The sequence below is a fragment of the Anaerobacillus sp. 63XJN7_4_ISO-PGPR-S23-413 genome (assembly GCF_056173725.1).
Map to the genome: position 1 here is coordinate 3,912,669 of NZ_CM149688.1, position 57,671 is coordinate 3,970,339.

48 protein-coding genes and 1 riboswitch (1 of these 49 only partly in view) are annotated in these 57,671 nt (G+C 44.1%); of the genes, 8 read left to right on the forward strand and 40 right to left on the reverse strand.

The window, feature by feature from the left end; all coding sequences use genetic code 11:
• Nucleotide 1 precedes the first annotated feature (1 nt).
• Nucleotides 2–916 (forward strand): Nmad3 family putative nucleotide modification protein, encoded by a 915-nt coding sequence (locus AC0VYO_RS20205; RefSeq protein ID WP_475368135.1) that lies wholly within the window; start codon nt 2–4, stop codon nt 914–916.
• Nucleotides 917–1,082: 166 nt separating this feature from the next.
• Complete coding sequence (locus AC0VYO_RS20210) at nt 1,083–1,700, forward strand: cell wall hydrolase (protein ID WP_475368136.1); 618 nt, start codon at nt 1,083–1,085, stop codon at nt 1,698–1,700.
• A 94-nt stretch (nt 1,701–1,794) separates the two neighbouring features.
• On the opposite strand, the gene AC0VYO_RS20215 is transcribed toward AC0VYO_RS20210, so the two are convergent.
• From AC0VYO_RS20215 to AC0VYO_RS20255, 9 genes are all read right to left on the reverse strand, one after another.
• A complete protein-coding gene (locus AC0VYO_RS20215; RefSeq protein WP_475368137.1) occupies nt 1,795–2,826 on the reverse strand; it encodes a LacI family DNA-binding transcriptional regulator in 1,032 nt (343 codons plus the stop codon).
• Between the two features lie 119 nt (nt 2,827–2,945).
• Nucleotides 2,946–3,986, reverse strand: coding sequence for a Gfo/Idh/MocA family protein (locus AC0VYO_RS20220; RefSeq protein ID WP_475368138.1), 1,041 nt, complete (start codon nt 3,984–3,986; stop codon nt 2,946–2,948).
• 10 nt (nt 3,987–3,996) lie between these two features.
• Nucleotides 3,997–4,890, reverse strand: a complete 894-nt coding sequence (gene iolE / locus AC0VYO_RS20225) for a myo-inosose-2 dehydratase (protein WP_475368139.1) — start codon at nt 4,888–4,890, stop codon at nt 3,997–3,999.
• A gap of 10 nt (nt 4,891–4,900) precedes the next feature.
• Nucleotides 4,901–6,802, reverse strand: coding sequence for a 3D-(3,5/4)-trihydroxycyclohexane-1,2-dione acylhydrolase (decyclizing) (gene iolD, locus AC0VYO_RS20230; protein ID WP_475369080.1), 1,902 nt, complete (start codon nt 6,800–6,802; stop codon nt 4,901–4,903).
• A gap of 107 nt (nt 6,803–6,909) precedes the next feature.
• On the reverse strand, nt 6,910–8,370 hold the full coding sequence (locus tag AC0VYO_RS20235; RefSeq protein ID WP_475368140.1) for a CoA-acylating methylmalonate-semialdehyde dehydrogenase: 1,461 nt from the start codon (nt 8,368–8,370) through the stop codon (nt 6,910–6,912).
• Nucleotides 8,371–8,387: 17 nt separating this feature from the next.
• A complete protein-coding gene (gene iolC / locus AC0VYO_RS20240; protein ID WP_475368141.1) occupies nt 8,388–9,386 on the reverse strand; it encodes a 5-dehydro-2-deoxygluconokinase in 999 nt (332 codons plus the stop codon).
• Between the two features lie 46 nt (nt 9,387–9,432).
• Nucleotides 9,433–10,245 (reverse strand): 5-deoxy-glucuronate isomerase, encoded by an 813-nt coding sequence (gene iolB, locus AC0VYO_RS20245; RefSeq protein WP_475368142.1) that lies wholly within the window; start codon nt 10,243–10,245, stop codon nt 9,433–9,435.
• Nucleotides 10,246–10,325: 80 nt separating this feature from the next.
• Complete coding sequence (gene iolG / locus AC0VYO_RS20250; protein WP_475368143.1) at nt 10,326–11,348, reverse strand: inositol 2-dehydrogenase; 1,023 nt, start codon at nt 11,346–11,348, stop codon at nt 10,326–10,328.
• Between the two features lie 16 nt (nt 11,349–11,364).
• Nucleotides 11,365–13,116, reverse strand: coding sequence for a solute:sodium symporter family transporter (locus AC0VYO_RS20255; protein ID WP_475368144.1), 1,752 nt, complete (start codon nt 13,114–13,116; stop codon nt 11,365–11,367).
• 625 nt (nt 13,117–13,741) lie between these two features.
• Between AC0VYO_RS20255 and AC0VYO_RS20260 the strand changes: the two genes are divergently transcribed.
• Nucleotides 13,742–13,906 carry a Fur-regulated basic protein FbpA gene (locus AC0VYO_RS20260; protein ID WP_194218472.1) on the forward strand — a complete coding sequence of 55 codons (165 nt, stop codon included), beginning with the start codon at nt 13,742–13,744 and terminating at the stop codon, nt 13,904–13,906.
• A gap of 77 nt (nt 13,907–13,983) precedes the next feature.
• On the opposite strand, the gene AC0VYO_RS20265 is transcribed toward AC0VYO_RS20260, so the two are convergent.
• The 17 genes from AC0VYO_RS20265 to AC0VYO_RS20345 all read right to left on the reverse strand — a co-directional run bounded on the left by AC0VYO_RS20265 (nt 13,984) and on the right by AC0VYO_RS20345 (nt 27,947).
• A complete protein-coding gene (locus tag AC0VYO_RS20265; protein ID WP_475368145.1) occupies nt 13,984–14,715 on the reverse strand; it encodes an ATP-binding protein in 732 nt (243 codons plus the stop codon).
• The gene (locus AC0VYO_RS20270; RefSeq protein WP_475368146.1) at nt 14,712–15,197 is read right to left on the reverse strand and encodes an ECF transporter S component; all 486 of its coding nucleotides are present in this window, start codon (nt 15,195–15,197) and stop codon (nt 14,712–14,714) included. Before AC0VYO_RS20270 ends, AC0VYO_RS20265 begins: the two co-directional genes overlap by 4 nt.
• A gap of 2 nt (nt 15,198–15,199) precedes the next feature.
• The gene (locus tag AC0VYO_RS20275) at nt 15,200–15,790 is read right to left on the reverse strand and encodes a cob(I)yrinic acid a,c-diamide adenosyltransferase (RefSeq protein WP_283153395.1); all 591 of its coding nucleotides are present in this window, start codon (nt 15,788–15,790) and stop codon (nt 15,200–15,202) included.
• 16 nt (nt 15,791–15,806) lie between these two features.
• Complete coding sequence (locus AC0VYO_RS20280; protein WP_475368147.1) at nt 15,807–16,241, reverse strand: bifunctional adenosylcobinamide kinase/adenosylcobinamide-phosphate guanylyltransferase; 435 nt, start codon at nt 16,239–16,241, stop codon at nt 15,807–15,809.
• The gene (locus tag AC0VYO_RS20285; RefSeq protein WP_475368148.1) at nt 16,193–16,807 is read right to left on the reverse strand and encodes a histidine phosphatase family protein; all 615 of its coding nucleotides are present in this window, start codon (nt 16,805–16,807) and stop codon (nt 16,193–16,195) included. Before AC0VYO_RS20285 ends, AC0VYO_RS20280 begins: the two co-directional genes overlap by 49 nt.
• Nucleotides 16,765–17,556: an adenosylcobinamide-GDP ribazoletransferase gene (gene cobS / locus AC0VYO_RS20290; RefSeq protein ID WP_475368149.1), complete on the reverse strand. Its 792-nt coding sequence runs from the start codon at nt 17,554–17,556 to the stop codon at nt 16,765–16,767. Before cobS ends, AC0VYO_RS20285 begins: the two co-directional genes overlap by 43 nt.
• The gene (locus AC0VYO_RS20295) at nt 17,553–19,040 is read right to left on the reverse strand and encodes a cobyric acid synthase (protein WP_475368150.1); all 1,488 of its coding nucleotides are present in this window, start codon (nt 19,038–19,040) and stop codon (nt 17,553–17,555) included. The genes cobS and AC0VYO_RS20295 overlap by 4 nt, the downstream gene beginning before the upstream one ends.
• Nucleotides 19,037–19,600, reverse strand: coding sequence for a bifunctional adenosylcobinamide kinase/adenosylcobinamide-phosphate guanylyltransferase (locus AC0VYO_RS20300; protein ID WP_475368151.1), 564 nt, complete (start codon nt 19,598–19,600; stop codon nt 19,037–19,039). The genes AC0VYO_RS20295 and AC0VYO_RS20300 overlap by 4 nt, the downstream gene beginning before the upstream one ends.
• Nucleotides 19,588–20,652, reverse strand: a complete 1,065-nt coding sequence (cobD, locus tag AC0VYO_RS20305; protein ID WP_475368152.1) for a threonine-phosphate decarboxylase CobD — start codon at nt 20,650–20,652, stop codon at nt 19,588–19,590. The genes AC0VYO_RS20300 and cobD overlap by 13 nt, the downstream gene beginning before the upstream one ends.
• Nucleotides 20,630–21,592, reverse strand: coding sequence for an adenosylcobinamide-phosphate synthase CbiB (gene cbiB / locus AC0VYO_RS20310; RefSeq protein ID WP_475368153.1), 963 nt, complete (start codon nt 21,590–21,592; stop codon nt 20,630–20,632). Before cbiB ends, cobD begins: the two co-directional genes overlap by 23 nt.
• A complete protein-coding gene (locus AC0VYO_RS20315; protein ID WP_475368154.1) occupies nt 21,589–23,058 on the reverse strand; it encodes an adenosylcobinamide amidohydrolase in 1,470 nt (489 codons plus the stop codon). The genes cbiB and AC0VYO_RS20315 overlap by 4 nt, the downstream gene beginning before the upstream one ends.
• A gap of 2 nt (nt 23,059–23,060) precedes the next feature.
• Nucleotides 23,061–24,101: a FecCD family ABC transporter permease gene (locus AC0VYO_RS20320; RefSeq protein ID WP_475368155.1), complete on the reverse strand. Its 1,041-nt coding sequence runs from the start codon at nt 24,099–24,101 to the stop codon at nt 23,061–23,063.
• On the reverse strand, nt 24,085–25,068 hold the full coding sequence (locus AC0VYO_RS20325; protein ID WP_475368156.1) for an ABC transporter substrate-binding protein: 984 nt from the start codon (nt 25,066–25,068) through the stop codon (nt 24,085–24,087). Before AC0VYO_RS20325 ends, AC0VYO_RS20320 begins: the two co-directional genes overlap by 17 nt.
• A 134-nt stretch (nt 25,069–25,202) precedes the next feature.
• A riboswitch (cobalamin riboswitch) is annotated at nt 25,203–25,387 on the reverse strand.
• A 140-nt stretch (nt 25,388–25,527) separates the two neighbouring features.
• Nucleotides 25,528–26,232, reverse strand: coding sequence for a DsbA family protein (locus tag AC0VYO_RS20330; RefSeq protein ID WP_475366110.1), 705 nt, complete (start codon nt 26,230–26,232; stop codon nt 25,528–25,530).
• An 11-nt stretch (nt 26,233–26,243) separates the two neighbouring features.
• A complete protein-coding gene (locus AC0VYO_RS20335; RefSeq protein WP_475366111.1) occupies nt 26,244–26,633 on the reverse strand; it encodes a DoxX family protein in 390 nt (129 codons plus the stop codon).
• 59 nt (nt 26,634–26,692) lie between these two features.
• Entirely contained in the window at nt 26,693–27,535 is an 843-nt protein-coding gene (locus AC0VYO_RS20340; RefSeq protein WP_475366112.1) for a M56 family metallopeptidase, read from the reverse strand.
• Between the two features lies 1 nt (nt 27,536).
• Nucleotides 27,537–27,947, reverse strand: a complete 411-nt coding sequence (locus AC0VYO_RS20345) for a BlaI/MecI/CopY family transcriptional regulator (protein WP_475366113.1) — start codon at nt 27,945–27,947, stop codon at nt 27,537–27,539.
• 255 nt (nt 27,948–28,202) lie between these two features.
• Between AC0VYO_RS20345 and sat the strand changes: the two genes are divergently transcribed.
• The 5 genes from sat (at nt 28,203) to AC0VYO_RS20370 (ending at nt 33,543) form a co-directional block, all read left to right on the forward strand.
• Nucleotides 28,203–29,360, forward strand: a complete 1,158-nt coding sequence (gene sat, locus AC0VYO_RS20350) for a sulfate adenylyltransferase (RefSeq protein WP_475366114.1) — start codon at nt 28,203–28,205, stop codon at nt 29,358–29,360.
• Between the two features lie 45 nt (nt 29,361–29,405).
• A complete protein-coding gene (locus AC0VYO_RS20355; RefSeq protein ID WP_475368157.1) occupies nt 29,406–31,130 on the forward strand; it encodes an SLC13 family permease in 1,725 nt (574 codons plus the stop codon).
• 18 nt (nt 31,131–31,148) lie between these two features.
• Nucleotides 31,149–31,751, forward strand: a complete 603-nt coding sequence (cysC, locus tag AC0VYO_RS20360; RefSeq protein WP_475366116.1) for an adenylyl-sulfate kinase — start codon at nt 31,149–31,151, stop codon at nt 31,749–31,751.
• A 95-nt stretch (nt 31,752–31,846) separates the two neighbouring features.
• Complete coding sequence (locus tag AC0VYO_RS20365; RefSeq protein ID WP_475368158.1) at nt 31,847–32,605, forward strand: sulfotransferase domain-containing protein; 759 nt, start codon at nt 31,847–31,849, stop codon at nt 32,603–32,605.
• 221 nt (nt 32,606–32,826) lie between these two features.
• On the forward strand, nt 32,827–33,543 hold the full coding sequence (locus AC0VYO_RS20370) for a hypothetical protein (protein ID WP_475368159.1): 717 nt from the start codon (nt 32,827–32,829) through the stop codon (nt 33,541–33,543).
• Nucleotides 33,544–33,596: 53 nt separating this feature from the next.
• On the opposite strand, the gene AC0VYO_RS20375 is transcribed toward AC0VYO_RS20370, so the two are convergent.
• The 14 genes from AC0VYO_RS20375 to AC0VYO_RS20440 all read right to left on the reverse strand — a co-directional run.
• Entirely contained in the window at nt 33,597–33,986 is a 390-nt protein-coding gene (locus tag AC0VYO_RS20375; protein WP_475368160.1) for a nucleoside 2-deoxyribosyltransferase, read from the reverse strand.
• An 18-nt stretch (nt 33,987–34,004) separates the two neighbouring features.
• Nucleotides 34,005–34,364, reverse strand: a complete 360-nt coding sequence (locus AC0VYO_RS20380) for a hypothetical protein (RefSeq protein ID WP_475368161.1) — start codon at nt 34,362–34,364, stop codon at nt 34,005–34,007.
• 8 nt (nt 34,365–34,372) lie between these two features.
• A complete protein-coding gene (locus AC0VYO_RS20385) occupies nt 34,373–34,660 on the reverse strand; it encodes a hypothetical protein (RefSeq protein WP_475368162.1) in 288 nt (95 codons plus the stop codon).
• A gap of 189 nt (nt 34,661–34,849) precedes the next feature.
• The gene (locus AC0VYO_RS20390) at nt 34,850–36,118 is read right to left on the reverse strand and encodes a D-serine ammonia-lyase (protein WP_475368163.1); all 1,269 of its coding nucleotides are present in this window, start codon (nt 36,116–36,118) and stop codon (nt 34,850–34,852) included.
• 98 nt (nt 36,119–36,216) lie between these two features.
• A complete protein-coding gene (locus AC0VYO_RS20395) occupies nt 36,217–38,031 on the reverse strand; it encodes a cell wall-binding repeat-containing protein (RefSeq protein WP_475368165.1) in 1,815 nt (604 codons plus the stop codon).
• 92 nt (nt 38,032–38,123) lie between these two features.
• Nucleotides 38,124–38,795: a DUF2306 domain-containing protein gene (locus AC0VYO_RS20400; protein ID WP_475368166.1), complete on the reverse strand. Its 672-nt coding sequence runs from the start codon at nt 38,793–38,795 to the stop codon at nt 38,124–38,126.
• Between the two features lie 207 nt (nt 38,796–39,002).
• Complete coding sequence (locus AC0VYO_RS20405; protein ID WP_475368167.1) at nt 39,003–40,880, reverse strand: C40 family peptidase; 1,878 nt, start codon at nt 40,878–40,880, stop codon at nt 39,003–39,005.
• 172 nt (nt 40,881–41,052) lie between these two features.
• Complete coding sequence (locus AC0VYO_RS20410; protein ID WP_475368168.1) at nt 41,053–43,815, reverse strand: cell wall-binding repeat-containing protein; 2,763 nt, start codon at nt 43,813–43,815, stop codon at nt 41,053–41,055.
• 150 nt (nt 43,816–43,965) lie between these two features.
• Nucleotides 43,966–45,594, reverse strand: a complete 1,629-nt coding sequence (locus tag AC0VYO_RS20415) for a cell wall-binding repeat-containing protein (RefSeq protein WP_475368169.1) — start codon at nt 45,592–45,594, stop codon at nt 43,966–43,968.
• Between the two features lie 141 nt (nt 45,595–45,735).
• A complete protein-coding gene (locus AC0VYO_RS20420) occupies nt 45,736–48,186 on the reverse strand; it encodes a cell wall-binding repeat-containing protein (RefSeq protein ID WP_475368170.1) in 2,451 nt (816 codons plus the stop codon).
• 183 nt (nt 48,187–48,369) lie between these two features.
• Complete coding sequence (locus AC0VYO_RS20425; RefSeq protein ID WP_475368171.1) at nt 48,370–52,200, reverse strand: cell wall-binding repeat-containing protein; 3,831 nt, start codon at nt 52,198–52,200, stop codon at nt 48,370–48,372.
• A gap of 520 nt (nt 52,201–52,720) precedes the next feature.
• Complete coding sequence (locus tag AC0VYO_RS20430) at nt 52,721–53,599, reverse strand: DNA-processing protein DprA (RefSeq protein ID WP_475368172.1); 879 nt, start codon at nt 53,597–53,599, stop codon at nt 52,721–52,723.
• Nucleotides 53,600–53,651: 52 nt separating this feature from the next.
• Nucleotides 53,652–54,269: a transposase gene (locus tag AC0VYO_RS20435; RefSeq protein ID WP_475368173.1), complete on the reverse strand. Its 618-nt coding sequence runs from the start codon at nt 54,267–54,269 to the stop codon at nt 53,652–53,654.
• Nucleotides 54,270–54,614: 345 nt separating this feature from the next.
• Nucleotides 54,615–57,671: the 3' portion of an alpha amylase N-terminal ig-like domain-containing protein gene (locus AC0VYO_RS20440; RefSeq protein ID WP_475368174.1), read on the reverse strand. It continues 2,457 nt past the right edge of the window; only the last 3,057 of its 5,514 coding nucleotides appear in the window; its start codon lies beyond the right edge, outside the window — the gene reads right to left on this strand; it ends in the stop codon at nt 54,615–54,617.

The window sequence follows — 57,671 nt, forward strand, 5'->3', positions numbered from 1 at the left end:
GATGAAATTCGTGCTAAGCCGTAAAGGATTCGATGCGGGAAGCGGCGGAAGACTATCGCCATACAATGAACAGACGGGTAAATACGTGTGGTTACCGATTCCAGAGCGAAAAGCAATTTTTCAAGCTAGGATTAGATATGATGAAATTCCAGTGGCTAAAGGGTATTTAGGTGGTTATGAAGGGATGAATGTGAGTGATGTTTATCAGGAGATCTACAACACGTCTAAGATTAAGGTAGGGAATGAGGGTAAGCGTGACATCAATGATCCGGATATTTATGCGCACTTCGACCCGATGCTTGGTCGCCCCCCGTGGATTCCAGAGCAGAGTCAATTTGCGATTGGAAGAGGCTTTGGTCAAGCAAATGCGGCACCGCATTTGCGGAAAATGAATGTAGGGGATGGGGATTTGTTTCTTTTCTTTGGCGGATTTAAGGTGATCGGAAAAGCTCGGAAAGGACATTTTTTATATGGATGGATGAAGGTAAAGAAGCGGATTGAAACGTATGCTGATGCCACGGTGGCTTCGGATGAGTACGGACTAGGGCGCCATCCTCATGTGACCAAGGATGCCTTTTCGAAATTAAATTATGTGTATGTGCCGGATGAATGGCTGTTTGAAGATCTTGGGATACCGGGATGTGGATATTTTAAGACTTTAAATGAAGGATTGCGCTTGTCTGCTCAGCTTAATGGGCGTCATGGCACATGGGAGTTACCGTCGTTTTTGTATAAGAATTTGAGTCAAGTTCATCATAGAACCTGGCAACAGGATGTTGACGGATGTACCGTTTCGACTGGGATTGGACAGGAGTTTGTTTGTGCGAATCCAGGTGCTGATGGGAATGCGTGGATTAGGGAACTGTTTGTACGGAATCAAGGGAATATTTTTCGTGAAGGAGTTAGGAGCGTGTAGGACTATTCTCTTTCTTAGGTCCATGTGCCTTTATGAAAGTTAGAAACTGGATAAAACTAGACTTTCGATGGGATTTGATGCTAAAGAAGAAAGGTACTCCGTTCCATATCTTCCCTTGATTCACTGTATTATAATGAGGGTTAACTTATTCGAGAGGGGCTTGCTAATGAAATTCTTACATGTACTTGGGTCTCTTGTCCTTGCATCATGCTTTTATTTATTCGTCTTAGAGGACAATGCATCGGCAATGATGGACACGGGATCAAGAGGATCAGAAGTTCAGCACATGCAGTCAATTTTAGAGAAGCTCGATTACTTCCATACGACGCCAACGGGCTATTATGGATCGGTGACGAAGGAAGCTGTTCGTGATTTCCAGGCGGATTTTGGACTTAGCGCAGATGGCGTAGCGGGTACGAATACGCTGAACATGCTAAGTAATCTTGAGATGATCGCACATGTTGTTCATGGTGAGTCTCGTGGTGAGCTTTATGAAGGTAAGGTTGCGGTCGCCGCTGTTATCTTGAATCGCGTTCAATCCTCTTCGTTTCCAGGGAGTACATACGGGGTGATTTATCAACAGAATGCGTTTACCGCTTTGAATGATGGACAGTATTGGCTCACGCCTGATGCTTCTTCTTACCGCGCTGCGAAGGATGCGTACTTCGGATGGGATCCATCTGGCGGTGCGACGTATTACTACAACCCGAGTGGCGTGTCCGATGAATGGATTTATTCGCGTGATGTGATTAAGACGATTGGGCAGCATGTGTATGCGCGTTAGATGGCAATAGAGAGAGAATGAAAGAGATTTATAGAGGCAAAGCCACAAAGTCCGCTTAGGGCGGACTTTGTGGCTTTTTTGTTTGTGAAGGGGGTCAGGCGCGCGCCTGACCCCCTTCATTGATCTCTTCTTTGAAAGCAGTCGTAGTACCTCTTACAATGAGTGACGGCTTAAAGAGAACTCTTTCTCTTATAACAACTCGTTTATGTATTTCCTCAATCAACACATCAACAATCTTACGCCCCATTTCCTCAATAGGTTGAGAAATTGTTGTAAGGGCCGGCACGGTTGTCGTTGCTAAAATAGTGTTATCGAAACCAACTATTGATAAATCAGAAGGCACCTTAATTCCCAATTCCCTTGCTCCCTGAATCGCTCCAATAGCAATGAGGTCATTGCATGCGAAGATCGCTGTCGGAGGATGGTCACGCTGAAGCAACTCTTTAACGCACTTTGCACCATTTTCGAGAGAAGCCGTTGTTCTTAGCGTATTCTCTTCTAAACAGGGTACTCCAAAAGCTTCAAATGCATCGCGATACCCAAAAATTCTCATTCTACTACTATGCACGTCTTCACCGATAATGGCTATATTACGGTGACCAAGTGATATGAGATGTGAAGCGGCTTCATATCCGCCTTTGTAGTCATCGACGGATACCGTGGTTACATCAAGGGAAGGGTCATCAAAAGATAGCATAGCCAGCGGCACCTTATTTCTCTTTAATTCATCTAATAAACTTTTGTCTCGAAATCCAGAGGCGATAATTAAACCATCTACCTGTTTCCGCTGTAAAAGCTCAATGTATTTCTTTTCTTTCTCTGCTTGATCATCGGTGCTACACATAATGACGCTCATTCCTCGATCATGAGCGCGATCCTCTATCGTTCTTGCCATTTCTGAAAAGAATGGATTTGAAACGTCCGGCACCAAGAGCCCTAGAGTTTCGGTTCGTTTTCCTGTTAAAGCAGAGGCTACTACGCTTGGATGATAGTTTAGCTCCTTCATCGTCTCAAGTACTTTTACACGCGTCGCTTCACTAATTTTACCGGTATGGTTAATAACCTTAGAAACCGTTGCAATTGAGACACCTGCTGCTTTCGCTACATCATAGATTGTGGCTTTCATCAGTTCCCCTCCTTTCTTTCCAAACTTTCCTGTTCTTCTATTTTTCATCATACCATTTATGTAGTGTGTTTGGCTTCTTGGAAAAGCTATGCTAAAAGCAGGCTGAACGCTCAGCCTGCTTAAACGATACCTGTATTCGCCTTATTTTTAACAAGTTCACGCTTCTCAAAGGATTCCTTACAAGCATAGCCAAGCCTTGTGGATTCTACGCCATCTTGAACTGTCACACTTGGCTTTCGACCTTCGAGAATACAAGATATAAATTCTTCTACCTCACTACGATATGCCTGCTCGAAACGTTCAAGAAAACCATCAACGCACTCTTGTACCGCTCCCAACTCGTTAAAGAGAACCACTTGATTACGTTCAGGGACGGTTCCTATTCGAAGGCTTCCCTTCGTCCCAATAATTTCGGTTTCGATATGATAACCATGAGCACAATTCCGCCCAGCTAGAAAAACACCAATTGCGTTGTTCTCAAATCGAACCATGGCAGCACCTGTTTCAGCATCTTGAAGGGCATCGAATTCTTTTCGCTCATAGCCTCCGCCAATCGCCCAAACTTCTTTCCCTTCTGTTCCAAGATACCACCGTGCGAGGTCAAGGTCATGAATCGCCATATCTAGAAATAGTCCTCCGCTATAGTTAGCTTCAGCAAATTGAAGGAAACTTTCTATTTTAGCAGCTGGATCAAGACCGTAGCAGCGAATAAAAATCGGATCTCCAATCTCACCGCGATCGATCTTTTCTTTAGCAGCCAAATACGATTTATCATAGCGACGCATAAATCCAAGCATAAACACTTGATTTGGGTGTGCTTTTACAGCTTTTTCAACGTCAATTGCTTCTTCTAAGTATAATCCCAATGGTTTCTCACTGAATACGTGAAAGCCGGCCTCAAGTGCTAACTGGATCTGGTTGCAATGAAACCCAGATGGAGACGCAATAAAGATCGCATCCAGCTCTTTGTTCTTGAGCATTTCTTCATAGGTGGTGTAGCCATATGGAATCTTCCATTTAGATTGAACTTCCCACACTTCTTCTTCAACCACACTGCAGATGGCGGTTAACTCACAATGAGGAATGCGAAAAGCTAAATTTTCTGCGTGTTGTCTGCCAAGTCGTCCGAGCCCTACGATGCCAACTTTTACTTTTTCCATATGATCCCCCTTACACTCCTGCAGTTTCTTTCAAATACTGGCGCGCCATAAGAGCGTATTCAAATGGATTGGCAATTGCAGGAACTTGCTCTGCCTCGACGAGAAGCCAGCCTGTATAATCTGATTCGCCAATGCTTTTCAGAACCGGTTCAAAATCAATATCACCGTTACCTGGAACGGTAAATACTCCTTCTTTCACTGCCTGGAGAAAGCTGAGCTTTTCTTCTTTCACGCGATTGGCGATCGGATTGCGCACATCTTTCAGATGAACATGATGAACGCGATGCTGAAATTTCTTCAACACGTCAAGCGGGTTTTCATCTGAAAAATACAAATGACCTGTATCATAAAGAAGATGAACTTTCTCAGGATCAGTCATCTCCATCAGTCTATTGATTTCATCCGCTGTCTGAATACCTGTTCCCATGTGATGATGAAAAACAAGCTTCATCCCCTTCTCATGTGCCAGTTCCCCGAGCCGATCAAGACCTGAAGCAAGTCGTTCCCATTCTTGATCTGAAAAAGACGGCTTATACTCAAAGAGCGGAATGTCCTGACCCTGAATGCTTTTTCCTTGTTCTGATACGACGATTACCTTTGCTCCCATTTCATGAAGAAAATCGCGATGCTCAAGGAAGGATTTTTCCGTTATTTCATATGGTTTTGTTGTGAGGTAAGCACTGAACCACGCGCTTACAATTTCGATATTTCGTATGGATAAAGCTCGCTTTAATACATGCGGATCTCTAGGATATTTATTGCCAATCTCCGTTCCAGAAAAACCCGCTAACGCCATTTCACTGACGCATTGTTCAAATGTAATTTCTTTCCCAAGCTCCGGCATATCATCATTTGTCCATCCAATTGGCGCAATGCCTAGCTTTACACTGTTTTCACGAAACATGATTTCCCCCTTAATAGCGACGTGCGATTTCTAACTGTTTTTCCTTTTCTTTATAAGCTTGTTGGATCGCTTCCTTCTTCGACGTTTCAGCTACGCCAACGTGCCACCATGATCCATAGCCATCCGTCATCGTCTTAGGCAAAACTTTAATGTCAATAAGCGTTGATACGTTCTGTTCCTTCGCATCTTCTATCGCATTTTGAAGTTCATCCATTGTTCGAACAGAATAGGTTTTCACCCCATATCCGCTCGCACTTTTCGCAAAATCAATTGGCATTAACTCACCAGTTAACTGCTGATTGTCCCGCTTTCGAAACTCAGTCCCAAAGCTCCCCATGCCGTTACCCATCTGCAAGTTATTAATACAGCCAAACCCGGCGTTATCAAAAAGAATGACGTTAATTTTAAGCCCTTCTTGTATGCTAGTAACTAGCTCGGAGTGGAGCATCATGTAGCTTCCGTCTCCAACCATGGCATACACTTCCTGATCTGGAGCTGCCATTTTTGCTCCAAGTGCTCCTGCAATCTCATATCCCATACAAGAATAACCATATTCCATATGGTACGTGTTCGGGGTATGAGTCACCCACATGCGCTGGAGATCTCCTGGCAAACTACCTGCTGCACCTACAACAATCGCATTTTCAGCAATAGAACGGTTAACCTCTCCTAGAACTGCTGTCTGTGTAAGTGAAGACTTAAGAACTTGTTGATACTCGGATAAATCAAGTTGACTCTCAATTTCAGGTTGATAGTTTTCGTCTTCATAGTTCGTCTTATATAATCGCTCAAGTTCATCTTGCCACTCTGCTTTCGCTTGCTCAATCTGATTTCCATAAGTAGTGAAATAAGTGCCAAGATGATCATCTAATGCTTTAAGGGCCGTTTTGGCATCCGCCACTAAAGTTGTCGCATCGAATTTATTTGCATGATAATCTGATAGATTAATATTTAAAAAGGAAACATCGGTATGTTGGAAAAGCTGTTTGGATGACGTTGTAAAATCAGAAAAACGTGTACCTACTCCTATGACAAGATCTGCTTCTCTCGCCAAATCATTTGCTGCTTTGTTCCCTGTTACACCTACTCCACCAAGATTGTAAGAATGGGTGCTTTCTACAGCGCTTTTCCCTGCCTGTGTTTCAGCAAAAGGAATGTGATACTTTTCTGCAAATGCTTTTAATGTATCGCCTGCTTCAGAATAGCGGACACCACCACCACAAATAATAAGGGGCTTCTTTTTTGAACGAATCAATTGAACAGCTTCATTTAGTTCTGTTTCACTTGGCTGTTTTCTATTTAAACGATGTACCCTTTTCTTAAAGAAGCTCTCCGGATAATCATATGCTTCCCCCTGAACATCTTGAGGAAGAGCAATCGTAACAGCACCTGTGTCTGCAGGGTTTGTTAAGACACGCATGGCGTTTAACATCGCAGTCATCAGCTGTTCTGGCCTCGTAATTCTATCCCAATATTTGCTCACAGGACGATAGGCATCATTCGTCGTGATGCTTGCATCATGTGTTTGTTCAACCTGCTGTAATACCGGATCTGGCTGACGCGAAGCAAAAGTGTCTCCTGGTAGAAGAAGCAAAGGAACATTATTAGCAGTAGCAGTAGCGGCAGCTGTGATCATATTCGCTGCACCTGGACCCACTGATGAGGTACATGCGATCAGTTGCTTTTGACGTTTCTGTTTCCCAAATGCTGTCGCTGCATGCGCCATTCCCTGTTCGTTACGCCCTTGATAAACTTCTAGATCCCCAGAATCTTCTTCTAGAGCCTGACCAAGTCCAAGAACATTGCCGTGTCCAAAGATGGTAAAAATCCCTTTGAAGAGCTTCTGCTCCTCTCCGTCTCGATCCATATACTGTTGATTTAAAAATTTTATGAGTGCTTGAGCCATTGTCATTCTCAAATGATCACCTCCATGAAAATAAAGAAAAAATTAACTTAATAATGGATAACCCTTCATCAAGGAATAAAGCCGGACGGTTTGCACCTATCCGGCTATTCTTTTTATACCCAGCGTGTTGTAACTACTTTTTTGCGCGTGTAGAATTCCACTCCGTCAGAACCGTTAGCATGAAGATCACCATAGAACGAATCTTTCCACCCAGAGAATGGGAAGAAGGCCATCGGGGCCGGCACGCCAATGTTAATTCCAAGCATACCTGCATCAATCGTTTCACGGAATGTACGTACTTTACCGCCGTGGTTTGTGAACAGGCAAGCTCCGTTAGCGAAGCGGGATTGATTTGTTAGCTCTACCGCTTCTTCTAGATTTTTCACACGAGAAATCGAAAGAACCGGAGCAAATATTTCATCCTGCCAAATTTTCATTTCGCTCGTCACATTATCAAAAATGGTCGGTCCAACAAAATAACCTTCTCGCTGAATATCCTGATCCTTACGACCATCGCGAATCAGTTTCGCTCCTTCATTTTCACCTGTTTCAATGTATTGAAGCGTCCGTTCTTTGTGCTGATCACGAATGACTGGTCCAAGGAAAACATCGTCCTCCAGGCCATTCCCAATTTTTATTTCGTTCGACTTCTGAACGAGCGTTTCGATAAACTGATCAGCTACACTTTCTTCTACAGCCACAACCGAGCAAGCCATGCAACGCTCACCAGCCGAACCGAAAGCGGCATTTAACACCTGCGTTGCTGCATTTTCTAAATTAGCATCTTCAAGAATAATCGAATGGTTTTTAGCACCTGCTAGCGCTTGAACACGCTTAAGGTTTTCTGTTCCTTTTTTGTACACGTATTCTGCCACTGGTTGAGAACCGACGAACGAAATCGCTTTTACTTGTTTATGTTCAAGAAGACCGTTCACCACATCATGAGCGCCATGCACAATATTAAATACGCCTTTCGGAAGCCCTGCTTCTTCAAGAAGCTCCGCCAGACGATTAGCAAGGAGAGGCGTGCGTTCTGATGGCTTCATAATGAAGGTATTTCCAGTTGCGATAGCCATCGGAAACATCCAGCATGGGACCATCATTGGGAAATTAAATGGTGTAATGCCACCAACAACCCCAATTGGATAACGGTAAACACCTGACTCTAACCCTGTTGCAATTGACGGAAGCTGTGAGCCCATTGTTAATGTCGGAGCACCTGCAGCAAATTCCACACACTCAATGCCACGTTGCACTTCTCCCTTTGCTTCTTTCACATTTTTTCCGTTTTCAATTGTAATTAACTCAGCAAGCTGATCCCAGTTATCGACGAGGAGCTGCTGGTACTTAAATAGAATTCGTGCACGACGAGGTACCGGGACTTCACTCCATGTTTTGAATGCTTCCTTCGCAGTCGCTACTGCATGATCAAGGTCTTCCTTTGTGGAAATCGGAACTTCAGCAATGACTTCTCCTGTTGCCGGATTATATACCGGCTGATATTCCTTCGTTTTCGAATCAATCCATTCTCCACCTACATAGTTTTGAATTGTTTTTACCGCTGTTTTTGTCATATTATTTCCTCCTAAATTTAGACTGGTTGAAATTCTGATGTGCGAATTTTTTCATCAACTTCTTCACTCGTTGGCATTGCTTCCGAACAGCTGTGTTTTGAGATAACAATGCTTGCTGAAGCGCTTCCATATTTCATCGCTTCAGATAAATCCCAGTGATTAAGTAATCCATATATAAATGCAGAAGCATAAGAATCACCAGCACCGAATGTTTTCAGAACTTTTGTTTTAAAAATCCCGCCACGATGTGCACTACCGTCTTTGGAATAAGCGATCGAACCTTCCCCACCATGCTTAATTACGACGACTTCCGCATGATGATCGAACCATTTTTGAGCGGTACGTTGATCATTTTTATCCTCTTTCTCAAATTGTTCCATCATATTAAACTCTTCTCTTGTTCCGATAATCACATCACACTTTTCAGCAGCAAGATTATAATAGATGGCTGTCTCTTTGGCTGAATTCCAGCTGTAAGGACGATAATCAATATCAAAGATCACGATGACGTCATGTTTGCGTGCGTATTCAAGAGCAAGAAAAACAGCTTCTCTTGAAGGACTTTGGGAAAGGGCAGTTCCTGAAATCAGAAGTGATTTGGACTCCCTAATGTAGTCTTCTGAAATATCTGTTGTTTCAAGTTTTAAATCGGCTACATTATCACGGTACATGAGGATGCTACATTCCTCGGGACTTTTAATTTCAGTAAAGGCAAGACCCGTTACTGCTCCTGTCTGGTCCTTCACGACACTTGACGTATCTATTTTGTTCCTTTCAAGATAATCAACGATATAGTTTCCCATTTGATCACTTGAGACTTTCCCAATAAATCCGCTGTTCAAGCCAAGTCGCGCTGCTCCAATAGCAATATTTGCTGGTGAACCTCCGACGTATTTCGTAAAAGAATAAGTTTCTTCCATCGGTCGATTGATTTCATTTGCGTTCAAATCAATGCACAGTCTTCCAAGTCCGATTAAATCAATAGGGCGATCTTTTTTGAAATCAAGGTGATACATTCGTTTTCCTCCATCCCAGTTAGGTTAAGCGCTTACCTTAAAGGCATTACTTCATTACATTTTCAAATAGCCATTCATGATCCGGGTCGTTATGGAATTTCCAGGTTCTTTTGGGGCCAGCCATTACATTTAAATAATAGGATTCATATCCTGGAATTGATGAGACGGGATGATACCCTTCCGGAACTAGAACGACATTTCCATTCTCAACGCTCAGTGTTTCATTTAAACTCCGATTGTCGTTATAAACTCGTTGGAACACGAAACCTTGAGGTGGATTAAGTTCATGGTAGTATGTCTCCTCAAGATAGGATTCATATGGTAAATGATCGCGATCATGCTTATGAGGTGGGTAGCTTGAAGTGTTTCCATCAGGTGTATATACTTCTACCACAAGTAGACTGTCCGCCTCTTTTTGCTCTGGTAAGATATTGTGAATTTTACGAGACATCTTTCCATGTCCTCGATCTTCTACGCCAACATCGTCTGGAGCAATTAGTCTTGCTTGATAAGATCCTCTACCGGGGGCAGAACAAACGGCAAGTTTCATATCACTTAAAGCAGTTACTTCATAATGATCATCGTTTGGTATATAAACGGAATATGGTGGAATTTTTTCGAATACACTCATACGCTTTCCGATGTTCACGAATTTTTCTTTATTCGTTTGGACATCTGCTTTTCCGCTTAGCAAAACTAGACAAACTTCTTGATTGTTTGTGTTCTGCTTTAGCGTACTCCCCTTTTCTAACGAGTAGACTTCAAAGCCCACATACTCCCACCCCGCTGATTCAGGAGTTACTCTAAGTATGTTGCCTTCTTCAGTTGCCTGGTTAGGTTTGATAAGCAATTGAGACATGATCAACTTCCTCCTTCACAATAATTAAGGTAAGCGCTTACCTTGTCTATATTCGAGTCTACAACATGATGTTTAAAAATTCAATCTATTTTTACTGAAATTAGCTCAGAAAGTGTAACCGTTCGACCCTCTTGCCACGATAAGCGGGCAGCGAGCGCAAGATTTTCAGCCTGTAACCCGTCATATCCACTGCACGTTAAGGGCTTTTGTTCCAATATAGATAAAGCAAAATCCCTCACTTCTTCTACATAAGCTTCTTTATAGCGATCAAGGAAAAAGTATTTAGGATGATCACTTGTCACCGATTCTCTCGTGCTAATTTTCACGGTCGTATTTTGTTCATTTTCCGCAGAAACAACGCCTTTATCTCCAAAAACTTCGATTCGTTGATCATATCCATAAGCCGCCTGACGACTATTGTCTATTACTCCAAGACTACCGTCTTCAAAAGTTAGCGTGATGATGGCTGTATCGACATCGTCGTTTCGTTTGAATTTCTCATCAATTAGATTGGCTGCTTTCACTGTGACATCTACAACTTCTTTTCCAGATAAATAACGAATCATATCAAAATCATGAATGGTCATATCCATGAACATTCCGCCGGACCGCTGGATATAAGCTTCTGGTGGTGCTTCAGGATCTCGAGAAGTTACTTTGATCACGTGCGGTTCACCAATTGTACCGGAACGAACTGTTTCAAATACTTTCCTAAAATGCTTATCATAGCGACGATTGAAGCCAACTTGAAAATTGACCCCAGCGTCTTTAACAACTTGAAGAGCTTCACGCGTTTCTTCAATTTGAAAACTGACTGGCTTTTCGCAAAAGACGTGCTTTCCTGCTTGTGCAGCTCGTTTAATAAAATCAACATGCGTATCTGTTGATGAGCAAATAAAAATAGCGTCGATTTCAGGGTCTAAAAAGAGGTCATTAGGGTTAGTTGTAATGATTGCTTCCTTTTCATATACCGTCCCCTCAAGGTGTGAGATATGAATATCTGAAATACTTCTCAACTGATAGTAAGGTGATTGAATTAAGTTATCAGCATGTAATTGACCGATGCGGCCACCTCCGATAATACCTGCAGTTACTTTTGACATGGAAAATCCCCTTTCTTTATAGTGATGATTGTTTAAGAGCCTGGTTAAACTTCGATCGCTCTGCTTCCTGTTTCCTTTGTTTCAATGTCGTACTTCGCCAGAACCAGATCACTCCACTTATTAAAACAAGCGTTCCAAGCATGAAAACAAGTGACATTGGTGAATATTCGGCACTAGCTTCTGCCACTCCAATTGGAGAGAAGAAAGCATAAACACCGATCATCAGTACTAGGATAAAAATCGAGAAAATCCTAGCATGCTTCCATGGTGTGAGATCGACTTTTTTAGAATCATATAATTCGTAAGCTGTCGTTCTCGGTCGAAGCTTACCAACTAGCACCATAACAAAAATGTTGAGTGGGAACAGAACGGAAAGAACGTACAGAAAATTCACGTGGCCAAGAAACACCTTTGATAGAGCATAAACGACTATATGAACAAGAATCGTTATTTTTGGTGCACTTGACGGTACATGTTTACTAAAGAAGCCTACAAGTACCATGGCGATAATCGGTATATTGTAAAAACCAAACATTTCCTGAAGATAATAGTACAAACCCGAAGGAGCAAAGATAATGAACGGCGCCACAATTACGGCAACCGCTGCAAGTCCACCGGCAAAAATCCTTCCCACTTTAACAAGCTCTCGTTCCTTTGCATTGGGTTTGAAAATTGGGCGATAAATGTCCAAAGTAAAAAGGGTAATAGAGCTATTTAATGCTCCATTAAAAGAACTTAAAATTGCTCCGAATAGAACGGCAGCTAAAAACCCAGATAGCGCCAGGGGAAGAACATCTGTCACTAATGACGGATACGCCATATCAGCGTTTTTAAGTCCACCTTCTCCGTAAAGTAAGAAAGCAATGATCCCAGGTAAAACTAAAAAGAAGGCACCAAATATTTTAAAGAAGCCTGCGTACAAAACTCCCTTTTGTCCTTCTGCGAGATTCTTTGCTCCTAACGTCCGTTGAATAATTGCCTGGTTGGTACACCAATAGAAAAGGTTATTAAAAAGAAGACCCGTTAAAAGCACCGTCCACGGAACAGACGATTCATGATTTCCAATCGCATTTAGCTTGGCAGGATTGGCATGAAGTAGTTTATCTACTCCATCAACAAGATTGCCGCCTCCAAGAGCAACTAATGCAAGAAAGGGAATCAGAAATCCTCCTATAATTAGCCCAACACCATTGATCGTATCGCTAATGGCACAAGCTCGTAACCCACCAAAGATGACATAGCAGCAGCCAATAATTCCGATCGCAAAAGCAACGATCATGACGGTTGTAAACTGGCTCGTCCCGCTAATGGTTGACAGCGAGAAAATACTATCTAATACAAGTGCACCAGAGTAGAGGACGGTAGGTAAATAAGCAACCGCATATCCAAGAAGAAATAGAATCGAAACAATTTGTCGCGTTCGAAGATCATACCGCTGTTCCAGAAAGTCAGGGATCGTGGATATTCCTGCTTTTAAATACCTTGGAAGGAAGATAAAAGCCATGAATATAAGCGCTATAGGCGAGGTTACTTCCCACGCCATTACGACCATTGATTCACCAAACCCCTGTCCATTCAGTCCTACCATTTGCTCTGTTGAGAGGTTCGTTAAAATAAGTGATCCTGCAATAACAATACCCGTTAAACTTCGACCAGCCAGAAAATAACCATCGGAACTTGTTAAGTCTGTTTCTCTCGTCTTATACCAAGAAAACCAGGCGACAAAACCCGTATAAACAAGAAAACTACTAACAATCACCCACATCATAGGCGTAGACCTCCGTTTCAAGTAATTTTGTTGATTTGCGTAATAGAGCAAATAAATTAAACCAATCTACTTATAACATGTTTATAAGCTTCACAAGGAAAGCGCTTACCTTATTAACGAAATTAATGTACCATGATTGTTCGCCTTATAATTAATGCACTTTTCCCCTAGAAAACAAAACTCAGTGAAAACGGCGACATCATCATGACTTATCACTTATTTTCAAACCCACAAATCAAGTCTCCTTCCTAAAAAAGTAAAAGAAAGCGCTTACCTGAGTTATTATAAAACACATTTTTTGTACACGCAATGTTTTTTGTGATTTTTCAGAAAATAAAGACCTTAGTTGCATATTTCTTCTTAACCTTTTCTGAATCCAAATCGGGTTAGCTTAAATTTTAAAGAAACATGGAGTATAGCTCATTTGAATGTCCGTGTGGAGTGGACTTTGTTTCTTTTTTGTATGTGAAGGGGGTCAGGCGCGCGCCTGACCCCCTTCACCGCACCCCGCTCCACTTCTTTCCCACATTCTTTGTTAATTTCTTCACAATTTCTTAACACACAAAAGAAGCAAAACGCGTTATGCTAGAGTCAAACGTGATAGTAAAGGAAGGAGGTTGTGTTCATGGGAGTTCAACTCCGAAAAGGCATGATTGATCGTCGAACCTACCTAATTCGCAAGTTACTAAATTCACCACACAATCGAGAAGACCTTACTCAACTTCATAGCCTTACATTAACCGAGCTTGAGAAGAAGTATGAGAGAGAAAATCGTATGAAAACATTGTAAAGAATACTTGAATAGATAGAAAACCGCGCATTGTCTGCCTCAGGCGGACAATGCGCGGTTTTTGTTTGTATGTGGGGTTAGGCACGTGCCTGACCCCTTTCAATTTCCACTACATGAAGAAGCCCACCCGCTCGTTCACGTAGGTGCTCCTTTACCTCTTCTCCATAAGCGACAATAAAACAAGTAGACGGGCCTGAGGATTTATGAACGTCCAGATCTACCATCACCTGTTCATCCGTCACTTCATCTTCAGCTAGAAGCTCATTCAACTCATACAGTATCCCTTTTGATCCAACAGGTAACACAGCCCGAACACCTTCCTGTTCACTCACCCACTGAAAAAGATCAAGTGGTGCTAACGCATTCGGCTCGTTCACCACTTCATCGCCAACGAGCGGTTTACCGATTACGGCGAATCGGATGTCGTCACTTAGCGATACTTCAGGATGTTCGTTACGCCGCTTCCGTCCAATTACCACAACACCAAGCGCTGATTGGAGGAGATGCATATTTGTTTCAGAGCTTCCTGTGATCGTAAGCTCGTTCATGCCTAATTCTCTTTTTCCTCGCTCGATGCCGCCCACAAGCTCCTCCCACTTTGCGCCGCCGCAGAAGTTATGTAAAACGACGGAAAGTGGCGTTGCTCCATGTGCGACATTTTCCATTACCGCAACGCGAAAAGCGAAGTAAGAAAGCACATCATATGGCACGTTCACGATATCATGCTCTTTCTCTCCGATGCCTCCGCTGTTATCGCTTGTAATCACGAGGTATTCGTTATCGAGCGGAATCATCGTACCATCTCTCATAAGCTCGCAAGTCCTTTTTTCTCAAAAATCGTTGCTAAGCGTGGGATGAGAGCCATCGCAAGTACGAGATTGATCGCTGACGCAACAACTAGCCCTGGCATAATCGCCATGTAAAAGCCCGTGCCGAGCATAAAAAGAAACGGTAGTGGAGCAATAACTCCGTTTCCTACTAAAAAGAGTCCAACAGCTATTTTTCGTTTACTTTTCTCATAAAGCGCACCGAAAAGCCAAACGAGCGCTGCCATTTCTGCCGCGATTAGTAGATGCATGGGACCGAGCGGAAAGCCGACAATAAGCGCAGATAGTAGATGACCGAATCCTGCGATCAGCGCACCGCTCCTGCTTCCGAGAAGAACGGCGGCTACGAGAGCTGGAAACGCATCGAGCGCAACGCTTCCGATAACGGAAGGAATTTTAATAAGCGCGCCAACAACGGATAGTGCAATGAACATGGCGAGAAGGCTTGCGCGTTTTCCCGACATGCCTACTCTCCTTTACGCTTGCCGCCGCGGAACACTTTTGCGCTTCTTGCGTACTCCACGTCTTTTACGTTCAAACGGAAATTAATCACGCGAGCAAGGGCGAAAAAGTAATCTGATAGGCGGTTTAAGTATTTCATTGGGACGGGTGGAATGTTTTCTTCTACTTTATTTAACGTAACAACGTGGCGCTCGGCGCGACGTGTGATTGTGCGAGCGATATGAATCGTTGCGGACGGTTTGCTTCCACCAGGTAAGATAAATTTCTCAAGCGCTGGCGCTTCTTCAATAAACTCATCGATGCGTCCTTCAAGGTACGTAATCGACTCTTCCATAAGCTTCATTTCTCGTTTTGGTGAGACGTTCGCAAGGTCGCCGCCACAGTCAAAGAGCTCATGCTGAATTTTTTCCAAATCTTCTAGAAGATCCGTAAATTTATCTGAGCCAAGCTCACTTAATTCAACAATCGCCTGTCCAACAAAGCCATTCGCTTCATCTACCGTGCCGTAAGCTTCTACTCGTACATCGTCTTTATCGACTCTTCCCCCGATAATGCTCGTTTTTCCCTCGTCACCTGTTCGTGTATAAATTCTCATCCCTATTCCCCCTCGATTATTTTAACTGCTGATTGAGTCCGTACCAGATTACATCAACACGGTCTGCTAAGGCCGCTAAATCCTGGTACGCCCATCCTGTTAAATCACGCCATTCGCGCTCTTCTTTTTCCATTGGTACGATTCCTTTAGTAATATCCGCGCCTATAATCACGACCGTCCGCTCATGTTGCTCGCTTTCCCACGAGCGCCAGATGCCTAGAAGCGACTGCCAGATCGCCCGGCATTCTTCATGCCCCGAGTCAGCCGTAAGTCCTTTAATCCACTGTTCTACACCTTCAAGAACAACGACATCTCCGTAAAAGCGACTTACATTAAGCGGGATTTTCATTTGGTCATAAGCGGATCTCCAGCAGTGATCCTCCGTTAATCCGTAGAACGTTGTCACCCATTTCGATTTGCCGTTATAGGCACCTCCTGTAACGAAGTGCATCGCCTATCCCTCCTTAGGTCATCTCGTTTCCATTCAAGCTCGATTCCTGAACCGTGGGGAACTTTCCATTCCCAAAACGAACGCTTTTCTGGGGCATACTTGGTTAGCAAATAGCGAATAACGCCTCCGTGTGTAATCACGATGCCTCTCTGATTCTGTGATTCAATGACCTGTTCGACGACCGATTTAAACCCTTCCTCAATTCGCTGACCAAATTGAGCGAAGCTCTCACCTCCAGGTGGAGACATGACGAATGGATCATCAATCCAGCTTCTGTATTGGATATCATGTTCAAGGTCGGCATACGTTTTTCCTTCCCATTCCCCAAACAGGATTTCCCGCAACAGCGGCACGGGAATTCTTTTCCGATTCGGAAAGAGACGTTTCGCTGTTTGCATGCATCGCTGCAAGTCGCTCGTGAAAATAAGATCATACTGATCAGCGTCGACTGTAGCAAGTTCAGCGGCTTCATTAAGCGGTGTATCTGTCCAGCCAATATAAGCCCCGCGCTTGTTATCATCCGTTATCCCATGACGAAATAATGTAATAGCCACACGCTCATCCATAAGATCACCTCCATCCCTTCAACGCTCGCGCCGAGCACATCTCCGGTTACGCCGTTAAACCAGCTAAGTATCTTTCTTCTCATCGCGATCGCAAATAGAACTGTCATTGCACTTAACAACAGCAATGCTAGGAAAGCGTCTGGGGAGAGTAGCACCGTCATGCCGATGAGCGCGATCCAATAAATCGGATAAATCCATAAGCTTGATCGCTGAATCGATTTCTGAAAAAAGTAAGCAAGCCCCTCTTGTTTCGAAGGTTGAATGCTTAACAGAAAATATCCCATCACACTTTTGCTAAAAAAGGGTATGGCCGCAATGAGGAGATACGAGCTGAACGTCGCCATTTGAATGATTTCATAAAGAAAAAGAAACCTTGCCGAGAGAAGCACAATCACCGACAGTACGCCGAAAGCCCCTGTCCGCGGATCCTTCATAATTTCAAGACGTTTAGCAAGATCGCGATACGAGAAAAACGCATCGCTTGCATCCATCCAGCCGTCAAGATGAAGACCACCCGTTAGCGCCATCAGAAACACCCATGTGACGAACGCGATCGCTAGCGACGAAAAAGGCGTCCATTCGATGAGCCCGTAGAGAAGCGCTGCCGATAGTAAACCTTGAAGCAGTCCAAGAATCGGAAACGTTTGAACCGAGCGCGTTAACGGCTCCCGCTCCATTGGAAGTTCGCGTCGCACCGGGATAACGGTGAAAAATTGCACATTAATGAGAAAACCTGGCCACAAACTCATTGGCGCTCACGCTGAAACATGATGCTTTTCATAAGCTCCCAGTTCAAGTGTGGCTTCAGCTGGTTAGCGAGATGATCGTACGTTTTCTCTTTCATGCTAGTACGGTTGATTTGCTTTTGTTGCGGCAATCCTTTCCGCGTTCGCAGACGATTCAGCCACTCGGTTCGCCATTCATCATTATGAAAAAGATGATGCAAATACGTGCCAATCACGCGACCTCCTTCATTATAGTAGCCTTCAGGCCGACCCTCGATCTGGAGGAAAGGTTTGGCTGTATGGGCAAAACGTGTTTCCCCTAGATGAATTTCATAGCCTTCGATTGGCATTGCTAGGTTAGTAGCTGAATGCAGTGAACCGCTCACTCGTACGGTAGTTTTTTCTTTATGAAACGACGTTTGCGCGGGAATGAGCCCCATTCCTTCAACCGTTTTCCCAGACTCACCTGTATCTGCGCCATACGGATCAATCAGCTTCTCCGTCAGCATTTGATAGCCGCCGCATATGCCAATAACGCTTCCGCCGCGTGCTATGTAGCTTTGTAACACTTCGTCAAAACCTCGATCCTTCAACCAATCCAAATCACGGATGGTACTTTTCGTTCCAGGAATAATGACCGCATCTGGATCGCCAACTTCATCCGAGTGCTGCACCCAGCGAACCGTGACGTCCTCATCGTTAAACGGCTCCATATCGCTATAGTTAGAAACAAACGGAAGCTGAAGCACGACGATTTCAAGCGCACCTTTTTTCTGTGAAAACCGATCGGTAAGTGAGAGAGAATCCTCCCCTTCCACGTGATGCTCCACATAAGGAAGGACGCCGATCATTGGTAGACCGGTTCGCTCTTCAAGCCATGTGATGCCATCTTCGAAGAGCGCTGGATCGCCACGAAATTTGTTAATGATGATACCTTTCACCCGCTTGCGTTCTTGATCATCCAGGAGCTCAAGGGTGCCGACGATGCTTGCAAACACGCCGCCGCGATCGATATCAGCCACAAGAATGACTGGAACATCGGCCATTTCAGCCACCTTCATATTCACAAGCTCGCGATCTTTTAAATTGACTTCAACCGGGCTGCCCGCACCTTCCATCACAACCACATCATAGTTTTGCTGTAGGTGATCGAGCGCACGCTCAATGCTTTCTATGCCCATCTCGTAGTACGATTCTCGGTAATCTTTGCCCGAGAGCGTGCTGTAAGAGGTTCCGAACTGAATCACTTCCGCATGCTGATCGGATCTTGGTTTTAATAGAATGGGATTCATCCAGACGCTCGCTTCGGTTCTAGCCGCTTCTGCTTGTGCGCCCTGTGCCCGTCCGATCTCTTTTCCTTCCATTGTCACGTAAGAATTGTTCGACATGTTTTGTGATTTAAACGGAGCAACGGCATAGCCTTCGTTTGCGAGAAGACGGCAGAGGGCCGTCACGATCAAGCTTTTGCCAACGTCTGATGCCGTGCCTTGAATCATGACACCCTTCATGTAATTCCGTCTCCCTTCATAACCTGCGGCAGGCCCATTTCAATCAGATAAGCTTCGTCCGCTTCACTAACAATCCACTGATGAATTTCACCAAGCAATCGCGCATAAACGGAGACAAGTTCCCCATCTAACGGTTCATGCCCAAGTTCATTGCTAACAATGACGAGGGCTTCTGAGCTTTCGTTAAGTTTTTCGATATCAAGCTGAATTTTCTGTTTCGTTTGTTCCTGAAAGATGGCGTTTGACCAGTCTCCGTTTTGAAACAATTCATTGGATAGAAGCGTTGTCACGCAATCAAGCAAAACAACCGCCTTTGCCCCAAGCTGTGAGGTGGCGCTTCCTACATCCTTTGGGCATTCAACTGTTTGCCATGGAACGATGGCTTTTTCCCTATCCTGCTGGTGACGGCGAATTCGCGCTTCCATCTCTACGTCACTTGCCTGACCGCAGGCGATGTAATGAAGCGTACTATTTTCTGTCCGGACCGAAGCTGCTCGTTCTTCAGCAAAACGACTTTTCCCGCTCCTCACGCCTCCGGTTATGAAGATCAGCGTCGCCATGATGCTAGCACCTCCATGAGTCGGTCGTTTTCATCGGAAGTTCGAATCGCAAATCTGAGCCATCGCCCGTTAAGACCTGGAAAGTTCTCCGTATGCCTTGGGACGATGCCGTTTTTCATCAAGTAGTGCATGAGTGGCGCTTGATCGGTTTGATCAGGATCTTTAAGTAAATAAAAATTCACGCTTGAACGTGAGTAAATATAGCGATGCTTTTCAAAAAAAGTTTGGAGCTTTTCACGTTCCTCCTCTACAAACTTTCGCGTTAGCGTCATATACGCCTGTTCGTCGATACAAATCTCACCAGCCATAAGCGCTAAAGCGTTAACGCTCCAGTGTGGCTTGAGCTTTTTTATTGCGCGAATCACTTCAGGATGCGCCATCATATAACCTAGACGTAAGCCTGGAATGGCGAACATTTTCGTTAACGAGCGCAGAATGATCAGGCGCTTATTTGTCATGATCTCTACGGTATAACAGGGCTCTTTTTGTAAAAAGTCAGCGAAGGCTTCATCGATGATGAGGTAGCAATCTTGCTTTTCCGCTTCAGCAATCAGTGTTCTGACTGATTCAGGATCATACGAAACACCGGTTGGGTTATTTGGCGTACAGAGAAAAATGGCGTCAAGGTGATTCATTTTTTCAACAAGAGGGTTTGGGTCGAGGCGCCATCCCTCTTCAAGCTTATGGTAAGTGACTTCGCATTCTGCACTACGACATGCTTCTTCATACTCTGAAAAAGCAGGCTGCACGATGCAAACTCGTTTATGAAAAAGAAAACGACCGACGAGCGTGATCAGTTCAGCACCACCGTTACCAACGAGAACGTGACTTTCTTCCGTACCGTGCCTTGCTACAAGCTTTTTCGTTAGCGAGGTGGCGTGGGGGTCAGGGTATGTTGTGATGAGGTTGAAAGCGTCAGGCCACTTTTCGATCAGCGCCTTTGGAGGACCGAATGGATTCAGGTTTGCGCTGAAATCGAGCGTCTCCTCAGGCTGTTCGATGCTCAGCGATTCGTATAAATAGTGCGGATTAGAGCCGTGTGATGGTAGCAATGAAAAGCCCTCCGATCCATAAGATAAGTAGAAAAAGAATGCTCGTGCGATTCATGATCGCAATCGCTTTTGGAATATGTATGGCGCTTAGCTTAATGATGGCGTCACCGATAAGCGCACGGTTTGAAACGATGCCTTTATATGTGTTCACCCCGCCAAGCTGCACGCCGAGAAGCGCTGCCGTTGCCGCTTCTCCCCAGCCGCTGTTTGGACTCGGATGCTGTTTTGCATCGCGAAATAGAACGTGCCAGGCGCGGCTTCTTGCGGTATGCTCCGGCTTTTTGGAAAGCATCATGCAGTAGCCTGTGATGCGACTTGGAATCCAGTTCACAGCGTCATCAAGCTTCGCAGAGGCGTAGCCAAAAGCTTCGTATTTTTCGTTTCGATAGCCAACAATTGAATCACACGTGTTAATCGCTCGGTAGGCCATCGCCCCAACGCTACCGCCGATAAGCGCCCAGAATAGCGGTGCCGTAATGCCGTCGCTAGTGTTCTCAGCGACCGTTTCAACAGTGCCTCGTACGATTTCACTTTCATCGAGTTGATCTGTGTCACGACCAACGATCCAGGAAAGCTTGCGTCGTGCTTCTGTCATATCGCCTTGCTGAAGGGGCTTATATACGTCCAGTGCCGCCTCTCGCAAGCTTTTCTGTGAGATCGTTGTTGCGATGAGAATGCCTTCAAAGAAAATCCCCACAAGCGGGTGAAGGTTGTAGGCAAGAAAAACGGTCAAACCGGTTAGAGTAATCACGACGACAAGAACGGTGAGCGTCATGAGGGCACCTTTTTGTTTGCGGTTCGCACCATAGTTCCAGCGTTTGTCGAGAAAGTTGATAAGTGAGCCAAACCACTTCACTGGATGCGGCCATTTTGGTGGATCGCCAATCAGCAGATCCAGAAAAAAAGCGAGGCTAATCGCAAGAAGGTGATACATGATCATAGCGAGAGCCTCGTACGGTACTTTTCAAGTGCCTCTGTCGTACAGTTGTAAACGCCGAGGCTAATCAATTTTCCGAGCGTTGTGATCGTGCCCGCGTATGCCTGATGCTGTCCACGCTGTGTCGCGGCGATCAGAATGCTGTCTGTAGAAGTACCTGTTGCTATGGTGCCTGTCACCGAGTCTTTTACTTGCTGGTCGTGCATGACTTTAACCTTTGCTTCCGTTGCGGTCATGATGCTTTGGATGAATGCTTCATCTGTGAGCGTTCCGTTCACGAAAATCCACGTGTTGATCGTTCCGGGAAGCGGCTCGTATACGTGCTCTGCGCTTTTCGATGCATCGACGGCGTTTCCAACGCCTGCCGTTACAACGACAAATACCGAAACGCCTTCATCTTCTACTAAGCGGTAAGAGACATCCTCTAGTCGAACGGCCGTCATCATGCCAACTGTTTCTGTCGGATCGATGCCGTGCTCCTCTAAAAACGTCGCCATTTCTTCTTTATGATCTGAGCAGCTGTAGCTTTTAGGGACGTGTCGGTTGACGAACGTGCGATACCAGCCAGTTCCAGATCCTACGACACCAGAAGACATCGTCCGAAGCGGAAATGGTGTCGTGAGAGTGATCATGTTATCTGACCGCTTAAGGTAGCGCTCATCAATGGTAAGATTGCTTTGATCCTCTGCCTGTTTTTCTGGCAATAACAGCATTTGTGGCTTTGGCACGGTCGGATGCGGATGCTTTTCAATTTTTGTGCGATAAACCGATTGAATGCGCTGTTCGTTTAGAACGTCATTTGGCTTGTTGTGCATGTTGATTTTCCCATTTTCAAGAAGAAGCAGGCGGTCACAGTACAGACCTGCCAGATTCAAGTCGTGAAAAATCGAAATCACTGTTAGCCCCTGTTCGCGCGTCCATTTTTTTAAGAGATCGAGCAGTTCTTTTTGATAAGAAAGGTCGAGGTGGTTCGTCGGCTCGTCTAATAAGAGAATCTCGGGTTCCTGCGCAAGCGCCTGTGCGAGAAAGACGCGCTGACGCTCACCGCCTGAGAGTTCGTTCACGTAGTTATCCGCGAAGGCGGCGGTTCCCGTTTGCTCCATTGTACGCTGTACAACCGCCTCGTCATACTCGCTCCACATTTGAAACCATCCCGTCTGATGGGCGTAGCGTCCGAGCGAAACGGTTTCTTTAACGGTATAAGGAAAAGCCTGATCCGCATGCTGTGGAAGAACCGCGAGCACGCGCGCCAGCTGTTTCGCTGAGTAGCTTGAGAGCGACTTATCTTTGAGCATAATTGAGCCGGACTTTGCCTTTAGAATGCCGCTAACCATTTTAAAAATAGTCGTTTTGCCGCTTCCGTTTGGTCCAACGATGCCGAGAAGCTCACCTTGATTCACATCAAACGAAATGTCATCAAGTACGTCGTGACCGGGGTATCCTCCTGTAACAGAATGTACGCTTAGCATGCTTATCCTCTTCTTTCCTTACGTCTTCGTATTAAAATGATGGCAAATACCGGGGCACCGATAAGCGATGTGATGACGCCAATCGGCAGCTCAGTTGGTGAAATGATCGTTCTTGAAATTAAATCAGCGATGATTAGAAAAGCAGCTCCAAGTAAAATGGAGAGTGGCAGTAAATGCCTGTGATCCGGACCCCATAGGAGGCGCGTTAAATGCGGAATCACAAGGCCAACGAAACCAATCGTTCCTGAAACCGCAACAGCTGCCCCTGTTAAAATCGAGCCGCCGATTAGAATCCAAAGCTTTCGTTTCGCGACGTTCACGCCGATATGCTGAGCGCGTTCTTCACCAAAAGACATCGCGTTCAGCTCCTTGCTGCTAAAGAGCAGGATCCCTGATCCAATGATGAAAAAGGGAAGAATGATCCCGATGTATTCCCATCCGCGCATCGACACGCTTCCAAGGAGCCAGCCGATAATTTGACGAAGCTCCTCTCCTGTTAAGGCGATCATAAGTGACAGGAGTGAGCCAAGGAATGAGCTAAACACAATTCCTGTTAGGATGATCGTCTCCACGCGCATCGATCGCTCGATTTGTCGTGCGAAAAAGAGCACGAGGAAAATCGTGAGAATCGATGCAGCGATGCTCATAACTGGTAGGGTGAACATGCCGACAAACGGAATGGACAGGTTGAAAAACAGCACGAGTACCGCTCCAACTGATGCTCCGGATGAAACGCCGAGCACGTACGGATCCGCTAGTGGATTACGCAAAAGACCTTGAAAGGCGGCCCCTGCTATCGCAAGAGACGCCCCCACTAGACCTGCCAAAATGACGCGTGGCAAGCGAATATCCATCACAATCGTTGTAAACATTGGATCGGTTTTGCCTATGAATGGAAGGTGTAAAACTTCGCTTCCGATTAATTTTAGAATGGTAAGCACTGGAACTGAAACAGTACCGATTGAAATGCCAAGGAGCATGGCACCAATTAAGAGTGCTATCGCAATCGGATAGGCAATTAAACGTTTATTCAGCAAAAACATCCGGGTAAACCGCTTTTGCAAGTTCCTCTACTCCTTCAGTAAGACGAGGGCCAGAGCGCGTAACAAGGTCAGAGTGCACATCAACAACCTGCTCATCTTTGACAGCCGTCACGTCTTGCCAGCCGTCGCGGCTTAACACTTGTTCAACTGGCTTCTCTGTATAGTAACCGTACGTTGTGATGATCACGTCAGGATTCGCTTTGATAATCGCTTCCTGATCCACCTGGTTCCAGCCTTCCTGATCGTGCGTCACGTTCTTCGCGTGAATCATCGTTAGCATGTCATCCATAAACGTATTCTTCCCTGGAGAGTAGATTTCAGGCGCAGGGGCAACTTCGACGAAGACATTTTTCTGATCTTCTTCACTAATGCTTTCTGCTTTTGCTTGAATGCCTTCAAGATCTTGCTTCATTTCATCGATCGCGGTTTCCGCTTCTTCCGTTTCACCGGTTGCTTGTCCAATCATTTCGATGGAAGCGTACACTTCATCGAAGCTTTTCGCATCGTTCACAACGAGTACAGTGATTCCAGCATCACGAAGCTGCTGTAGACCTGCTTCTGAGTTATGTGCGCTTGAGCCGTGTGCAAGTACGAGATCAGGCTTTAGAGAAATGATTTTCTCCACGTTAAATTCCATGCCGCCGATTTTTTCAATATCAGCCGTTTCTTCTGGATAGTTGGCGAAGTCAGATACGCCAACTACTTCTTCCCCTGCTCCCAGGTCGAAAAGGATCTCAGTGTTACTCGGGATTAAGGAGACAATTTTTTCAGGATCTTTTTCGATCGTAACATCCTCGTCCAACGCATCCGTTATCGTTACTGGGAAAGCGCTATCTTCTGACTGTTCAGCTTGCTCTGTATTCGCATTTCCTTCATTTGTCGCGCTGTTCTCTTCACTCGCTCCGCAACCTGCGATGGTTCCTGTAACGAGAAAAAGTAAAACGAGTAGTGAATAAAGCTTTTTCATGTGTGTTTCTCCTCCTGTTTTCTGATGTCTCTAAACTAAAAAATCCCCACGCACGAGGGCATGAAGATGGTCGAATGGAAGTAACGGTGCATAAAGGCACCTGAATCCGTTCGCACATCCCTATCCTCGTAGGCTGTTCGCGCTTGATTCAGGCAGGTCTCCTGGCTCATGGTTATCGCATGCTGCTCCTTCCCATTCGCTGTTTCGAACAGTGGATTCTGCAGCAGGCGACCATTTACAGTGGCGGGACCGCGCTGGAATTGCACCAGCTTCCCTATTAAGTCTTCATTGAAAAGACACCTGAATCGATCACTATGTAATTGGTAACAGGTTTATTATACATGATTGCGGGAGTGGGGGGAACAGTTGTGTTTTGAGGGGGTCAGGCTCGCGCCTGACCCCCTTCACAAACAAAAAACCATCATTGTCCACCCACGGTGGACAATGATGGTAATTCCTTTACTCTTCCTTCGCTTCTTCTACCATTTTCTTCAGGTCATCAATTGTTTGTCCTTCAAACGGCTCGCCGTTCACAAAGAGAGCTGGTGTGCCAGTAACGTCGAGATCACGGGCTTTCGATAAGTCGTAGTCGATCGCCGCTTCTCCTTCGCCATCTTTAAAAGCTGCAAGAACCTGTTCAGCTTTTTCTTCATCAGTCACTTCTTTTAGCGTGTCTACAAGGTAATCTTCTGTGTAGATGTCCTGCTTTTCCGTGCCTTCTGTTTGCTTTTCATACATTAATGAGTGGAATTCCCAGAACACGTCATTCCCAAGCTCCTGGTACACCACTTCAGCAAATTCCGCTGAGCGATCGGAATCAACATTAATAAATGGATAGTTGATAAACGAGAATTTGATTTCCCCTGTTTGAATTAACTCTTGATCAATTTGCGGGAAAAAAGACTGTTCGAATGCTTTACAGTAAGGACATTTGTAATCTCCAAATTCAATCACTTCTACCTGCGCATTTTCATCACCGAGAAATGGTTGCTCCATCGCTTTTTCCTCTGAACCATCAGAACTCGAGCCGCTTGAAACGACGATCACGATTACGATAACTGCAGCGACAGCGGCCACTAACCAGTAGATCCATGCTTTCGATTTTTTCTGCGCATTAGCTATTGTTTGCTTGTTCGGTTGCTTTTTCTTATTCTTATTTGCCATGATTCTTCCTCCTATGATTGTTTCGAAAAGTATTTGTAATCAACGGAAATGGCTCCACCTCCGCTAATCAAAACAGCGACTGACATACCGAGAAGAGCAAGATCCAATTCATACCCTCCGATAAATCCTGTCGTTAGTTTAACCGTAAAGATCGCTCCTAGCATGACGATCATGAAAAGCAAAGAAACAATGCGTGTGCCTAGTCCTACGATCATAAGAAGACCTCCGACTAGTTCAATCGTTGCAACGACATACGCTAAACCACCCAAAATGCCAATGCTCTCGAAAAATCCAGCGGTATTTCCAATCCCTCCAGCAAATTTATCTAGGCCGTGAACCGTAAAAATAAGACCGAGAACGATTCGTAGTACGACAAGGGCAACGTTTTGTGATAAATTCATAAATTAATTCCCTCCTAATTTTAACACTACGATATGTAGTGTTTGTTTCCGAAAAAGAATTAGGGTGTCGCCACCATAAACATGATGGATAACCCTAACACAATATAAAGTGAGTAAAGTACTGTCCCAACAGGCAACGTTACGTGCACTTCTTTTTCTGGCGCAAGAATATGTTGTATGCGATCGTTCACAGACGTTTCCGCAAAAGATACAGCAAAAGCATGACGCTGTCTGTGATCGCTTTTTAATAGTTTTAATAACGCGCTACTAAGATCAAGCATATTTGCTTCTTTCATCGCAAACCGATCCGCGGCAATTTCGCGTAGCGTGTGATAGTGATTTGATACCCATTTCAAAATCGGCACGTACCAAAGCGCGTGGACGAGAAGGGTGATGATAAATTTTTTCAATGGATCACGATGCTGCTGATGAAAAGTTTCGTGATAAATCACGGCGCGCAGCTCTTCTTTGCTCAACAGGCTAACTAGTTCAGTCGAAAGAACTATTTTGGGTTTAATCATTCCATATGTAAGCGCGATAGGCTCATCGCTTCTAATCACCTGGAGTGCCTGCTTTCCTAAATCGAAATTCCGAATGACTACCTGTGTGACAGTGTCTTCACGAAGAAGCGACAGCCGTTTCGAAAAGGTGACATATCGATAAATTTGCTTCACGATCATCATCACGATTAATGAAAATGTTGAGAGAATCAGAACTTCTAATAGCATGTTCATAGATGATAAACCGATCGCGCGAAGCATATTATGGCAGGCTTCAAGTACGCTTAACATAAGCGTCCAGTTCGAATATAAATGCAGACTGTATAGTGACATTTGAACAATCATCGTGGCTACAAGAAAAAAAGACAGCATAAACAAAAATCGCGGCTGTTTTATTCTCATCTTACTTCTCCTTTAGCTGCTTGATTTTTTGCTCAAGCTTTTCGATCAAAACTGGATCCGCTTCATCGAGCGCATCAAGCATATGATTCACAGCAAGCGGACCAAATTCATCCATTAGATCCTTTGTTAATTCCTTCGATTGCGTTTGTAAAAAATCTTCTTTCGATAGAAGCGGCTTAAACATTGACGTGCGCTTTTCAACTCGTTTTACTAGAATTCCTTTATCCACGAGACGATTCATGACCGTCATAACCGTGTTAAAGTTCGTACTTTTCTCTTGATCAAGCTTCTGTTTCACATCTTTGATCGTCATTTCTGGACCTTCAAAGAGTATGTCCATAACCTTCGCTTCAAGAGAGCCGAAAAAGCGGTTTAACCCTGTTTCATTCGTTTTGAACTGATGAATTTTCATCGCTTCCACCTCACACTACACAGTGTAGTCCAAAAGGATAGTAGGGTCAAGAAGGAAAAGAGAGGATATCTTCGAATGTGTTGGAGTGTCTTTCGTGCGGAGACAGTTGTTTTTAAAGGGGGTCAGGCTCGCGCCTGACCCCCTTTAAAAACACACCCCTCATCCATTTTTCTCATTAGCCCTCTCTTCTCCTCTCCTTCTTTCATAAGCTAGTAGCAACTCTATATGTGAACAAGCAAGAAGGGAGATTTATTTATGATAGAACCACATGGCGGTCAGCTAATAAACCGCATTCCATGTGAAGAGGATCGCCTGGCGCTTCTCGAGAAGGCCACAATGTTTCCGGTCGTCACCTTAACACCATGGAATTTATCCGATTTATATATGATCGCAATCGGTGCTTTTAGTCCGTTAACGGGCTTTATGAATCAAACAGATTATACGCACGTTTTAACTAAAATGAGGCTCGCAAATGGGACAATCTGGAGCTTGCCTATTACGCTTTCTGTATCCAAAGAAACGCGTGACAAGATTTTTACTAGTCCTACTGTTTGCCTGAAGGGTGAAGACGGGGAAATCTATGGATTAATGGAAGTAGAAGATATTTATGAAACAGACAAAACAGAAGAAGCTCGACGCGTCTATGGAACGAACGACGCTGAGCATCCAGGCGTTCAAAAAACGTACGAGCAGGAAGCGTTTAACCTCGGTGGCCCAATCACGCTCCTTCAGCACCCAACAGCTCTTCAAGACCATTTTCAAACGCCGGCAGAATTAAGAGAAACATTCCAACAGCGCGGCTGGAAAACAATCGTTGGCTTTCAAACGCGCAATCCGATTCATCGCGCACATGAATACCTTCAAAAGACGGCACTTGAAACCGTTGATGGCCTTCTCATCCATCCACTCGTTGGCGAAACGAAGAAAGATGACATTCCAGCGGATATTCGGATGAAAAGCTACAGCGCTCTTTTAGAAAACTATTATCCGTCTGATCGCGTCATTCTCTCCGTATTCCCAGCCGCGATGAGGTATGCTGGCCCGCGCGAGGCGATTTTTCATAGTCTCGTTCGGAAGAACTTTGGCTGCACACATTTTATCGTCGGCCGTGATCACGCAGGTGTTGGCGATTATTACGATACGTTCGCGGCGCAGAACATTTTTCACCAATTTGCAAAAGACGAAATCGGCATTGAGATTATGGCCTTCGAGCACGCGTTTTATTGTATCAAGTGTTCGAGCATGGCTACTGCCAAAACGTGTCCACACGATGGCGAATTTCACATTCATCTAAGCGGCACAAAGGTTCGAGAGATGCTGAAAAATGGCCAAAGACCTCCGAAAGAGTTTTCTCGCCCTGAAGTGATTGAGATTTTATTAGATGAGGTGCAGCACGATCATGAAGACGAATGATGCCGCGCGCGCTGAATGATGGCATTCTATTTCGTTATGATCACGATGAGCATCATGCTTTTCTGTCTTTTCTTTGAAAAAGGACGACCTGAGGTCATTCTAGCCTCGGTTCTCGTCTTATTTCTATTCACTGGCATTATTACGCCTGAGGAAGCAACGGCCGGATTCTCGAATGAAGGGATGCTTACGATTGCCCTTCTATTCATCGTGGCTGGAAGCATTCAGCGAAGTGGCATTGTGGATCGCCTCTTTCAACGTCTCCTAAAAAGCTCGCATTCGCCAAAGAAACGCCTGACTACATTGCTATTTCCAATCTCCATCATTTCGGCATTTGTGAACAATACTCCGATCGTGATCGCTTCTACGCCAATGGTGAAAAAATGGTGCGATGAAAACAGGGTGTCTCCTTCGAAGTTTCTTATTCCGCTTTCCTACGCTACGATTCTTGGCGGCACCATTACGTTAATTGGTACGTCGACAAACCTTGTCGTTCATGGACTGCTACTCGAAAACGGCTATGCTGGTTTTTCTTTTTTTCAGCTTAGTGCGGTCGGAATCCCGATCACGCTATTCGGTCTCGCGTATTTGATCTTCTTTAGTAACAAGCTGCTTCCAGATCGACGTTCTTCATCCTTCACTGAACCTGAATTGCTCAAAAAATACACCGGTGAAGTGCTTGTTACAGAACAATTCCCCTATATCAATCGCACTGTAAAAGAAGCGCAGCTACGGAGCTTGAAGGGGTTATTTCTCGTCAGCATTATGCGTCACGAGCGTGCGATCGCGCCTGTATCAGGCGAGACGATTCTGAAGGAAGGAGACCGGCTTGTTTTTAGTGGTGACATCTCAACGATCGCTGAGATCCAGCGGATGAAGGGACTACAGCTACAGGGAAGCTCCGGCTCTTATTTTCCAGAAAATCACCAGCTTATTGAAGGGATTGTGACACCTCATTCGTCACACCTTTTCAAAAAGATAAAGGACACCAATTTCAGACACCAGCATCAAGCAGCCGTGATCGCTGTTCATCGCCAAAATCAGCGCCTGAAATCGAAAATTGGTGATATTGTCTTAAAACCAGGTGACGTTCTCTTAATGATCGCGGGTGAGCAGTTTCATAAGAAAAAGGATTTCTACGACATTACACCAATCGATCATAAGCTCGTTACGCAGCGTCAAATCAGATTAGGCTGGCTTTCGATCGGGTTGCTTGGTGTCATGATTATTCTCGTTACGATTGGCGTTCTCTCCATGCTAACTGCTATGGCCGTTACGACGCTGCTTCTCTTTTTAACAAAGGTTGTGACGCCAGGCGAAGCGCGTGATTTGATTCAATGGCACGTTCTCCTTATGATCGCTTGTTCGTTTGGTATTGGTACAGCGCTGCTGAATTCAGGTGTAGCCGCTTCGATGGCAGGTCTCCTTATCCAACTAACAGCGCCGCTCGGACTTCTTGCAACGTTGCTAAGCATTTATGTGTTAACGAATATCTTTACAGAAATGATGACAAATAGTGCTGCCGCTGTCTTTATGTTTCCCATTGCCATCGAGGTTGCCCATACGCTTGAGATTGACCTCCTCCCCATTGCGATGATTGTCGCAATTGCAGCCTCCGCAAGTTTTATGACGCCGATTGGGTATCAAACGAATTTGATCGTCTATGGCGCCGGCGGCTATCGCTTCCACGACTTTTTGAAAATTGGTTTCCCATTAACGCTGATCGTTATGGTAACGACGCTATTAATCGTTCGGTTTATTGTGATGATTTAATGAAAGGAGGACGAATAAATGAAAGAAAAACATGTCACCTGGCATGAAGGAAACGTGACAAAACAGGATCGTGAAAAAATGAAGTTGCACAAAGGCGCTGTCCTCTGGTTCACAGGACTATCCGGGTCAGGAAAATCAACGATTTCGGTTGAGCTTGAGAATGCCTTACATGCAGCAGGCGTGCATACTTACAGGCTAGATGGTGATAACGTTCGACACGGGTTGAGCGCAGACCTTGGCTTTTCTGATGCGGATCGGATTGAAAATATGCGAAGAATTGGAGAAGTGTCTCGTCTCTTTGTTGATGCTGGCCTTATGACACTTGCTGCGTTCATCTCCCCTTTTCAGCAAGAGCGAGATAAGATTCGAGGACTTTTCAGAGACAAAGAATTTATTGAAATCTATGTGAAAGCCAGTGTGGAAACGTGTGAGAACCGTGACCCTAAAGGCCTTTACGCCAAAGCACGAAAAGGTGAGATCCGTCAGTTCACAGGAATTGACGCGCCTTATGAAGCTCCGGTTTCGCCAGAGCTTACAATCGATACGGAAACGGAAACGATTGAAGAAGCTGTTCAATCGATTAAATCCTTTTTGGTGAAAAACGGGTACTTAAATGTGTAAACAGGCGGGCCCCCTGTCCACTCCTCTTACCATTCTTCTTCATAGGATAGTAAAGCAAGTCCACCACGTTTGCTTATTAAAGGAGGTTTACACGATTGACTGACACAAAGCTACCACGCTTTTTATTAAATTCGATTCCGAAAAGCGGGACGCATCTTTTAAAACAACTACTGCTCGGTGTACCTGGTATGCAAAATGATCCGTTTATTGGTATGTACGGACATTATCATTACCAAACGGCGGAAAAATTGGCCACTGCAAGAGCGTTTCCTAACCACAGCTTCTTAAATGGACATTTCCATTATTCCAAAGAGTGGGAGACATTTTTTGAAGAATTAAAGTTAAAACAAATTTTTGTACTGAGAGATCCACGTGACGTGCTCATTTCATACGCACATTTTATTCCAAAGGTGCCAGCTCACCATCTCTATGAAACGTTTATGCAGGAAGGATTTACGCACAACGATCGGATTCAATTTCTAATCGAAGGGGGCGTTCCGATCACGCCTTTTGTTGCCGTGCAACCTCATTTTGCTGAGTGGTACCGAAGTTTTAGTGAGTGGATGGGGCGTCCAAACGTTCACTCTGTTCGATTTGAAGACCTGATGTCATCAGAAGAGAACAGAAGAAAAGCCACTGGGGAGATTATTGATTTTCTTTGGGGTGATACAGCGCATAGCTACAATCGTGAAGAACTGATCACGAAAATGACGGCAAACATCAAACCACAGGAATCCGTTACGTTCCGAAAAGGAAAAATCGGCAGCTGGCGTGAAGAATTGAACGGCGAGCTTGAAGCGCTATTTATAAAGCATGCAGGGCAGTTGTTAGATGAATTGGGGTATGGGAGATAAATTTAGTTTCCCCCTCTGGTTTTCCATTTATTAGAGATGAGTTATTTTAGGGAAAATGAAACTTTCTATAAGCAAAATGTCTTTCTGTGAGAGACACTTTATTGCTTTTGTTTGTGAAGGGGGTCAGGCTCGCGCCTGACCCCCTTCTCTTTTTTCGTTTAATAGGAATCCTCCAATCGGGGTAGCATACGAGTAACTAGACCTATGAAGGAGGAACGGTCATGACCATGAAGCTCGTTACGATTGCTGCTTACTTGTATTTGCTCGCCTCTTCACTCCTCTTCTCAGGAGATATGTCGGGTACTAATGATGTACTGATTGCCCCCGCCGGCTATACATTCGCGATTTGGTTATTAATTTATTTACTTTTGCTCATTTCACTCGTTAGACAATTCACAGCGAGTGAGTGTGATCAGGTCCTCTATGTGAAAGTTTCCTATCTTTTTGCATCTAGCATGCTGTTATCAGGAACAGCTCTCCTTGTAAGTAAATCGGTTGCGCTCTTGTTTATCGCGGGTTCATTAATTACTCTGTCTATCCTTTACGCTATTATTACGAAAAATTCTGAGCGCTCTTCCTTTTTTAGCGTACCGTTCTCTTTCTATCTCGCTTGGACATCGATTGCAACGATCGTGGATGCATTCGTCGTCGCGCAAGAAAATAACGTATCGCTGATTTTTGGTATGAATGAGTTAACCTGGACGATTATCATGCTCATTATCGGCGCAGGACTTGCGGTCTACTTCAGCCTTTACAACGACGATCTGATCTATCCGATCGTGTTTTTATGGGGTTACTTTGGCATATTTGTGAAAGATGATAAACCAGTGCAGCTGACTTACACGCTCAGTATTCTAATTATTGGACTTGGTGTGTTTGTGATTTGGAAAGTAGTGCGTGAGGTGCGTGGACGGAGGATTAGAGCTGAGGCGGTTTGATGAGTAAGGCGCGTTAGAAGGGGGGCAGGTATGAACCTGGCCCCCCTTCTCCCTTAGCTATGCTGCTTTTCTAAAATGGTTTTAACGAGCTGCTCATGACTCCCTTCCACTCTCGTTACTTCGCTAGTATGGTAGAAGGTGCTCGCTTCTTTTGCGTTATGGAATCCCTCTTCATTGAACAGGTAAACTGGGGTGTCACGACCTAACGCAATCCCAAGTTCAATATGAGTTCCCTTTCCTCCCGGAAGCAGGACAATAAGGAAATCAGCTGTTTTTACTGCCTCTAATTCTGCTTCTCCGATTGAAGCAAGTTCATCGAACGTAGCGGCTTTTTCATTTGTCGTCCAATCGTATGTATGCTTGAAGCCGTGACGTTTTAATTCTGTAGCGAGTGTTTGCACGTGTTGTTTGTTTTGAAAACTCGATGCAATGTAAAAGTTCACTTTGCTTTTCCTCCGTTCTCATTCGGTTGTGAAACAGAAATTGGTATAGACGTAGTAGCCACGAACCGCTACTTCCCCGTTACACCCGTTTTCCGTCTTGTAGTATGGGATTGTTAGCGTAGTTTCCTCATTGGAAAGAATGATCCTAAAAGAACTGCCAGTCATGTCCCAAGTATCCGTTCGCTTCGCAGAGTTGATCTTTTCAACAACGTTATTCACTTTCTCTCGATCTTCTACCGTATGGATAACGACTTTTGTATCGATGTTTTTGATTTCTAGTTTTGAAAACTTCTCAGAAATGAGCAGATCATGAGAACAGCTCGTGATCAAATACAGCGATGTAAGTAGAAGTACTATGCGACATATCTTCCATTTCATTTGTCTTCTCAACCGGCAGCTAACTGTTTTTGGATTACTTTTTTTAATTTCCGTTCTTTTCGATCTTCATACATCGGTGATTTTTTTAGCTTTTTCATGTTCATTTTTCCAATTACATTTCGTACAGAAGAATTTTCTTGAATTAACTTGTTATATTGAGGGTTCTCAATAAGCTCGACGAACCAGCTATATGCCATCAATGCGGCAATATTCGCTTCGATACGCAGCCCATCTGGAGGTTCTCTCCAAAATATAAGATCACCTGCTAATCCTAAAATCTCTAAGAACAATTCCAACTTCTCTTCCCCCTCAAATAAAATGATTTTACATTTTTGACCAATCTTTATATAGATACGAATGAGGAGTTCGCATTGTTTCATAAGTTTAAGGATGTAAATAAGCTGAAATGTCCTTGAGGTGGGGACTTTTCAGCTTATTTTGGTCGTTTTGTCTTTATTGGGGGTCTGACTCGCACCTGACCCCTTTTACTCTTCTCTCCACACCTTATCCGGCACAAGGCTCCCACCTGTTGCCCATACAAGATGCGTACCACGCATACTCTTTCCATCTACCGCTGTTACTTGTGGCCCGCTCATTCCTGCGAGAGCTGAAGGCTCAAGCTTAATTTGCTCGGTTTCATAAATCCAGCGGAGCATTTCTTTCATTCGCTCATCCGTGACGGTGTAAACACCATTAAGAATCGGTTGAACGACGCGTCCAACAAAGCCTGATGGTCTTCCTACAGCAAGACCGTCTGCCGCAGTGATATTGTCGATCCCAAAGTCTTGAACGGACACTTGATCGTGTAAGCCTGTCATTAAGCCGATAAGCATTGACGGGGAGTGCGTCGGTTCTGCAAAGTAACAGTGCACGTGTTCTCCGAATATCTGAGAAAGTCCAAATGCAATGCCGCCAGGGCCGCCGCCTACTCCGCATGGAAGATACACGTGAAGCGGGTTCCCAGCGTCCACCTTTATGCCTCGCTCATCGAACTGCTTTTTCAAACGAAGCGCTGCTACTGCATATCCGAGAAAGAGGTCTTTCGAATTTTCGTCATCAATAAAATAACAAGTCAGCTTCTTCTCGCACTGCTTTCGGCCTTCTTCTACAGCAGCACCATAGTCTGCTTGGTGCTCCACAACTTGAACGCCTTTTTCGCGAAGAAGGTCTTTCTTCCATTGCTTTGCGTCACTCGACATATGGACCGTGACATTAAAGCCGAGTTTCGCTGACATGATTCCGATGCTTAAACCGAGGTTTCCCGTAGAGCCCACCGCAATCGAAAAGCCTGAGAAGAACTCAGTGAACTTTTTGTCAGCTAGAATGGAATAATCGTCATCTTTCGTTAAAATCGCATGTCCGATCGCAAGTTTTTCTGCATGTTTGAGCACTTCATAAATGCCTCCACGTGCCTTAATGCTGCCGGCGATTGGGAGAATATCATCTCGTTTTAGAAGTAGGTCCCCTGGAATGCTGATCTCTTCTTCTTTCTCAAGTTTTTCTTTCATCTTACTAATATCTGAAATAGGAGATTCAATGATGCCATTCGTTTCTGGAAATACTTTGCGAAAATAAGGAGCGAAGCGTTTCATACGAGCTTCAGCATCTTGAATGTCTATCATTGAAAGCTCAGTTGTATGAGGGATTTTACCTTTTTGTGGGTTTCTCCAATATACTTCTTTTAATTGAAGAAGGTCGTTTAATAATGGATGGTCACTTTTCCACTGTTTAAGTGTTTTTCCGGCTATTGTCATTGTTCCTTCACTCCTTTACTGTAGTGGGGGACAGAGAGGGGTCAGACCCCTTTACGCTAAACAAAAGCCTTCTGACCGAAATCAGAAGGCAGTTAAGATTATTTTACCGTAAGTTTAGCGAGGTCGTCATCAACATGGATAACGTCTGGACCGCCGAGAAGAACAAAGCGGTTTAGTTGCTGAGCATCGATTGATTTTTCCATTGATGCAGACAGCTCATTTTTCTTTGAAAGAATTAACGGCGCGTCATTTTTAGCAGCAAGGACGGCTCCTGTAAGAGCATCAGCAAATCCTAAGCCATTTGCTACATAGCCAGTCTTAGCTCCATCCCCGAAGTAATTCATGATTTCTTCAGCCGTGCTGAATCGGTCATCGCCTGCAAGGCGAATGCGATCATCCGACAGTTGGTTATAAACGCTCTCGTTCACAACATCTGACCCACCTACAACAATTGTCTTGTTAATATCAGATAGCGCATCCTCAGTCGATTCCGGGAGCGAGTTTTTTTTCGTTAATAGAATTGGCATGCCTTCTTTTGCAGCATAAGGTGCTACTGCAAGAGCATCTGGAAAATCCATTCCTAATGCGACAACTGCTTCTTTGCTATCTGATTCAAGTTGCTGCGCAATAAGCTCAGCTGTTTCAAATCGATCGTCGCCACCGATTCTGTTAATTGTCATTCCCATCTTGGAAAGTTCGTTTTCAATATCTGGACTAACAGCATTATCACTTCCGAGAATGATGGCTGTTTTCGGATCGAGACGTTTTATTTCGTTTCTAAGTTCATTCGTTAGCTTATTATCTGGTGTTAGCAGAATTGGTGCATCTTCTTGATAAGCAAGGGGCGCTCCTGCTAAAGCATCTGGAAAGTCACCACCACGACTGATCACGACTGTATCTGCACCGTCTTGCCAACCATCCTTCGAGATTTCAATGGATGTGTTGTACCGGTTGCTACCTGACAGACGCTCAGTTATCGGATTCAGGCTACTTGAAGCCATATAACCTGTTCTTCCATCTGTGAGTTTTACATGGTAGCGAACCCAATGTTCAATAGGGCTGTTCTTTGTTTTATCTACATAAAATTGGCTATCTAAAACAGTTGCAATTTGGGATTCTTTAATCTTAATCTCATTCGTACCGCTTGGAGAATCCTTCATTATTTTACCTGCTACTGTCGAAACTTTATCGCTTTCTTTTAATAGTGTTCTCGAGCGAGTCAATTCTTCATCAACGGTATAATGCATTTTATTAAATTCTATAGGATCATCTTCCTTAGGGTCATAAGAAAAATCATCGCGTTCAAAGATGATAGCTTCCATATTCAGATCTAAATAATTGTGATCTTCTAAAAGAGTAAAGACCCTATCTTGATACGTATCTAGATTTCTCGTTCCGTCGTCAGCATCGCGGAAATATGGACTATTAACAGGGACAGTGCCATTGTAGGCCATAATCGCAAAATACCAGTGTTCTAGAATATCTCGATCATTTGTGTTGATCGTTGGAATAATCCCATCTACTCCGTAGCTCCATTTTTCATTTAAAATATCTAAACCGGCATCGATGTTGTATCGTACATCATTTCCGAGTTGTTCTGGGTTATAGCAATCCTTTGTTTCATCACCTTCACATACGTGACTGGTTACTTGCATTAAACCAATACCGCCATCTTTCGCATTAACGAATGGTTCCGTTTGCGCGTCATCCGACCATTGCGTCCACGCGCTCTCTTTCAGCGCCACTGCCTTCGCAATTTCTGGTGGAATATTATGTTCTAACGCACTCTCTGTTATCATCCGATTGATATCATTGTATGTAACCTTTTCTTTCCCTTCAGCTCCTGCCATTGATGGCAAGGCAAGCGTCAGAATCAGCATCATTACTAGTAAACTCTTCATTTTTTTACCCATCATTTCCCCCTTATAGACTTCATACGTAAACTCCTCTCTCATTCTAGCATCCATTGGATTATTTTCCAATTTTTATCATAAAATTAGTAGATTTATCTTTTTGGCACTGAATACTTCCGACTAAAATAAAAAATAAGCGGTACGAGTACAATCGTAGGCAAAATCCAAAGGTAAATACTCCGAAACCCTCCACCTAATAGTCGAGGAGCTCCAAACACGGTAAAAGCCGTCACGGTTGATATGGAACAGGCGATCATGCCTTGTATGTGTTCGAGCAACCAGCTATTTTTCACAGGCATTGGGCGAAGCCAATATGCTAACTGACTAAGACCTAGAAAAATACCTATAAAAGGGAAAAAGGAGATGAGCGTATTTCCTGATGTAAAACCGTAAATGGAGCAGGCTAGTCCTGACAGAAATAGTAAGTTTGCGAAAGCAAGATCACCAGGGTGACGATGCTGATCAGCTTTACGCTTAAAGCGAAGAACGCGCAAACCATAGTATGCGGTCGACGAACTAAGAACAGCTATGAAGAGCAAGAAAATCGAAAAAGAAAAACGTTCTGGGGAAGTATCTGGTTGAATGAAAATACGAAGAAAAGCCATTCCAGCTGCTGTCACACTTACAATCGCCATCATCGCAACAAAGAACCAGCCGATTCGTATGTGCCACCTACCGCCTTTTTTTAGAACAAGGGGTAGCCAAAATGTGAGAAGGGCGCTAAATCCTGCGAAAATGTGAAGGAAAAGAAAGAGTTTGAACATCGGATCGTCTCCTTTGTTTATGTGTGGGTGGGGGTCAGGTACCTCTCTGACCCCCACCCCAATTATATCTGGTAAACACTGTAAAAACAGGAGTTTTAGGTGATCTTATGAATAAAAAAACCAGCAAAAGCGTCCGCGATAGGTGGACACTTTTGCTGGTTTTGTCTTTAAGCGGGGTCAGGCACGTACCTGACCCCTTTTGAAAAATCAATGCGCGCGCTTCGCCCCTAAATACCTCGGTGCCCAGTAGCTTGATGTCATGTCGCTAATGGTGACGCCTGTTGAAGAGCCGGCGTGGATAAATTTATTGTTTCCGATGTAGATGCCTCCGTGTGACGCACCTGGTTTGTATGTTGTGAAATACACGATATCTCCTACGGATGGAGAGCTAACAGCTGTTGTAACGTTCCACATTTGCGCCATTGTTCTTGGCAATGAAACGCCCTGCTTATTAAACACATAGACGAGGAATCCGCTGCAGTCAAAGCCCTGTGTTGGCGTGTTTCCACCCCACACATAAGGAACACCTATGTATACAGATGCATCTGCAATAAGGTCCATCACGCTGAAGTTGGAACTGCCGCTCCCGCTTCCGGTGTCCCCATTGCTATTCCCTTCATATCCTGTCGATTGCTTTAGCTTTTCCCATGTCGCTGGTCCTACAACTCCATCAACGGTTAGCTTGTTGCGTGATTGGAAGTTTCGAACAGCTCGATCTGTTCCATTTCCAAAATCGCCATCAAGCGAACCGCTATATAAACCAATCGCTTGTAATTTAGATTGAAGCTCTTTCACAAGTGATCCTGTTGAGCCTTTCTTTAACAAATCACCATAATCTTCTCCAGTTGAAGGGGATGATTCAACTTTATCTGTTAAGCCGTCAAGCGCATTCATTGTTTCCTTTGTTGCAGTGCCTGTCACCTGCAGCTTTTTTGCTTTTTGAAAGTCCTTGACCGCTTTTTCAGTGACAGGGCCAAAGTAGCCTGTCGCCTCAACGTGGAACGTTCCTGCTTTTTTAAGTTTATTTTGTAGATCCGTTACAGCACTCCCGGTTGAACCAACTTTAAGAACTGTTGACGTCTCTTGCTGACTTCTGGATTTCAAAGCATCGATCGTTTTATCATCCGCAATGCCTGTAGCCTGTAAACCTACGATACTTTGAAACTCTTTGACCGCTTTTTGCGTAATACTACCAAAGATCCCGTCTATGTTATAGGAATAGTAGCCACGATCATTCAATAGCTGCTGAAGATTTGTTACGGCACTTCCTCGAGAGCCAATGGTAAGGCCGCTCGCAGGTTTTTCTGCATTCCCACTCTCTGACAGGGCCGATAAGGTTTTACTATCCGCTACGCCTGTTTGTGACAGTCCCTTTGCCTTTTGAAAATCTTGTACTGCTTTCTTCGTGATTTGACCAAAAATGCCATCTACATTATATGTATAATAGCCTTTTGCTTTCAGCTTTGACTGAAGATCCGTTACTGCACTCCCCCGCATCCCGATGGAAATATCGGAAGAAGAGCTTGATGATTTTGAGCTTGATGAACTTGCGTTTGCAAGGGCACTGATCGTTGTAGAATCTGCTTTCCCTGTTACGGAAAGCCCCTTTTCTTTTTGGAAATCCTGTACAGCTTTCTGTGTAATTTGACCATAAATCCCATCCACGTTGTAGGAATAGTAGCCAGCCGCTTTCAGTTTGGACTGAAGATCCGTCACCTCTTGCCCACGAGAGCCAACTTGTAAAACCGATGAAGATGGCGCAGCTGAAGATTGGCTTTTTGATGTTCCTCCTAACTTTTGAAGGGTATCAGTTGTCGCTACCCCCGTAACCTTTAACCCGACAGCCTGTTGGAACTGGCTGACTGCATCCTTTGTAATTGGACCGTAGTATCCTGTTGACGTGTGGTAAGTAAAATACCCCTTCGCCTTCAATACATCCTGTAGCTCTTTGACGTCCTGATTATTCATTCCTTGCTTAAGCTCTTGATCCCCAAACGCTGCTTCTGCACCATCAGGTTGAACAAACATTACTCCAGCGACAAGCGCAGAACCAGTTATTGCTTTCTTGACCAATGAAGGTTGCATCCAGATCCTCCTCATTCCAATTAAATTGCTGCCACAAATATCGACACTCTGTCTTTACTATCGGCTATAATTCAACAAAGTTTAAGAGATATCCTGTTATTTATTACAAAAAATAAGAGATACAGGTCAAATTCCCTGTATCTCTTAAAATTGGAACGCAACTTTTGTCGCATTATTCCTGATATAAGCGCTGTTCAACTTTTCCATTTATTGCTGACTGACCGCCCAGCAAGTTGAAATTGTTCATCCCTTTTATCGCTTCTACCGTTTCTTTTGGAAGCTCATCAGACTTCACTAGCAAAAGTGGTGCGCCATCTTTCGCCGCTAGCACAGAGCCTGCAAGGGCATCGGCAAAGCCGAATCCTGTTGCCAAATAAGCTGATTTAGCTTCTGGATAAAAGGTGGTTTTCACTTTAGCTGCCGTTTCAAATCGATTGGCACCTGAGATACGCTCTGGTGACGGAAGACCTTGATACACTTTTTTTGTAATCACACTTTCACCACCGATGACAACCGTATTATCAATGTTTTTCAGCGCGAGTTTTGTTGCCGCAGGGATTGTCTCTTTATCCACTAACAAAATGGGATAGCCATTTTGCGCAGCATATGGTGCAATCGCAAGGGCATCTGGAAAATTAAGACCGTAGGCGATCACGACTTTCTCAGGATCTCCTCCCATGCGCTTCGCAATTTTTGCGGAAGTATCATAGCGATTATCACCACTAATCCGCTCAACCTCTAGTCCGAGTGACTTGATCTTCTTTTCCGTTGCAGGTGAAATCGCGTTAACTCCACCCAAGATAATTGCTTTTTTCGCCTCGAGTCGGTTGATTTCTTCTACCGTTTCTTTTGGAAGTTCATTCGTTTTAGCAAGGAGAATAGGCGCTTTTAGTTGATAAGCAAGTGGCGCACCAGAGAGAGCGTCTGGGAAATCTAAACCTCTCGCAATCACAACCGTATCCGCCTTATCATACGTTTTCGCACTCACATTCGCTGCCGTATCAAAACGAGTCGCACCTTCAATTCGTTTTACTGTGTTTGCTGACGTTTTCACGGTCAATTCGGGGCCATTCGTTGTAACATAGCCTTTCTTATCCACCGCTTCTACTCGAAAATCATATGCTTTATTCGTAGTAAGCCCCTGAACGGTAAGCTTTCTTGTCGTTGCTTCCACTTCTTTTAACACGCTATCATTTTTATAGACGATGTAAGATTCAACGCCTGAAGCATCTGTCGCCTCTGACCAATTTAATGTAAGTCTGTCATTTTTGATAGAGCTAGCCGTAAGTCCTGCGTTTTTAGCCCATACAGGTGGAAGCTGATCGTCTCCCTGTGGCACTTTCACTGAAACCGTCATTATATCGCTATTCGGATCAACAACTATAACGGAAACGCCTGAACTAGCCCCTGAATACACTTTGCTATTTGGTGATGTAGAGCTATTAAAGCGACTGTAGCCATTCCCGCTATAATAATGATCGTAGTATAATCGCGTATTTGGATCTTGATCTAGCTCCGGGTAACCCAATCTACTTTCATTTGCTTCTTCCACATCCACCGCTTTATGTGATTCATTTCTATTGTTTTGACGATTTTTCAGCTGCTGCTCATCAATATGCCAGATGGCAATTCCAGGCGACGCCACCTGATCAGCTAAGCCGATATCAAAGCCAGTAAACTGACGATTTTCAATTAAAAAGTACTCCGATTCATCGGTTGTTTTTAATTTCAATACGGAATAGTCGTCAGTAGTGAAATTCCCTACTTCATATGAGCCATTATTTTGCACTTCAATAGGTCGCTCTAAGCCAAGCACCATTTTGGACCATGGATCGAGATGAGTTGGATAAGCTCCTTCGTACTCATTGTTATGGGTTGTCCAAGAACCGCTCCCCATTAAACTGTGGATGCCAACACCATCTGAAGTGCCGTCCGTATCGTAAAGATCCGGTAGCCCCAGATCGTGGCCCATTTCATGTGCAATAATTCCAACGGTTGCCATATGTCCGCCATGTTTCTCCCCAAACATCGTGTAGCCGCCGTTCCCTTGATAAGAGCCTACTTTTACTCCATCAAGACGAGGAGCTTCGCTTTCATAAAGGCTCGACATGTGACCCCAAACCACTTTCCCCGTATCTCCATAGCTTGCTTCACCACCGGCCACAATGGTGACAATATGTAATTCCTCTGAGGATATAGAACCGTCTTTATTTTGATCAAATTGAGCATAGTTTACTTTATCATTCGATGCCTTTAGCGCATCTTTTATGATTTGTGAGTATGTACTATCTGGATTTGTTGCCGTCTCAGGACGAGGGTGAGCATACGGTAATGTGACCCTTACGATCCCATCATTTGTTCCGCTTGATTCGGCAGCCCCTTTAAATCCAAGCTTTCCTTTTGAAACTTCATCATAATAGTGATTAAGCGTACTCCCACTAGTGCCAAAGAATCGGTTACGCCAGTCTGCATCTGAATAAGTGATTTTTGCATCACTATATTCAACTAATAAAACAAGCGTGTTCTCCTTCGCTCCTGCACTCAATAAATCAAATGAATCATCCGTATTTGGAATCTCCTTTTGCTTTGTATTCATTCCTTCAGTCGGTTGGAGCTTCTTCACATCTTCAAGCTCTGCCGCGTCAGAAGGCTTTTTATTAATAGCAAATCTAGCTTGTGTAACTTCTAGACTATCACCAACAATACGAGTGTAATACCAGTATTGGTCTTCCCCTATTTTAATCACAGATTCATCGTTCGCCGTCCACCAATGAAAATTTTCACTGCCGCTGAGTGACGCCTTAAATGTCTCTCCTGATGGCTGAACGAGCTCCTGCGTTTCTTGTAACGCAGGCATGGCATTTGCCTTGCCTGCTCCCAAAATGATGAACAGACTACATAAAAGTAAACCGATTCCATAGATGCTTTTCTTCATCCTGCTCCCCCTATAGTTGACCAAAGTGTTTCAGTAGATTTTATACTCTACAAGTCTACCATTAGCGAGTAAAAAATTGCCATAATTCTGCAATTTTCGGTAACAAAAGGGACCAGCTCGTAAGCTGATCCCTCAGAAATAATTATTCGACTATTCAACTCCAATAAGCTCCCTTTCAATGGAAGGACTAACCGCTTTCGGACCTCCTAGAATCGTAAAATGATAGATGCCTAACTTTTCTTTTGCTTCAATGACCGCATCCTGCATATTATATGGATCTACTAACAAAAAACTACTGTCTCTTTTGGCAGCAAGAACACTTCCTGTTAGCGCATCTGCAAATTCAAGACCCGTTGAGACAAAAGCCTTATGCGATGGATTTAATTCCATTGCAATAATTGAAGCTGTTTCATAACGATTCTTACCCCCGTATCGCTTTGCTTTTGGTAACTTTTCGAAAAGGCTTTCCGAAATAACAGCCGTACCGCCCACGGCAATGCTCTCAGGATATTGTTTGAGAATTTCGGCCGTGTCTTCTGGGAGCTCATTCTGTTTTGCTAGCAAGATAGGATACGTATTTTCCGCTGCGTAAGAGGCAATTGCAAGAGCATCTGGAAATTTCATACCGTTCGCAATAACAGCTTTATTTGATGGAGGAAGACTCACCGCTATCATTGCAGCTGTTTCATAGCGATCCGCTCCTGCTATTCGTTCGACTGGAATCTTCATCTTGCCTAATTCATCTTCAACATCTTTGGAAAGAGCCTTCTCTCCTCCAAGAAGTATGGCGAACTCTGGGTCGAGTCGTTCAATCTCATCCTTTACAATTTGATCAAGACCGTCAGAGTGTGTTAATAAAATGGGTGAATTTAAATCATAGGCAAGCGGGGCACCAGCTAACGCATCAGGAAAATCATCACCTCTTGCTATCACAACTCCTTGCGCGCTTTGCTTCCACCCTTCCTGAGAAATTTTCACTGCTGTCTCATACCGATTAGCTCCAGCGATTCTATCAACATTTGTTGGCAAATTCAATTTCACTTGCTTCCAAAATTCATCGGCGATCGCCATGTATCCTGCTGCCGATGGATGAACGTTTTTAGGATTTGGCAAATAGGTTGCATAATCCGTTGAAATGGCATCATAGGTAGGAACGTAGTGGCTGAATGAATCGGCCGCGATCTGCTTAATGATCCCATTCACCGTCTTTGTCAGTTCCACGAGCGGACGCTGATCAGCCTCAGGGAACGCGTAGAAACCATTGTAGTATCCCATTAAATAAACATCTGCGGACGCATTAACGCTTCTTATAATTCCCATAATAGAAGCGTAATTTTCCGATAGCTCAGTGATGATCTTTTTGACTTCTTCTGGGTCCTTCAATCGTTCCGGTTCCGAACCGAGTACTTGAAGAAAATCGTTCGCACCGATCGTAATCGTTATCATATTTTTGGAGGCGATCTTAACTTGCATGTCACGATCCATCAAAGCGTTCAACAAATCTTTAGAAGTCGCTCCAGGCACCGCAAAAGGTTTTTCGTAGCTTCCTAATAAACCTACCCGATCTAGATCCTGAGCTATGTAGTCGCCATAACTTAAACCGAGAGTATTGTTCGACATGACGCCAGCCGCAAGTGAATCACCAAGGGCAGCATAATAGACATTATTTTTTTCTTCATCGAGACTGGCAGTGGCAAACGCTTGAGACGGCATAAGCATGGTGATCACGAGAATCAACAGCAGCAGCGGACTGATTTTTCGCTTTCCCGACCTCTTCAATCAGAACCCTCCCCAAAAATAGTTCGTTATAACGAATCGTTACGTATACAATTAGCTTTCCTTTCTTCAATACCTGCTTATTCATAAAATAAATATCAAAAAAGCGCAGGAGACGTTCCCCGCGCTTTCTTAATAAATGGATTACTTTTTGAGCTGATCTAAAATGTCGTTACTTACAGCATTTTCTCCACCAAGAACGTTGAAGTCATAAGCTTCCATGTCCTCGATCGCTTCTGCTGTTTCTTTCGGAAGCATATTCGGCTTCACTAATAGCATTGCAGCATTTTGTTTCGCTGCCAGAACAGATCCTGAAAGGGCATCAGCAAAGTTCATGCCAGTGGAAACGTAAACGCGTGCTGAAGGGTTAAGATTTGTAGCAATATCAGCCGCTGTACCGAAACGATTGTCCCCTGCATAGCGATCTTCAGCATGTAGCTTCGCATCGAGCTTACCGTTAACAGCTGTTTCGCCACCAACGATGATCGATCCATCAATGCCTTTAAGCGCATTGCTAGTTGCTGATGGAATTTCATCCGCTTCTGTTAATAGAATTGGATAACCTTTCTGTGCAGCGTATGGCGCAATTGCAAGAGCATCCGGGAAGTTCATGCCGTTTGCTACAATCGCTTTATTTGGAGATCCGCCAAGACGCGCTGCAATGTTTGCAGCTGTATCGAATCGGTTGTCCCCTGCAATACGCTCAACTTCAATTCCCATACCTTCAAGCTGGAATTTCACGTAATTGCTTACCGCACTTGTGCCACCAAGGATAATGACATCTTTCGCACCAAGACGTGCAATTTCTTCTTTCGCCATTTTATTCAGTGATCCGCTTTCTGTTAAAAGAATTGGCGCATCGTATTTATAAGCAAGTGGTGCTCCTGCTAGTGCATCCGGGAAGGAATCGCCACGTGCGAGAACAACCGTATCTGCAGTTTCCCAGCCTTCTTGCGAAATTTTCACAGACGTTTCATAGCGCGTTTCACCCTGGATACGCTCAGCATCTGCTTCAACGATACGTGCTTCGTCTTTCGCTTTAACTGTTCCAATTTCATCGAGATACTCTGTAAATACTTCAAAATCTACGAAGAAAAGTTCGTTCATACGACCGTCAGCGGCAGCTTCACCCATTGCATCGTATCCGTCGCCACCTTGAGCGATATATGCGTTAGTTGCAACAGTGTAAGTCGCTTCTAGATCAATATCTTCATAGCCGTTTTCAGTTTTCACATTTACATCTAGAATTCGCTCATCAGAAGGAAGATCTTTATCAAAAGAATAGCGAAGTCCTGCTACTTGAGCAAAACGACCTTCCTGAGTTTCGACACCGCTTACCCCATGCTCCAATGAATCAATGATTTCTGCACCAGTCATATCAAGCGTGACGAGGTTGTTACCGAATGGCATCGTTGTGAGAACTTCTCCTAATGTAATTGGTCCCTCATCGATTGATTCACGGATTCCTCCGCCGTTCGTGATTGCGATTGTTGCATCAGTAAACTGCTGAGCTTTGTAAAGCATACCGTCTGTAATTAAGTTTCCTAGATTCGTTTCACCTGTTCTTACGGATGCACGTTTTCCATTAAGATAAACGTCAGATTGACCGACTACTTCTTTCTCAATTTCCTCGAGTGGTTTCTTCAGTTCATCATAGAGAGCTTTTGCTTCTTCGTTAGGCTCGAACTTACTTTTACTACCCAAATCAAGAAGTTCATTATCCCAATCAGTTAGCACGCCTTCTTCGTTAAACGTCACTTCAAGATCACCTAAGAAATTGCTATATTCATTTGCTTGTACAACTAGAGTTGGATCTTCAAATGTATCAACTACAACCGCTTCTTCAATTGTTGTGTGGCTATGACCACCAACAACAACGTCGATGCCTTCTACTGATTTAGCTAGTTCAACTTCAACCGCTTTTCCGAGGTGAGTAAGGGCTACGATTTTGTTTACGCCTTTATCCTCGAACATTTTAATCATCTTTTCAGCTTGCTCCTGATGATTTTGGAAGGAAATCGTTTCGCCAGGGCTTGATAGCTCATCTGTTGATTCAATCGTTAGACCGAACACACCCACTTCTTCGCCGTTTACATCAAGGATAACGGCTGGATAGATGGTACCATCATCACCAGTCATCGCCATTTCATTTTTATATAGAGGGCTAAGATAAGGATCTTTGCTGTAATCAATATTTGAGCTTACGATCGGGAATTTCGTTTGCTTGACGAACTCAGAGAACGTCTTTGGACCCTCATCAAATTCGTGGTTACCCGGTACCATCGCATCGTATTTCATCATGTTCATAAATTGTACGTCTGCGAGACCTTTATATTTATTGAAGAAAAGCGTACCAGAGAAAACATCACCAGCATCTAATAAAATTGTATTGGCGCGAGCTGCACGAATTTCTTCTACAGCTGTTACTCTTTTTGGAGCATTATCTAGATGCGCATGTGTATCATTTGTATGCATAATTGTAAGATCAAAATCGCCCGCTGCCGCCTCAACAGGTGTGGACGGTGAAGCTGCTGCAATTCCCATTGCTAATGCCGCTGTTGATAGAACGCCGAAAAGAGGTTTTTTCATATTCATGTAAGTAATCCCTTCCCTTTCGAAAACTCAAATTTTGTCGGAATGTCTCCGCGATTTTCATTATATACTAGCCTACTAGGTGAATGGTCCTTTTTGTCACAATAGTTAACATATTCAAAACATTACTTTATAACTAGTTTCATAGAAAAGGAGAAGGCGGAGAATTCCCGCCTTTTTCCTACTTTAGTTGTTCTTTAATTCATTCATTACGTCGTCGCTAATAGCATTCGTGCCACCAAGGATGTGGAAGTTGTGCATGTCATTTTCGTTAATGGCTTCAGCAATTTTCTCTGGAACCTTATCTTTCTTAACGAGCAGGATCGCTGCATCTTCTTTCGCAGCAAGAACTGAACCAGCAAGCGCATCAGCAAACTTCAATCCTGTTGCTACTATAGCTGTGTCTGCATCTGGTGTTAGAGCGGTTGCGATCGTTGCTGATGTTGCATAGCGGTCATCTCCGCTAATTCGAACGGCATTGGAAAGACTGTCTACAACCTTTTCACTGATTGCACTTTTTCCACCAACGACAATTTGCTCGTTTGTTGTGTTTAATATTTTCTTCGACACAGCAGGAAGCTTGTCGTTATCCGTTAGTACGATTGGATAGCCATTTTTAGCTGCATAAGATGCAACAGATAGGGCATCTGGGAAGTTAAAGGCATTCGCCAGGATCGATTTTTCAGGCGTCCCGTCAAGCTTCGCTGCAATGTTCACAGCTGTTTCGTAACGCGTTTCTCCGCCGATACGATCAACTTTCAGCCCAAGGCCTTTTAGTTCATATTCTGTGTAAGACGAAATTGCGGATGTTCCACCAAGAACGATCGCTTTTTTCGCGCCAAGACGTTTAATTTCTTTCTTAGTAGCAGTGTTTAGCTTGTTTTGTTCCGTTAAAAGGATTGGTGCATCATATTTGTACGCAAGCGGTGCTCCTGCAAGGGCATCCGGGAACTTATCGCCTCTTGCGATCACTACTGTTTCAGCACTTTCCCATCCCTTTTTCGAAACTTCAACCGCAGTCTCATAACGTGTTTCTCCTGAAGTGCGGTCAACGCTGTTGTTCATTTGAATCTTCGCAAGCATTGGATCGTGGTCACTTGCGCGGCCATCTGCTTCACTAAAATCAGAGTTAATGTTAATGCTATCAATCATCGTACGGTTTGCTAGATTGTTCGATACGAGAATATGATCGAGCACCTGCGCATTTCCTTGATAGTTGTAGGAGTAGCGTTGCTCTGTTGGAAGCTTTTTGACCATATTCGTTAGTACGTCGCCTTCAAGCGTTTGGATTGGCTTTGAGAATTCAAAGTCATTCAAGTCACCTAGAACAACAACCTTGCCATTATCCATGTTCGTCACGACGTCATTTACGAAATTGTTTAAGATGGACGCCTGTTTCACACGCTGTACTTCACTTCCTAAAACAACAGGGTGATCAGCGCCAAAGAGTGCGCCATCTCCGCCTTTTGAATTAAAATGGTTCGCTACAACAACCACTTTTTCACCATTAAATTCAAACTCAGCAGCAAGTGATTTACGGGAATCTTCAAACGCTTCATTTGTTGGATCAATGCGTCCAGGATTAAGCGTTAGTCCGTTTTCATCGACGCCAACTGAAGTTGTTGCATCACCAGATTTCTTCTCAGAGAAATTAACGCGATCAGGATTATAGATGAACCCAACGCGAATATTTCCACCAGGCTGTCCGCCATCTGTTTTATCCTCAGGTGCGATTTCAGTAAACTTGTATGTTGGGCCGCCTGCTTCTTCAATCGCTTGAATAATCGCTTCATAAGATTCGTTTGCACTTGTCGTGCCGTCATCTGTAGGACCATTGTTATCTTGTACTTCGACTAAACCAACGATGTCTGGTGTTTTCATGTTCTTTACAATCGATTCAGCAATTTTGCCTGTTTTCTCTTCCCCAACACCAGGATAGTAGTTTTCAATGTTATAAGAAGCAACAGTTAGATCGCCTTTTGATGACTCAATTTTCGTTACTTCACGTTCTGTATTACCATCAATCACGGATGGGAATGTGCCCGTTGGACGGATTTTGAAATTACTGTAATCGTAGCTCACGATTCCAGTGACGGGGCCATCGAGACGATCACCAGTCGTTACGTCAATATCAATACCATCCACGTCAATTAAGAGACGTTCAGGGTTTGGATCTTCTGCTGAAAGCAGCAGTCCGTTTGCACGAGTAAGAAGTTGATCTTCACTTGTGTTTACGTATACAGGAAGCTCATCGTATTTCACAGGCCCTGTTACGTTTGCATCCGAAATCTCAATAAGCATTCCTTCAAGGCTTTCATAAAAGTCCAGTCCATCTGTTTCAGGATCAAAAGATTTCATTTCGTCATCTTCTACGATTTCAGTTGGAGGCGTGCGGTCTGTTCCGATTACGATCGCTTCTGGCAAAGTGTTATCGGAAGAAGCAACAGTGATGGAAGAGGCAGTAATTTGAGTAGTGAGAAGGTCTTTCGCGTCACTATAACCACCTTCTTTATACTCTTTCACCTGACCGTCTACTTCTACTTTGTCGCCAACGTTTACGCCAGCGCCGCCGCTTTTATAAACATAGATTCCTTCTGAAGTGGCGTTGCTATCGTCGGGATTATCTTCTTGCATGTAGAAGGCGTTATTGCCGTCTTTTGCCGTAACGATCCCAGCGATTTTCGTAACAGCCATTCCTTCATAAGGAGAAGTGTGGTCTGAACCTTGAATATCGTGAATGCTAATGCCATCAGCAGACTTTAAAACAGTGTAATCAAAAGTGGCGACTTCACTTAATTTATTGTCTTTGGTTGCTACGGCTTTAATCGTTGTATCTTCAGTTAGTTCAATTGGCGCTGTGTATTCTGTGCTTTCAGCTGTCGGTTCGCTACCATCTGTTGTGTAATGAACCGTCGCACCTTCTTCTGCTGTCGCAAGCTTCACCATCGTGCCTTCAATAACAGATCCTGATGCAGGATTTGCCGTTACTGAGAAAGCTGTTTCGATAACGTCAGCTGCGCTTCGAGTTACGAGTTTGTATTCGTTAAAGTTGTAGTCAATAACACCTTTAAGAATTTCATAGGTTTTACCTACTTCAAGTAGAGACTTATTTGTTGGTTTAATGACAAATTCACCTGAAGCGTCTTCAGCAGTGAAATTACCATTGCCATCGACTGACTTAACAGTGACATCATTAAATTGTGTGAATGCAGCTTCATGCTGTTCACCGTTATCTTTGGAAAGATCAGTGGATATGAGTGACTGAGGGGACGGGATACCTTTGTCTTCCGTTGTGATGGCTACATTAGAGGCACTAGTTTGTACTTGCTGCATGCCATAATAATCTGACATGGCGCCTTCTACAGTTACTTCATCACCTGGTTGAGCCGTAATGCCTGCAGCACGCACAATAATGGCAGCAGTGTCATCCTGGATAAACAGGTTCGTTTGGCCGCCAGTTTCAAAGGATGCTGTGGCAATGCCTTTTATTTTCACTTTTGTACCGTTTTCTACTTTTCTAGCATCAGTGATTGTTGAGAGTTCGATAGGTTCTGGATCTGGGTCCGGGTCTGGAGCTGTGCCATCAGGAAATGTGTAAGCTGAAGGCTCTTTGAGTCCTGGAACACCGAAGTACGTTGCGAGGTTTCCAGTAATTTGGATCTTCTTACCTTTGTTTTCCGGATGAGCGATTAAATTAAGGTCATCTCTTAGAGATCCTTTTGGTAATTGTACCGGAATAATATTTTCTGCTTGTGTTTCATTGGCAGAATCTGCAATAGCAATATTTGTTTCTACGTTATTAGCATTTTCTAAGTTGTAAGATGGGCCGTTAGAAGTTGTTCCTACAATATACCCTTCTACTGTTGCAGAACCAGTATTATTTGCGATTGCTTCACTAACGGAAATTGTTCCTTCGGCAGAAGCAGAAAGCTGCGAAACTGGTAATGCGAAAAAGCTAAGAACCATTGAGAATATTAGCGCAAAGCTAATAAAACGACTGGTTGACCTTCGTTTCAAATTTCATCCCCCCGGATATGTAGTCGAATTTTGGTGATGATACCACCAATTGTCAGTATACAATAACTTTTGACCCAGATGTGTAAAAATAGCGTAAATTGTCTAAATTTAGATGGCGCTTTCATTTTGTGGTAGGGGTCAGGCGCGAGCCTGACCCCCTTCACATACAAAACCGCTGTTTTCGCTGCTTTTGTCCGCGTTCACGGGAGACTAATTGTTCCTAGAAAACTCTTTCTTCAATCTTTCACATTGTAAAGAAACGGTGAAATTAATATATAACGATAGATTTCATTTTTCCTTACTCTTTCATTTTCTGCTCACATACTAGTCTAAAGTACTAGTTTCCAATCACAAAGAAAAACCACCCTATCGATGGCTCGATTGGATGGTTAAGAGGCAGGTTTATCTTCTTCTTTCTTACATCTCTTCCCTGATGGGTTGGATCCATCATGCTCTAGTCGGGGAGATGATCTTGAAGATCCTTGAGGGAACATTACACGTTAGTCTAGCGGGGAGTATACTAGTTTGGTGACTCAAGAGTATATGGGTTTTCTAATTCGTTTTCAAATGAATGAAAATCATTATAAGGACGTATACCTTGCTTCATTAGACAGTTTGTCCCCTGCCTAAATCGAGCATCATTGCTATTGAAAACAAGGACGTTTCTTGCTTGCTTCCGCGCAAAGTGAGCTGTCGTCATAGCACCACTTTTCACTTTAGCTTCCATAATCACGACATGACTTGACCATGCACTGATTAACGCATTTCGCTGAATAAATTGCTTTGGTGTAGGTGCTGTGCCAGGTGGATACTGCGATATGACAGCGCCTTCAATTGATATTGCTTCGAAGAGCGAGCGGTGCTCTTTCGGGTAACAAGTATCAACTCCATTTGCAACAAAAGCAATCGGTTGCCCACAATTTGCGAGGCAGGCAGTGTGAGCAGCATAATCGATTCCTTTAGCGAGACCACTAATAACAGGGATGTTCAGGCTTGAGAGTTTGGTGGATAACTCTTTCGCAGCACGTCGCGCCTGATTAGAACAAGAACGGGAACCAACTATTGCGACAGAAGGTAAGCTTGGCTTGATATGACCTTTGTAATATAAGAGAACGGGCGATTCAGGAACATTTTTTGCATAAACAGGGTAAAGCGGGTCATCTCGGGGTAATAGCCAGATCTCCTTTTGCTGAACAAGTTCGAGAATGCGCTTTGGTTTCTCAAGTGAACGGGTAGCCATTATTGCTTCGCGTGCAAGACGAGAGATTCCACGGACATTCTGAAGTTCAGAGAGAGAGGCATCATAGACTCGTTCAGGAGTTCCGAAAGCGGTCAACAGCTTTTTTTGTGTCACCGGACCCACATGCGGAATCGAACTTAGCCAGATCCAGCGCTCCATTCGTTCACTTCTCTTTCGTGATTAATTTTTATGACAGGATTTTTTCCCATCGTTACTCTGGAAGTTTGGAGAGCACATACACTTTGCTACCTTTTCGCTCTGGCCATTGTTTAACAAGATCTGGTGGTGTTGAGGATTCACTATTCTCGACATAAAGCTGGTAAGCTTCCCGGGAAGGTTCCTGAAAAAGTGAGAGTATGTAATCCGGGAAAGCGTGTGGATTCTTGCGATCAGAAATGTACGCACGATAACTGCTCCACATATAGTCCGCTGGCTTTACTACCATACGAGCTTTAACTGGATTAAGGTGGATGTATTTACTCACGTCAATTTCATAATCAATCGAATCGAGAAGTTCAGCGAAATAGCGACCTTGAAAGACATGTCCTGTGTACTCATATTTGTCGTTGAAATATCTTGCATAGTTGGAGTTGATCACTTTCATGATTTCACCAGGGGGATAATCGAAGGTTTCGATGGAGAGATGCACATGGTTAGTCATGAGACAGTATGCGTGTAGGCGAAACGGAAAAACGAGACGAGCTTGTTCTAAAAGTAATAAGTACTTCAGACGATCAATACGCTCTTCAAAAAGTGGTCCTTTTCGATTCCCTCGACAGATAATATGGTACTTAGCACCAGGGAACCAATTGCGTTTCTTACGAGCCATTCGAATTGCTCCTTTAGTAAGGAAAATGGGGAATTTCTACCATATCGGGGTTAATAATTGTAGTATACCACCTTTCAAGAATTTGGGAATAGTTAATTTGTAAATTATTCAGAAATATTTTTTAATTCACTTGAAGGAAAATGAGGGGGGAAGTAATAGGCGTGAATGAGGAGGACAGGTACGTACTTAACCCCCTCATTCACCTCCTACCGTTCAACCCTTATCCACTATAGGTTCAATACAATGGGAGAGACATTTGCATTAAAAAAGTGTCCACCTGCGGCGGACACTTTTTGGTGTTTTGTCTGTTAATGGGGTCAGGCGCGAGCCTGACCCCATTAAGCATTATTTCAATCCATCCACCACATCATCACTAACCGCATTGACTCCACCTAAAATAGTGTACGTATCTGCTTGTAGTTCTTCAATGGCTTCAGCTGTTTCAGACGGCAATTCATCTGGCTTTACTAGAAGCATCGCTGCACCTTGTTTGGCAGCTAGAACAGAACCTGTTAACGCATCAGCAAAGTCCATGCCTGTTGCGATGAACACGTGCTGAGATGGGTTAAGTTCAGTTGCAATTGACGCCGCTGTACCAAAGCGGTTTTCTCCAGCATAGCGCTTCGCATCCGGTAGCTTGCTGAACGCTTTCTCACTAACCACTGCTTCACCACCAGCGACGATCGCCTGGTCGACACTGCGAAGGGCTACTTCCGTTGCTTTTGGCACAACGTCCTGCTTTGTAAACAGAATTGGATAACCATTTTCTGCTGCGTAAGATGCGGCAGAAAGAGCATCAGGGAAGTTCATTCCACTTGCTACGACAGCTTTATCAGGATTGCCACCAAGACTCGCCTGGATATTAGCAGCTGTTTCGAAACGATCATCTCCGTAAATTCGTTTCACTTTCAAATCGAGTCCTTCTAACTGATAAGCGATAAATTTCGGTACGGCTGATGTCCCGCCAAGAATAATCGCTTTCTTCGCACCAAGGCGCTTAATTTCGCTTATGACCGATTTCTCAAGCCCCTTTTCACGCGTTAAAAGAATAGGTGCATCTAATTTATACGCGAGTGGTGCCCCTGCTAGCGCATCTGCAAAGTTATCTCCTCGTGCAATAACAACAGTATCCGCTTCGTCCCATCCTTCTTTTGAGATCTCAACAGCTGTATCATAGCGATTATCTCCAAATATCCTCACTGGTTCCTTCGATTCCGCTTCACCAGCATCAGATGTTACTTTCCACGTATATTTCTTCGTATTCTTTCCAATCGCTCCACTATCGTTATTGAAAATTTTAGATTTATTTTCTTCAGATGGTTCAATTGTAATTGGTATTTCATTTTCACCATTTACTAGCTTTACTTCATGTGTGAACGTCATATCCTCATTCACATTTACTTTCTCACCATTAATCGTTAGGTTTCCTTCTTTGATCGCATTTCCTTTAAAAGTTACCGTATCGCCTTCCACAACGGCACCATTTTCAGGAGAGTTTACGACAACGGGCATATCGATCCAACGGAAAATTTCATCTTGTACAACCATTTTATTACTGCCCTGGTTAGTTACCGTCACTTTAAGATCTGTACCTTCTGCTCCGTAACCATAGAAGCTGACGTCATCATCAGACTTATCATTACGCGTATGGTCGGCAAGTCCTTCCTGATCCCATGACTCCCCTTTTGCATATTTGTACGTTAAGACCGTTCCTTCTGGGAAAGATTTTTGTAGTTCCCAATCCGGTGATACCGCTCCATTACGAGACATTTCCCATGCACTTGTACTCCACCCATTTTGATCACCAGGCATCGTTACTTTTGCGCTAAGCGGTGTATCGTCAGGGGCATGCACTTTAAATGTTACGTCTACCATCACAATATCCGGAGTTACCGTTACTTTATTAGAAGCGGTTTGATTTCCAGCTTTGTCATACGCTACGATGCGATAGGTGTACGCTTTGCCGTTCTCAACAGCGAAGTCTGTGTACGTCACTGCTTCTGCATTATCTAGAAGTTCAACCGTTTGACCATCCCGCTCAACCGCTAATAAGTAAGGGTTGTCTGTTCCTTCAAGTGCCCAGTTTAATGTTACCTGTCCAGATTCCTTTAACGGCTCTTCAAGCTTCACAGCATCTGCAGGGGCCTTCGTATCATCCTCATTTTGAGAGAACGTGACTTCTTCTGTATTCGTTGTTTTCCACGTAGCCCCACGATCAGTTGAAAAAGCTAGTCGGTAAGCGTATGTTCCTTTCTCAATTGGGCGGAATTCCGCTTTAAATCCATTAGCCTCTTCTTCCTGTCCTGTGTAAGTCGCTTTAGACTCTTGCCACTCACCGTCACGCTTCACTTGAAGTTTTCCAATTAATCCTTCTGCAAGACTTGATTCCGTTGCACCATCTATTTTCACACTAGCTTCGATTGCGAAAGTGTTTGATAGATCCAACACTTGATCGTCAATGACTGAAACTGAAGAAATTTCGTACTTTCCTTCTTTCCACTCGATGTGCGGAATCGTTGGTTCCTTCGTTTCCACTTTTACCGATTCATTGCCATCCTTATCGATCGCCGTTACGGCAAAAAAGTAAGATTGGCCATTAGTTAATCCAACAACGGTAAGTTCCTTGTCTTCCGTTACACTCACTTCTTCATACATCGCCCCTTGTAGCGTTGAGCGATACACTTTGTATTTCGCTGCATCTCCTGTCCAAGAAAGGGTTGCGCTTCCTTCTCCAGCAGAAATTTTCAAATCGCTAGCCGCTTTTGGTCGCTCAAAATTCTGACCTTCGTCAGCTATTAGCATGCGGCCAGTCATTGCAGGAATCGTTACCGAAACCTTGCCACCCTTCACCGTTACGCTGTCATCTTTCGCGAGTCCATCGGTAAATGATATGTTGTTTTTCACAACTTCCTTCACATTTAGCTCGATCGTTTGCGAATTAGTACCGCGGTTCACTGCAATGATTGCTGCACCGTCATCATTCGTACGAGCAAATGCATAGACATCCCCGTCTGCATGCAGGGTTGTAAGCTTCCCGTATGCAAGAAGATCTGCATTTTCAGTACGAACAGCTCCTGCAGCTTGATAGTGCTTTACTAACTCTGCATTTTCATCTCCCCACGGATACGTGCGACGATCATCAGGGTCTTTAGAACCCGTTACACCTGCTTCATCACCGGAATAAATCGTTGGGGCACCTGGGTAACCCATTTGCAGAACCGCAGCTAGTTTTAAGCGCTGCACGCCAAGCTCGTGATCGTAATTCGGATCAAACTCAGCTCGTTCATACGTGTCAGTTCCGCCACCAAGTACATAGATTGCACGCGGCGTATCATGAGACCCCATTAAATTCATGAGCGCATGAAACGCCTCATCAGGGTAATCCTCCTGTACTGCCATCAA

Excerpts from the sequence above, each read along its gene's own strand:
- AC0VYO_RS20205 (WP_475368135.1), top strand. The coding sequence starts at position 2 with ATGAAATTCGTGCTAAGCCGTAAAGGATTCGATGCGGGAAGCGGCGGA.
- AC0VYO_RS20295 (WP_475368150.1), bottom strand. The coding sequence starts at position 19,040 with ATGAAGGGTGTCATGATTCAAGGCACGGCATCAGACGTTGGCAAAAGC.
- iolG (WP_475368143.1), bottom strand. The coding sequence starts at position 11,348 with ATGTCAAAAGTAACTGCAGGTATTATCGGAGGTGGCCGCATCGGTCAA.
- AC0VYO_RS20400 (WP_475368166.1), bottom strand. The coding sequence starts at position 38,795 with ATGTTCAAACTCTTTCTTTTCCTTCACATTTTCGCAGGATTTAGCGCC.
- AC0VYO_RS20330 (WP_475366110.1), bottom strand. The coding sequence starts at position 26,232 with ATGGCAAATAAGAATAAGAAAAAGCAACCGAACAAGCAAACAATAGCT.
- AC0VYO_RS20285 (WP_475368148.1), bottom strand. The coding sequence starts at position 16,807 with ATGGATGAGCGTGTGGCTATTACATTATTTCGTCATGGGATAACGGAT.
- AC0VYO_RS20210 (WP_475368136.1), top strand. The coding sequence starts at position 1,083 with ATGAAATTCTTACATGTACTTGGGTCTCTTGTCCTTGCATCATGCTTT.
- sat (WP_475366114.1), top strand. The coding sequence starts at position 28,203 with ATGATAGAACCACATGGCGGTCAGCTAATAAACCGCATTCCATGTGAA.
- AC0VYO_RS20270 (WP_475368146.1), bottom strand. The coding sequence starts at position 15,197 with ATGTCGGGAAAACGCGCAAGCCTTCTCGCCATGTTCATTGCACTATCC.
- AC0VYO_RS20325 (WP_475368156.1), bottom strand. The coding sequence starts at position 25,068 with ATGAAAAAGCTTTATTCACTACTCGTTTTACTTTTTCTCGTTACAGGA.
- AC0VYO_RS20405 (WP_475368167.1), bottom strand. The coding sequence starts at position 40,880 with ATGCAACCTTCATTGGTCAAGAAAGCAATAACTGGTTCTGCGCTTGTC.
- AC0VYO_RS20355 (WP_475368157.1), top strand. The coding sequence starts at position 29,406 with ATGAGCATCATGCTTTTCTGTCTTTTCTTTGAAAAAGGACGACCTGAG.
- AC0VYO_RS20300 (WP_475368151.1), bottom strand. The coding sequence starts at position 19,600 with ATGGCGACGCTGATCTTCATAACCGGAGGCGTGAGGAGCGGGAAAAGT.
- AC0VYO_RS20395 (WP_475368165.1), bottom strand. The coding sequence starts at position 38,031 with ATGGGTAAAAAAATGAAGAGTTTACTAGTAATGATGCTGATTCTGACG.
- iolD (WP_475369080.1), bottom strand. The coding sequence starts at position 6,802 with ATGACAATGGCTCAAGCACTCATAAAATTTTTAAATCAACAGTATATG.
- cysC (WP_475366116.1), top strand. The coding sequence starts at position 31,149 with ATGAAAGAAAAACATGTCACCTGGCATGAAGGAAACGTGACAAAACAG.
- AC0VYO_RS20260 (WP_194218472.1), top strand. The coding sequence starts at position 13,742 with ATGGGAGTTCAACTCCGAAAAGGCATGATTGATCGTCGAACCTACCTA.
- AC0VYO_RS20320 (WP_475368155.1), bottom strand. The coding sequence starts at position 24,101 with ATGTTTTTGCTGAATAAACGTTTAATTGCCTATCCGATTGCGATAGCA.
- AC0VYO_RS20265 (WP_475368145.1), bottom strand. The coding sequence starts at position 14,715 with ATGAGAGATGGTACGATGATTCCGCTCGATAACGAATACCTCGTGATT.
- AC0VYO_RS20335 (WP_475366111.1), bottom strand. The coding sequence starts at position 26,633 with ATGAATTTATCACAAAACGTTGCCCTTGTCGTACTACGAATCGTTCTC.
- iolB (WP_475368142.1), bottom strand. The coding sequence starts at position 10,245 with ATGTCTCAATTGCTTATCAAACCTAACCAGGCAACTGAAGAAGGCAAC.
- AC0VYO_RS20255 (WP_475368144.1), bottom strand. The coding sequence starts at position 13,116 with ATGATGTGGGTGATTGTTAGTAGTTTTCTTGTTTATACGGGTTTTGTC.
- AC0VYO_RS20390 (WP_475368163.1), bottom strand. The coding sequence starts at position 36,118 with ATGACAATAGCCGGAAAAACACTTAAACAGTGGAAAAGTGACCATCCA.
- cobS (WP_475368149.1), bottom strand. The coding sequence starts at position 17,556 with ATGAGTTTGTGGCCAGGTTTTCTCATTAATGTGCAATTTTTCACCGTT.
- AC0VYO_RS20435 (WP_475368173.1), bottom strand. The coding sequence starts at position 54,269 with ATGGCTCGTAAGAAACGCAATTGGTTCCCTGGTGCTAAGTACCATATT.
- AC0VYO_RS20340 (WP_475366112.1), bottom strand. The coding sequence starts at position 27,535 with ATGAGAATAAAACAGCCGCGATTTTTGTTTATGCTGTCTTTTTTTCTT.
- AC0VYO_RS20420 (WP_475368170.1), bottom strand. The coding sequence starts at position 48,186 with ATGAATATGAAAAAACCTCTTTTCGGCGTTCTATCAACAGCGGCATTA.
- AC0VYO_RS20215 (WP_475368137.1), bottom strand. The coding sequence starts at position 2,826 with ATGAAAGCCACAATCTATGATGTAGCGAAAGCAGCAGGTGTCTCAATT.
- AC0VYO_RS20220 (WP_475368138.1), bottom strand. The coding sequence starts at position 3,986 with ATGGAAAAAGTAAAAGTTGGCATCGTAGGGCTCGGACGACTTGGCAGA.
- AC0VYO_RS20315 (WP_475368154.1), bottom strand. The coding sequence starts at position 23,058 with ATGCTAAGCGTACATTCTGTTACAGGAGGATACCCCGGTCACGACGTA.
- iolC (WP_475368141.1), bottom strand. The coding sequence starts at position 9,386 with ATGTATCACCTTGATTTCAAAAAAGATCGCCCTATTGATTTAATCGGA.
- cbiB (WP_475368153.1), bottom strand. The coding sequence starts at position 21,592 with ATGATCATGTATCACCTTCTTGCGATTAGCCTCGCTTTTTTTCTGGAT.
- AC0VYO_RS20410 (WP_475368168.1), bottom strand. The coding sequence starts at position 43,815 with ATGAAGAAAAGCATCTATGGAATCGGTTTACTTTTATGTAGTCTGTTC.
- iolE (WP_475368139.1), bottom strand. The coding sequence starts at position 4,890 with ATGTTTCGTGAAAACAGTGTAAAGCTAGGCATTGCGCCAATTGGATGG.
- AC0VYO_RS20380 (WP_475368161.1), bottom strand. The coding sequence starts at position 34,364 with ATGAAATGGAAGATATGTCGCATAGTACTTCTACTTACATCGCTGTAT.
- AC0VYO_RS20275 (WP_283153395.1), bottom strand. The coding sequence starts at position 15,790 with ATGAGAATTTATACACGAACAGGTGACGAGGGAAAAACGAGCATTATC.
- AC0VYO_RS20370 (WP_475368159.1), top strand. The coding sequence starts at position 32,827 with ATGACCATGAAGCTCGTTACGATTGCTGCTTACTTGTATTTGCTCGCC.
- AC0VYO_RS20235 (WP_475368140.1), bottom strand. The coding sequence starts at position 8,370 with ATGACAAAAACAGCGGTAAAAACAATTCAAAACTATGTAGGTGGAGAA.
- AC0VYO_RS20345 (WP_475366113.1), bottom strand. The coding sequence starts at position 27,947 with ATGAAAATTCATCAGTTCAAAACGAATGAAACAGGGTTAAACCGCTTT.
- AC0VYO_RS20280 (WP_475368147.1), bottom strand. The coding sequence starts at position 16,241 with ATGCACTTCGTTACAGGAGGTGCCTATAACGGCAAATCGAAATGGGTG.
- AC0VYO_RS20430 (WP_475368172.1), bottom strand. The coding sequence starts at position 53,599 with ATGGAGCGCTGGATCTGGCTAAGTTCGATTCCGCATGTGGGTCCGGTG.